This window comes from Kitasatospora sp. NPDC092948 (assembly GCF_044754805.1).
Lineage (GTDB): Bacteria > Actinomycetota > Actinomycetes > Streptomycetales > Streptomycetaceae > Kitasatospora.
In genome coordinates, this window is the sequence record NZ_JBIVPU010000001.1 from 1,091,536 (window position 1) to 1,138,042 (window position 46,507).

Annotated in this window: 37 protein-coding genes (1 of these 37 cut by a window edge); 16 read left to right on the plus strand and 21 right to left on the minus strand. The window is 72.6% G+C overall.

The window, feature by feature from the left end:
- On the minus strand, positions 1-1,474 hold the 5' portion of the coding sequence (locus tag ACIQF6_RS04470) for a carboxyl transferase domain-containing protein (RefSeq protein WP_400889975.1). Its footprint begins 5 nt before the window's first position; 1,474 of the gene's 1,479 nt are visible here — the first part of the coding sequence; it begins with the start codon at positions 1,472-1,474; its stop codon lies beyond the left edge, outside the window.
- 306 nt (positions 1,475-1,780) lie between these two features.
- Here ACIQF6_RS04470 and ACIQF6_RS04475 point away from each other — a divergent pair, with 306 nt between their 5' ends.
- Positions 1,781-2,221, plus strand: a complete 441-nt coding sequence (locus tag ACIQF6_RS04475) for an RrF2 family transcriptional regulator (protein WP_400889977.1) — start codon at positions 1,781-1,783, stop codon at positions 2,219-2,221.
- Between the two features lie 255 nt (positions 2,222-2,476).
- On the plus strand, positions 2,477-3,658 hold the full coding sequence (locus ACIQF6_RS04480; protein WP_400889979.1) for a globin domain-containing protein: 1,182 nt from the start codon (positions 2,477-2,479) through the stop codon (positions 3,656-3,658).
- 172 nt (positions 3,659-3,830) lie between these two features.
- Here ACIQF6_RS04480 and ACIQF6_RS04485 read toward each other — a convergent pair whose 3' ends face one another.
- The 12 genes from ACIQF6_RS04485 to ACIQF6_RS04540 form a co-directional block, all read right to left on the minus strand.
- Entirely contained in the window at positions 3,831-4,613 is a 783-nt protein-coding gene (locus tag ACIQF6_RS04485) for a DUF3050 domain-containing protein (protein WP_400889981.1), read from the minus strand.
- A gap of 181 nt (positions 4,614-4,794) precedes the next feature.
- The gene (locus ACIQF6_RS04490) at positions 4,795-5,757 is read right to left on the minus strand and encodes an alpha-ketoacid dehydrogenase subunit beta (protein ID WP_400889983.1); all 963 of its coding nucleotides are present in this window, start codon (positions 5,755-5,757) and stop codon (positions 4,795-4,797) included.
- Positions 5,754-6,737, minus strand: coding sequence for a thiamine pyrophosphate-dependent dehydrogenase E1 component subunit alpha (locus tag ACIQF6_RS04495; RefSeq protein ID WP_400889985.1), 984 nt, complete (start codon positions 6,735-6,737; stop codon positions 5,754-5,756). The genes ACIQF6_RS04490 and ACIQF6_RS04495 overlap by 4 nt, the downstream gene beginning before the upstream one ends.
- Positions 6,734-7,651 carry a phytanoyl-CoA dioxygenase family protein gene (locus ACIQF6_RS04500; protein WP_400889987.1) on the minus strand — a complete coding sequence of 306 codons (918 nt, stop codon included), beginning with the start codon at positions 7,649-7,651 and terminating at the stop codon, positions 6,734-6,736. Before ACIQF6_RS04500 ends, ACIQF6_RS04495 begins: the two co-directional genes overlap by 4 nt.
- 18 nt (positions 7,652-7,669) lie before the next feature.
- On the minus strand, positions 7,670-8,671 hold the full coding sequence (locus tag ACIQF6_RS04505) for a VOC family protein (protein WP_400889989.1): 1,002 nt from the start codon (positions 8,669-8,671) through the stop codon (positions 7,670-7,672).
- On the minus strand, positions 8,668-10,059 hold the full coding sequence (locus ACIQF6_RS04510) for a beta-ketoacyl-[acyl-carrier-protein] synthase family protein (RefSeq protein WP_400889991.1): 1,392 nt from the start codon (positions 10,057-10,059) through the stop codon (positions 8,668-8,670). The genes ACIQF6_RS04505 and ACIQF6_RS04510 overlap by 4 nt, the downstream gene beginning before the upstream one ends.
- Entirely contained in the window at positions 10,056-11,774 is a 1,719-nt protein-coding gene (locus ACIQF6_RS04515) for a class I adenylate-forming enzyme family protein (RefSeq protein WP_400889993.1), read from the minus strand. Before ACIQF6_RS04515 ends, ACIQF6_RS04510 begins: the two co-directional genes overlap by 4 nt.
- Positions 11,775-12,009: 235 nt before the next feature.
- A complete protein-coding gene (locus tag ACIQF6_RS04520; protein ID WP_400889995.1) occupies positions 12,010-12,723 on the minus strand; it encodes a hypothetical protein in 714 nt (237 codons plus the stop codon).
- On the minus strand, positions 12,720-13,823 hold the full coding sequence (locus tag ACIQF6_RS04525) for a beta-ketoacyl synthase N-terminal-like domain-containing protein (protein WP_400889997.1): 1,104 nt from the start codon (positions 13,821-13,823) through the stop codon (positions 12,720-12,722). Before ACIQF6_RS04525 ends, ACIQF6_RS04520 begins: the two co-directional genes overlap by 4 nt.
- Positions 13,820-14,221 (minus strand): hypothetical protein, encoded by a 402-nt coding sequence (locus ACIQF6_RS04530; RefSeq protein ID WP_400889999.1) that lies wholly within the window; start codon positions 14,219-14,221, stop codon positions 13,820-13,822. Before ACIQF6_RS04530 ends, ACIQF6_RS04525 begins: the two co-directional genes overlap by 4 nt.
- Complete coding sequence (locus ACIQF6_RS04535; protein ID WP_400890001.1) at positions 14,221-14,487, minus strand: acyl carrier protein; 267 nt, start codon at positions 14,485-14,487, stop codon at positions 14,221-14,223. The genes ACIQF6_RS04530 and ACIQF6_RS04535 overlap by 1 nt, the downstream gene beginning before the upstream one ends.
- 216 nt (positions 14,488-14,703) lie before the next feature.
- Positions 14,704-16,182, minus strand: coding sequence for a class I adenylate-forming enzyme family protein (locus ACIQF6_RS04540; RefSeq protein ID WP_400890003.1), 1,479 nt, complete (start codon positions 16,180-16,182; stop codon positions 14,704-14,706).
- 188 nt (positions 16,183-16,370) lie between these two features.
- On the opposite strand from ACIQF6_RS04540, the gene ACIQF6_RS04545 reads away from it, so the two are divergent.
- The 4 genes from ACIQF6_RS04545 to ACIQF6_RS04560 all read left to right on the plus strand — a co-directional run bounded on the left by ACIQF6_RS04545 (position 16,371) and on the right by ACIQF6_RS04560 (position 21,074).
- Positions 16,371-17,477 (plus strand): alpha-hydroxy acid oxidase, encoded by a 1,107-nt coding sequence (locus ACIQF6_RS04545; protein ID WP_400890005.1) that lies wholly within the window; start codon positions 16,371-16,373, stop codon positions 17,475-17,477.
- Between the two features lie 104 nt (positions 17,478-17,581).
- Entirely contained in the window at positions 17,582-18,589 is a 1,008-nt protein-coding gene (locus ACIQF6_RS04550) for a class I SAM-dependent methyltransferase (RefSeq protein ID WP_400890007.1), read from the plus strand.
- Positions 18,589-19,770: an alpha/beta hydrolase gene (locus tag ACIQF6_RS04555; protein ID WP_400890009.1), complete on the plus strand. Its 1,182-nt coding sequence runs from the start codon at positions 18,589-18,591 to the stop codon at positions 19,768-19,770. Before ACIQF6_RS04550 ends, ACIQF6_RS04555 begins: the two co-directional genes overlap by 1 nt.
- Positions 19,767-21,074, plus strand: coding sequence for a PLP-dependent aminotransferase family protein (locus tag ACIQF6_RS04560; protein WP_400890011.1), 1,308 nt, complete (start codon positions 19,767-19,769; stop codon positions 21,072-21,074). The genes ACIQF6_RS04555 and ACIQF6_RS04560 overlap by 4 nt, the downstream gene beginning before the upstream one ends.
- A gap of 150 nt (positions 21,075-21,224) precedes the next feature.
- On the opposite strand, the gene ACIQF6_RS04565 is transcribed toward ACIQF6_RS04560, so the two are convergent.
- The 3 genes from ACIQF6_RS04565 to ACIQF6_RS04575 all read right to left on the minus strand — a co-directional run bounded on the left by ACIQF6_RS04565 (position 21,225) and on the right by ACIQF6_RS04575 (position 24,414).
- Positions 21,225-21,989, minus strand: coding sequence for an ABC transporter permease (locus ACIQF6_RS04565; protein WP_400890013.1), 765 nt, complete (start codon positions 21,987-21,989; stop codon positions 21,225-21,227).
- Positions 21,990-22,041: 52 nt separating this feature from the next.
- Positions 22,042-22,995, minus strand: a complete 954-nt coding sequence (locus tag ACIQF6_RS04570; protein ID WP_400890127.1) for an ATP-binding cassette domain-containing protein — start codon at positions 22,993-22,995, stop codon at positions 22,042-22,044.
- Positions 22,996-23,238: 243 nt separating this feature from the next.
- Positions 23,239-24,414: a glycosyltransferase gene (locus ACIQF6_RS04575; RefSeq protein WP_400890015.1), complete on the minus strand. Its 1,176-nt coding sequence runs from the start codon at positions 24,412-24,414 to the stop codon at positions 23,239-23,241.
- 196 nt (positions 24,415-24,610) lie between these two features.
- Here ACIQF6_RS04575 and ACIQF6_RS04580 point away from each other — a divergent pair, with 196 nt between their 5' ends.
- The 7 genes from ACIQF6_RS04580 (at position 24,611) to ACIQF6_RS04610 (ending at position 31,449) form a co-directional block, all read left to right on the plus strand.
- Positions 24,611-25,543 carry a 3-oxoacyl-[acyl-carrier-protein] synthase III C-terminal domain-containing protein gene (locus tag ACIQF6_RS04580; RefSeq protein WP_400890017.1) on the plus strand — a complete coding sequence of 311 codons (933 nt, stop codon included), beginning with the start codon at positions 24,611-24,613 and terminating at the stop codon, positions 25,541-25,543.
- Between the two features lie 135 nt (positions 25,544-25,678).
- Complete coding sequence (locus ACIQF6_RS04585; RefSeq protein WP_400890019.1) at positions 25,679-26,062, plus strand: acyl carrier protein; 384 nt, start codon at positions 25,679-25,681, stop codon at positions 26,060-26,062.
- A 2-nt stretch (positions 26,063-26,064) separates the two neighbouring features.
- On the plus strand, positions 26,065-27,078 hold the full coding sequence (locus tag ACIQF6_RS04590) for a hypothetical protein (RefSeq protein ID WP_400890021.1): 1,014 nt from the start codon (positions 26,065-26,067) through the stop codon (positions 27,076-27,078).
- The gene (locus ACIQF6_RS04595; RefSeq protein ID WP_400890023.1) at positions 27,075-27,812 is read left to right on the plus strand and encodes a 4'-phosphopantetheinyl transferase family protein; all 738 of its coding nucleotides are present in this window, start codon (positions 27,075-27,077) and stop codon (positions 27,810-27,812) included. The genes ACIQF6_RS04590 and ACIQF6_RS04595 overlap by 4 nt, the downstream gene beginning before the upstream one ends.
- Positions 27,809-28,687, plus strand: coding sequence for a hypothetical protein (locus tag ACIQF6_RS04600; protein ID WP_400890026.1), 879 nt, complete (start codon positions 27,809-27,811; stop codon positions 28,685-28,687). Before ACIQF6_RS04595 ends, ACIQF6_RS04600 begins: the two co-directional genes overlap by 4 nt.
- A gap of 26 nt (positions 28,688-28,713) precedes the next feature.
- Positions 28,714-30,378: a condensation domain-containing protein gene (locus ACIQF6_RS04605; RefSeq protein WP_400890028.1), complete on the plus strand. Its 1,665-nt coding sequence runs from the start codon at positions 28,714-28,716 to the stop codon at positions 30,376-30,378.
- 129 nt (positions 30,379-30,507) lie between these two features.
- On the plus strand, positions 30,508-31,449 hold the full coding sequence (locus ACIQF6_RS04610; protein WP_400890030.1) for a DUF5996 family protein: 942 nt from the start codon (positions 30,508-30,510) through the stop codon (positions 31,447-31,449).
- Between the two features lie 205 nt (positions 31,450-31,654).
- On the opposite strand, the gene ACIQF6_RS04615 is transcribed toward ACIQF6_RS04610, so the two are convergent.
- Entirely contained in the window at positions 31,655-33,172 is a 1,518-nt protein-coding gene (locus ACIQF6_RS04615; RefSeq protein ID WP_400890032.1) for an ArnT family glycosyltransferase, read from the minus strand.
- A 303-nt stretch (positions 33,173-33,475) separates the two neighbouring features.
- Between ACIQF6_RS04615 and murQ the strand changes: the two genes are divergently transcribed.
- On the plus strand, positions 33,476-34,384 hold the full coding sequence (murQ, locus tag ACIQF6_RS04620) for an N-acetylmuramic acid 6-phosphate etherase (RefSeq protein ID WP_400890130.1): 909 nt from the start codon (positions 33,476-33,478) through the stop codon (positions 34,382-34,384).
- 28 nt (positions 34,385-34,412) lie between these two features.
- On the opposite strand, the gene ACIQF6_RS04625 is transcribed toward murQ, so the two are convergent.
- Positions 34,413-36,482: a SpoIIE family protein phosphatase gene (locus ACIQF6_RS04625; RefSeq protein WP_400890034.1), complete on the minus strand. Its 2,070-nt coding sequence runs from the start codon at positions 36,480-36,482 to the stop codon at positions 34,413-34,415.
- Between the two features lie 461 nt (positions 36,483-36,943).
- Here ACIQF6_RS04625 and ACIQF6_RS04630 point away from each other — a divergent pair, with 461 nt between their 5' ends.
- The gene (locus tag ACIQF6_RS04630; protein WP_400890036.1) at positions 36,944-38,395 is read left to right on the plus strand and encodes a sensor histidine kinase; all 1,452 of its coding nucleotides are present in this window, start codon (positions 36,944-36,946) and stop codon (positions 38,393-38,395) included.
- A 56-nt stretch (positions 38,396-38,451) separates the two neighbouring features.
- On the opposite strand, the gene ACIQF6_RS04635 is transcribed toward ACIQF6_RS04630, so the two are convergent.
- Positions 38,452-39,096, minus strand: coding sequence for a response regulator (locus ACIQF6_RS04635; protein ID WP_400890038.1), 645 nt, complete (start codon positions 39,094-39,096; stop codon positions 38,452-38,454).
- Between the two features lie 218 nt (positions 39,097-39,314).
- Here ACIQF6_RS04635 and ACIQF6_RS04640 point away from each other — a divergent pair, with 218 nt between their 5' ends.
- A complete protein-coding gene (locus ACIQF6_RS04640; protein ID WP_400890040.1) occupies positions 39,315-41,039 on the plus strand; it encodes an AMP-binding protein in 1,725 nt (574 codons plus the stop codon).
- 215 nt (positions 41,040-41,254) lie between these two features.
- Here ACIQF6_RS04640 and ACIQF6_RS04645 read toward each other — a convergent pair whose 3' ends face one another.
- On the minus strand, positions 41,255-41,848 hold the full coding sequence (locus tag ACIQF6_RS04645; protein WP_400890042.1) for a hypothetical protein: 594 nt from the start codon (positions 41,846-41,848) through the stop codon (positions 41,255-41,257).
- 54 nt (positions 41,849-41,902) lie between these two features.
- Positions 41,903-46,507, minus strand: a 4,605-nt coding sequence (locus ACIQF6_RS04650) for an RHS repeat-associated core domain-containing protein (protein ID WP_400890044.1), incomplete at its 5' end; no start/stop codon positions are given.

Below are 46,507 nucleotides of genomic sequence, written 5' to 3' on the forward strand. Positions count from 1 at the left end.
CGGCGAACGGCGGTCCGCCGAGGCGGCGGTTGCGGTCGCGGCGGGCGTCGAGGCGCTCGGGTGTGGGGAGTTGGGCGAGTTCGGCGAGGGCGCGGGTGACGGCGGTGGCGAGGCGGGCGCGCAGGTCGGCGGGGTCGTCGGTCTCGGGGACGACCTCGTCGACCAGGCCGGTCGCGGCGAGTGCGGTCGCGGTGATGCCCTGGGCGCGGGCGAGTTGGGGAGCGTGCTCGCCGTCTCGGTGGACGATCGCGGACGCGCCCTCGGGCGGCAGCGGAGCGAGCCAGGCGTGCTGGGCGGCGATGACCCGATCGGCGGGCAGCAGGGCGAGCGCGCCGCCACCGCTGCCCTGGCCGAGCAGCACCGCCAGCACGGGAGTGCGCAGGCCGACCAGGGTGGTCAGGCAGTGCGCGATCTCCAGTGCCACACCGTCGAGTTCGGCCGCGACGGAGAGTTCCGCGCCGACCGTGTCGACCACGGTGAGCAGCGGCATTCCCAACTCCTCGGCCAGTTCGGCCTGTTGGCGCACCGCTCGCAAATCCGCCGCAGTGAAGGAGAGTTCGGGACGGCCGGGGTCGGGGCGCTGCTGGGCGACCACCATCACCGGGCGTCCGCCGATCAGCGCGAGAGCCCGGACGAGTGCGCTGTCGCCGTCCAGTGGGAGGAACAACTCGGCGGTTTGGTGGAGGAGTTCGAGCGCGGAAAGGCGGTCTGGACGGCGGCTGCGGAGCACCGAGTCCCAGGCGTCCCCGGCGTCGGGGGCGGCGATGTCGACCCGGGAGACAGTCGGCGGCAGTGAACTCGCCTCGGGCGGACGGGCGGTGAGGACGGTGAGCGCACGGGAGAGGAACGCGCGCAGTCCTTCCGGCGGCACGATGGCGTCCAGTCGGCCGTTGGCGGCGAGCGTCTCGGCGCGCTGGACGGTGGGCGGCAGTGGCTCGCCGCGCAACTCCTCGTAGACGCGCGGGCCGAGGAAGCCGAGCCGGGCGCCCGGTTCGGCGAGGACCAGGTGGCCGAGGGTGCCCCAGGAAGCGAACACCCCGCCCATGGTGGGGTTGCGCAGATAGGACAGGTACGGCAGGCCTGCGGCGCGGTGGGCGTGTACGGCGGCAGTGACGCGGACCATGCACAGGAACGCGGCGGAGCCCTCCTGCATGCGGGTGCCGCCGGAGACGGGGAGGGCAAGGAGGGGGAGGCGCTCGGCGGTGGCGCGCTCCACGGCCCGGGTGATCCGCTCGGCGGTGGCGACGCCGATCGAGCCGCCGAGAAAGCCGAACTCGCAGGCGATCAGCGCCAGCGGCCGACCGTCCAGCAGGGCGCGGCCGGTCAGCACCGCCTCGTCCAGCCCGGTGCGGGCGCGGGCCCTGGCCAGGGCGTCCCGGTAGTCGGGGTCGGCCGGCTCGGCGGCGATCGGCTCGTCCCAGGAGGTGAAGCTGCCGGGATCGACCAGCAGATCGAGAAGCTGACGTGCAGTCACCGGGGCCTCCGTCGTGGGGGAGTGGGAACACAGGGGAGATCGTCGAGCGGGATGCGGGCGAGCGGGACATCGTCGACGGGGAGGTCGTCGAGTGGGAGATCGTCGAGCGGGAAGTGCCGAGCCTACGGGCGGAGCCGGGCCGCCGGTGGGCGCGGCGCACGGTGGTGACCGGGATCACCGCCGACGGCCGGGCGGATCGAGACGATTCGGCCGTCAGGCCCGCCGTGCAGCGGAGTGGGTGAACGTGACGCACCAGACACCTGGCTAATTGGTATCCAAGATGCCGAATTGGCTAGAGTCAGCGCCGTGAGGCTGACCAAGAGCACCGACATCGCACTGCGCATCGCGATGCGCCTGGCGGTGCTGGACGAGGACCAGACCCCGACCACCCGCGAGGTGGCCGAGGCGGTCGACGTCCCCTACAACCATGCGGCGAAGGTGGTCAGCCGTCTCCAGCACCTGGGCGTGGTCGAGGCCCGGCGCGGGCGCGGCGGAGGGCTTGCCCTGACCGCCGCCGGTCGCACCGGATCGCTCGGCCGGATGGTCAGGGAACTGGAGGGCGCCGGGGACGTGGTCGGCTGCGAGGACGAGCCGCCCTGTCCGCTGCGTCACGCCTGCCGACTGCGCGGGGCCTTGCGCCAGGCGCAGGAAGCATTCTTCGCGACGCTCGACCCGCTGACGGTGGCCGACCTGGTCGGTCCGCCGACGGGGCCGGTGCTGCTCGGGCTGCCCGGGCGGCGCGGATAGGGCTGGCGGGTTCGGGTTCGGGCTCGGGCTCGGGTACGGGCTCGGGTTCGAGCGTGAGGCCGGGCGCGAGTTCGGACTGAAGGCCGGGGATGGGCCCGGGCGTAAGGTCCGGGATGCTTGGAAAGCGTTTTCCGTACGCGGTTCGTCATGTTCCGTACGCGGTTGGTCAGTAGATCAGCAGTCACCACTCTTAGTACTCCGCAGGTTTTCCCACACCCTAAAATGCGCATCTCAGATGCGAGTTTGGAGCTTCGGATGCTGTCCGAGAAGTCCGCGCAGACCGTGCGTGCCACCCTGCCCGTGGTTGGCGCGGCCATCGAGGAGATCACCGGCTCGTTCTACCACCGGCTCTTCGCCGCGCACCCCGAGCTGCTGCGCGACCTGTTCAACCGGGGCAACCAGGCCGACGGAAGCCAGAAGTCGGCGCTGGCCGGCTCGATAGCCGCCTTCGCGACCGCCCTGGTGAACAACCCCGACCAGCGACCGGACGCCATGCTCGCCCGCATCGCCCACAAGCACGCCTCGCTGGGCGTCACCGGCCCGCAGTACCAGGTCGTCCACGACCACCTGTTCGCCGCCATCGTCGAGGTGCTCGGCGAGGCCGTCACCCCCGAGGTCGCCGAGGCCTGGGAAGAGGTGTACTGGCTGATGGCCAACGCGCTGATCGCCCTTGAGGTCCGCCTGTACGAGGAGAGCGGCACCCACGGCGAGCGCCGCCCGTACACCGTGGTCGCCCGCACCGCCGAGACCGCCGACGTCGCGACCTTCCTGCTGCACCCGGCCGACGGCGGCCCCGTCCCCGCGCACAAGCCCGGCCAGTACGTCTCGGTGCAGGTCGAACTCGCCGACGGCGCGCGGCAGATCCGTCAGTACAGCCTGTCCGGGCAGCCCGACGGCGGCCTCCAGATCACCGTCAAGCGGGTGGCCGGCGACCCGGTCGGCGAGGTCTCCACCCACCTGCACCAGCACGTCGACCAGGGTGACACCCTGCTGGTCAGCGCCCCGTTCGGCGATGTGCAGCTGGCCGACGAGGGCCGCCCGGTGGTGCTGGCCTCGGCCGGCATCGGCTGCACTCCGATCATCGGCATGCTGCACCACCTCGCCGAGACCGGCGCCACCCGCAAGGTGGTCGCCGTGCACGGCGACCAGCAGGAGTCCAGCCACGCCTTCCGTGCGGACCTCGCCCGCCTGGTGGAGAAGCTGCCGAACGCCGAGGCGCACGTCTGGTACGAGCGTCCCGAGGGCGAATGGCCCGCGGACCGCACCGGCCGGGTCGACCTGACCGGCCTGGCCGTGCCCGCCGACGCCGTCGCCTACCTGTGCGGCCCGCTGCCGTTCATGCGTGCCGTGCGCACCCAGCTGCTGGAAGCCGGCGTGCCGGCCGCCGACATCCACTACGAGGTGTTCGGTCCCGACATGTGGCTCGGCCAGAACTGATCCGACGGGAACCGGCCCAGCGGGAAAGCGGTTTCCGGCTCCGGTGCGGCGATGTCCGCGCCGGGGCCGGAGTCGGAGTCGGAGCCAGGGCCGGAGTCGGAGTCAGGGTCAGGGTCAGGGTCGGAGCCAGGCCCGGCCCCGGAGTCACGGGCGGAGCCGGGCCGCCCGTCGGTCAGAGTGCGGCCGTGATGGCGTCCCACAGTGCGACCCGGGCGCGCAGCGCCGTGCGGACCGTCGTCGCGCACTCCTCCCAGCGTTCGGTGTCGTCGCCGCACAGGTCGATCAGCATCTGCATGGCCATCGGAGTGTGCTGCTCGCCGTCCACCTCGATGTGCCGGGCCAGATAGTCCTTGAAGACACCGAGCCGCCCCTCGGCGTCGTCGATCCGGACCACCTGCTCGAACATCTCCGGAATCAGGTCCTCCCGGCCGAACGCGAACGCCGCAGCCTGGCAGTGCACCGGCGCGTCCTCGATGATCCCGAACGTGACGGCGGCGAACTCGGCCGCCGCCTCCGGAATCCCGGCGAGCTTTGCGGCCTCCGCCACCGACCGGCCGGAACGGATCTCCGCCAGGAACGCCTCGACCGGGGCGGTGTCCGCGCCCGATCGCGTCATGCCGTCCAGGTACAGCTCGAAGTGGCTGATGTAGCCCTCGCCGAGCTCGTCGCTCTCCTCGACCAGCACGATCTCGTTGATCAGCCGCCGGCTCGCAGTCGGGCCGTCCGGAAGCCACGGCAGAGTCACACAAGTGAGCTGCTGCTGAAGGCACTTGAGCAGGGACATGAAGTCCCAGACGGCGAACACGTGGGTCTGCTGGAAGGTCCGCACCTTCTCCAGGCTGTCCAGCGAGAGGTACATCGGGTGGCTGACCACCTCGCGGCGGACCTCCTCGATCGACTCGCGCAGCGCCGTCAGGCCGGGGTGGCTGCGGTCCCAGTGGTAGCGGTCACTCATGGTTGCTCTCCTTGTGCGGCGAGGGTGCGCCCGAAATGCGGAGACACCGCGGGGGCGGTGCGGTCGTACGGCGGTGCGGTCGGACGGTCGTACGGCGGTGCGGTCGTACGGCGGTGCGGTCGTACGGTCGTGGGGATGGTGCGGTGGTGGGGACGGTGCGGTGGTGCGCCGCGGGCGGCCGTTACTTCAGGACGGCGCGGATCGCGTCCCGCAGCTGCTCGGCGCTCGGCTGGAGGGCCTGGTCCAGGGCGAGGGCGAACGGCAGCACCGCGCCGTCCGGGCGGGTGACCCGGCGGGGCGGGGCGAGCAGCTGGGCCTCCTCGCCGGCGATAGCCAGCACCTCGGCGGCGAAACCGGCGAAGCGGTTGGAGTCGTCCACCACCACCAACCGGCCGGTGCGTTCCAGTGAAGCCAGCAGCGCCGCCCGGTCCAGCGGATACAGGGTGCGCGGATCGAGCACCTCCACCGACACCTCGCCCGCCAACTCCTCGGCCACGGAGAGTGCTTGCTGCACCAGGTGGCCCACGGCGACCACCGTCACATCGGTGCCCGGCCGATGCGTCCGGGCCACGCCCAGCGGCACCGGCGCCAGCGGCGCCGTCACGTCCTCGCGGACGCCCAGCGCGCCCGCCGGGGCGAACAGCACCACCGGATCGTCGTCCGCGATCGCCGAACTCAGCAGCCCGTACGCGTCGGTGGGCGTCGCCGGTGCCAGCGTTTTGATGCCGACGTGCGCGAACAGGCCGTACGGATGGTCCGAGTGCTGGCCCGCCCAGCCGCTGCGGGAGCCCGAACCCGGCACCACCACGGTCAGCGGCACCCGCGCCCGACCGCCCGTCATCAGCGAGAACTTGTGTGCCTGATTGGCGAGTTGCTCGAACACCAGGAACAGCAGCGACGGGATCTGCAATTCGATGACCGGCCGCATCCCGGACAGCGCCGCGCCGATCCCCGCCGAGGTGAACGCCTGCTCCGACAGCGGAGTGTCCACCACCCGGTCGGCGCCGAACCGCTGTTGCAGGCCCAGCGTCAGCCCGGCCAGGCCCGCGCCCACGTCCTCGCCGAAGACGCACACCGCCGGGTCGGCCGCCAATGCGTCCGCCAGCGCCCGGTTCATCGCCTTCGCGTACGACAGCAGGGTCACAGCGCCGCTCCCGACCGGGGCCGCAGCCCGCTCGCGTACAGGTGGTCGCCGGCCGTCGCCGGATCAGGGTGCGCCGAGGCTAGCGCGAACCCGGCTGCCAGCGAAAGGAGTTGGGCGACCTCCGCGTCGATCTCGGCGCACGCGCCGGGCGGCAGCGCCGCCGCGGCCTGGACCAGCGGATCGCGCTCGCGCCACGCCGCCACCTCCTGCGGGGTGCGGTACGCCAGCCGGAACCGGCGCTCCATGGTGTGGTGCGCCTCGAAGCGGTACGTCAGGCACTCCAGGAACCCCGGGCCGCCGCCCGCCCGCGCCCGGTCCGCCATCCGCGCGGCCGCCGCCCGGACCGCCTCCACATCCATACCGTCCACCGTCTCCGCCGGAATACCGAACGCCTCCGCCCGGCCGCACGCCGAACCGCCCACGGCCGCACCGGCCGGCAGCGTCGTCGCATAGCCGTTGTTCTCGCACACGAACAGCACCGGGGCCCGCCAGATCGACGCCAGGTTCAACGCCTCCAACAGCACCCCCTGGTTGAGCGCGCCGTCGCCGAAGAACGAGGCCACCACCCGGCGTTGGCCCTGCCGCTGCGCCGCCCAGGCCGCGCCGACCGCGATCGGCGCGCCCGCGCCGACGATGCCGTTCGCGCCCAGGATGCCCAGCGAGAAGTCCGCGGCGTGCATCGACCCGCCCCGGCCCCGGTTCAACCCGTCCACCCGGCCCAGCAGTTCGGCCAGCAGCCGGCCCGGATCGGCGCCCTTGGCGAGCACGTGACCGTGCCCCCGGTGGGTGGACGTCAGCCGGTCGTCCGCCGCCAGGGCCGCGCACACACCGACCGCCACCGCCTCCTGGCCGATGTACGGATGCGTGCCGCCGACGATCAGCCCCTCGCGCACCCACTCCAGCGCGAGCTCCTCGAACGAGCGGATCAGTCGCATCATCCGGTACCGCCCGGCCCGGTCCGCCAACTGCGGCACGCTCACCGGCCCGACCGCCACAGCACCGGGCAGAACTCCGGGTCCGCGTAGTCGGGTTGACCGTCCGCCGTGCGCCGCACCACCGCGTCGTGGTTGTACACCACCGGCGAGCCGTCCGGCCTCAGGAACGAGCGGTAGCGGTTCGAACCGTCCTGCAGGTGCAGCGAGACGGCCCGGCGCGGCTGCGCGGACCGGTTCGGGCCGGAGCCGTGATACGTGCGGCAGTGGTGGAACGAGACGTGCCCGCGCGGGATCTCCACCGGCACCGTGTGCACCTCCGATCCATTGAACTCGGCATTCTCGCGCAGGAGTTGCTCCAGCTCGCCGCGGTCGCGGGCGGCGAAGTGCCGGGTCGAGTCGTCGCCGCCCGGCCGCTCCTCCCAACGGTGGCTGCCGTCCACCATGGTGATGGTGCCCATCTCCTCCGTGCAGTCGTGGAACGGCACGAACGCCGTCAGCATCCGCTGCGAGGTGGACGTCTGCCAGTAGTGCTTGTCGAAGTGCCACGGCACCACGTTGCTCGGCTCGCCCGGCACCGGCGGCTTGAAGATCAGCGTCGCCTGGAACACCCGGATCTCCTCGGCCTGCGCCAGCCGCGCCGCGACCGCGCCCAGCAGCGGCTTGCGCAGAATGCGGCCGATCTCCTCGTGCTCGTAGTGCACATAGTCGTTGTGCCGCTGCACCGGCCCGTCGGCCGGCGTCCAGGAAGCCAAGTGCGGCGGACGCGCGGGAAGTTCGCGATCACGCTCGCCGGCGTAGTAGCGCTCGGTGGCGGCCTGCAGCGCATCCAGCTCCTGATCGCTGAACAGCCGCCGCGACAGGTACCAGCCGCGCTCCGCGTACTCCAGCACCTCCTCGGCGGTCGGCAGCAGCGCCGACTCCTCCTCCGACAGCGCGAACGGCTCGGTGGTGGTGGCCACTTGAGGGATCTCCTTCGGTCAGTGGTCCGCGGCGGCGCGCTCGCGCTCGACCGCCTCGTACAGGGCCTTGATGTTGGCGGTGCCGAACGAGCCGGCGCCGCGCCGCTCCACCAGTTCCAGGAAGAACGTCCGGCGCGGATGGGTGGAACGGGCGAAGATCTGGAACAGCTCGCCGCCGTGGTCGCGGTCCACCAGCACGTTGGTCTCGCGCAGGTCGTCCACCGGGATGCCCGTCGGGCCGAGCCGCGACTCCAGCGCCCGGTAGTACGCGCCCGGCGTGCTGAGGAACGCCACCCCACGGGCGCTCAACTCCCGTACCGACGCCGTGATCGAGGCCGTGCTGAAGGCCACGTGCTGGACGCCCGCGCCGCCGTGCGCGTCCAGGAAGCCGTCGATCTGGCCGGCCGCCCGCGAGGTGTCCGGCTCAAGCAGGGTGAACGTGACGGCACCGCACGGGCTCTGCACCACCCGCGAGTCCATCGCCTGCGCGCCGACCTCGATGTAGTCGCGGAAGATCTCCCGGAAGCCCAGACCGCGCACCGCCCACTCCACCGAGGCGTCCAACTGTCCGCCCGGCACTACGATCGCCACGTGGTCGAGCGCCAACAGGCCGCCACTGCCCGGGAGTTCGCTCTCCGGAAGGGTGTCCTGCGCATCGGCGAAGCGCACCGCCAGATCGCCGAACGCGGAGACCGTGCCCGCCCCGTCCAGGCAGCCGCCGCCCGCGTTCAGCGCCCGCTCCGCCGCCGCGGCCGCCGCCACTCCGTCGGTGTGCCGCAGCGCGACCACCGCCACCCCGTCGCCGTGCCGCCGCACCCACTCCGTCACCTGGTGCTCGGCGTCCACCGCCGACGTCACCAGCAGTCGGATCGCGCCCTGATGGGCCAGCACCTGCACCGTCCCCGGCGAGGTGCGGGCCGGTCGGCTCAGCGTGAAGCCCCAGTCGTCGCGCAGTTGCGCGGCGTACTTGTGGGCGTCCTCCGCGTACAGTTCGAGATAGGCGATGCCCGCCACGGTCATGAGTCCCTTCCGAGGTGCTCGGCTGGGATGCCGAGCTGCTTGCCGACGCCGAGGTGATCGGCGGTGATGCCGAGGTGCTCGGCCGTGGCGTCGAGATGATCGGTTGCGGCGCCGAGGTGGTTGGCGGCGACGCCGAGGTGCTTGGCCGCGATGCTCGGCGGGCCGAACACCAGGCTCAGGTTGTGCCCGCCGAACGCGAACGAGTTGGACAGCGTGTGGCGCACCGGACGCCGCGCCGCGGAGCCGTGCACATGCCGCAACTCGCAGTCGCTGTCAGGCTGTTCGAGGTTCAGGGTGGGCGGCAGCAGGCCCTCGGCGACGGCCAGCGCCGACACCGCTGCCTCCACCGCCCCGGCCGCGCCCAGCAGATGGCCAGTCGCACCCTTGGTGGAGCTGACCAGCGCTCCCGCCGCGCCGAACACCTCGCGCAGCGCCGAGACCTCCGCCCGATCGCCCAACTTGGTGCCCGTGCCATGGGCGTTGACGTAGTCCACCGCCGACGGGTCCAGCCCGGCCGAGCGCAGCGCCGCGCGCATCGCACTGGCCGCGCCGGCCCCGTCGGGGCGCGGCATGGTCGGGTGGTGGGCGTCGGTGGCCGCGCCCCAGCCGGACAGCTCCGCGTACGCCGTAGCGCCGCGGGCCGCCGCGTGTTCCGCCCGCTCCAGTACCAGGACGGCGCTGCCCTCGCCCAGCACGAACCCGTTGCGGCGGGCGTCGAACGGCCGGGAGGCCTGCGTCGGGTCGTCCCAACCGGCTGCCAGCGCACGTGAGTTGTCGAAGGCGGCGGCGATGGTCGGGTGCAGCGGGGCCTCGGCTCCGCCGCACACCACCACGTCCGCCTCGCCGCCGCGGATCAGCCGCAGGCCCTCGGCGACGGCCTGGGCGCCGGCCGCGCAGGCGGTGATCACGGCCGAGCTGTAGCCGCGGATGCCGTGCGTGATGGCGATCCGGGCGGCCGCCATGTTGGACAGCATGCCCGGCAGCAGATACGGGCTGACGGCGGCCCGGCCGCGCTCGCGCCGGCCCGCAGCCCGTTGCTCGTAGCTCTCCAGTCCGCCGCCGCCGGTGGCCAGCACCACCGCCGCCCGCTCCGGGTCCATGTCCTGACGAATCGTCAGTTTCGCGTCGGCGAGGGCGTCGTTCGCGGCGGCCAGGGCCAGCAGCAGGAAGCGGTCGGCGCAGCGGGTCTCGGTCGGCGGCAGTACCTCGGTGGCGGGCACGGGCGGGGCGATGCCGGCGGCCCGCAGCCAGCCTGCCGCCGGGTGGTCCGGGGGCGGGGCGGTCAGCCCGGAGCGGCCGTCGGCGAGGGCGTGGAACACCTCAGGGACGCCGCGGCCGAGTGGCGTCACCCAGCCGATGCCGGTGATCTGGGCGCCGGGTGCGGTCACCGGGTACCCGCCGCGGTGAGGTGCTGTTGCCGCAGCAGGCCCTTGCGGACCTTGCCGGTCGGGCCGAGCGGGATCTGCTCGTCCGGCACGGCGAGCACCGCGCGTACTGTGTCGGCGACGTGCGGCTCCAGCGCGGCCAGTACCCGGGCGGTGAGGTCGTCGGCCCGGTCGTCCTCGTTGGTCTCGTTGGTCTCGTTGGTCTCGTTGCCGTTGCCGTTGCCGTTGCCGTCGCTGGCCTGGTTGCCGTCGCCGGCCTGGCTGTGCTCGCCGGTCGGCGGGGCGAGTTGCAGCAGCACGTCGGTGACGACCCGCTCGCCGTCGTGCAGTGCCACCACCGTGCAGTCGAGAACGTCCGGGCAGGCGACCAGGACGCGTTCCTCGGCGGCGGCGGTGTGCAGGCGTCGGCCGTCGCCGAGGTCGACGGTGTCGACGGCGCGGTCCACGTGGTAGTAGTAGCCGTCCTCGTCGCGGTACATCAGGTCGCCGGTGAGGAAGTAGTCGCGCAGCCGGGTGCGGTGGGTGGTGACGGAGTCGTTCCAGTAGCCGACCGCGAGGGTGGGGGAGCGGGTGCCGAGTTCGCCGACCTCGCCCGGGCCGAGCTCGTTGCCGTCCGGGTCGAGGACCGCGCAGTCGACGAAGGCGTGCGGGCGGCCCACGCAGCGGCCGTAGCGGTCGGAGTCCGCGGTGTGGGTGATGAAGAAGTGCGAGTGGCCCATCTCGGAGGAGCCGAGGCCGTCGATGAACACCGAGCCGGCCGTGCGGACCCGGCCCTGGCGGGTGGCGGTCTCGCGCGAACCCTGGGCGACCAGGCGGCGGATGTGGGTCTCGTGCGCGCAGTCGCCCGTGTTCCACCACAGGCCGACCGAGGACAGGTCGCGGGCGGACAGGTCGTGCCGGGCCAGGTCGGCCCAGGTGGTGGCGAACCCGTACACGCCGAGCGGCTGCCAGCGCTCGATGGCGTCCAGCACCACCGGCCCCGACTGGCCTGACAGCAGGTGGAGTTGGGCGTCGAAGCTGAGCGCCAGGTTGACCGCGATCAGGGTGGCGGCGTGCGCGGCGGGCAGCGCGCTCAGTACCCGGTCGATGCCCTGCGGGCGGGGCAGCAGCAGCCGGTGGCGGATCGCCGCGTACAGACTCTGGTGCGAGTGCAGCACGGCCTTCGGCAGGCCGGTGGTGCCGGAGGAGTGGGTGATGGCGACCGGGTCGGTGGGCCAGTGCCGGTACGGGTCGGGTGCGGACTGCGGGTCGCCGTCGGCGAGTTCGGCGGTGTCGGCGAGCAGCGTGGTGCCGAGGTCGAGTCCCGCCAGTGCTTTGGCGTGGCCGGTGTCGGCGAGCAGCCCGGCCGCGTTCAGCCGGCGCAGGTAGCGGGCCGACGTGTCCGCGTCCAGCGCCGGGTTGAGCAGTGCCGGGATGGCGCCGAGCCGATTCAGCGCGAGGAACGCCAGCACCTGGTCCGCCGCCGCGGACGCCTGCACCGCCACCGGATCGCGCCGCCGCACCCCGAGCGCGTGCAGTGCCGCCGCCCTTCGCCGGACCGTCAAGTCGAGTTGACGGAGCGTCAGGGCGGCGTCGGCGGGATGACCGTCGACCGGGGTGTCGAAGGTCAGAGTCGGCGAGTCGAGGCCGAGTCCCTGCTCGACGCGGGTGGTCAGGACGTTTCCGGCGCCGACGGAGCTGTCCTCGGACAGCACGGCGCGCAGGGTACGGAGGCTCATGGATCCCGTTCTTCTCGTGGTGCGGGACGTCGGCGGGCGTGAACGGCGGAGGTCGGGTTCGGCGGGGGCCGGGCTGGTGGTGGTGGGTTCGGCGGAGGTCGGGTTCGGGGGAGGTGAGGGAGGCGTCAGGGGAGAGCAGGGCGGCGGTGGCGGGGGAGGTGTCAGGGGGTGAGGAGGACGGCGGTGGCGGGGGAGGTGTCAGGGGGTGAGGAGGACGGCGGTGGCGGGGGAGGTGTCAGGGAGTGAGGAGGACGGCGGTGGCGTGGTCGGGCGGGCCCTGGGCGGCGGTGATCAGCAGCACCTGGTCGGCGTCGCCGTCCTCGATCAACAGGCGGGCCCGGTCGTGGAGTTCGGGCACGGTGTCGAAGCCGGGGCCGAGCGCCACCACCGGGCCGTCGAGCTGCCAGCGGGCGGCGAGGTGGCCTAGCACGGCGTTCGGGTTGGACTGGAAGAACAGCAGCGGCGGGACGCGCCGGCCCTCGGCGGTGGCCCTGGCGAGGGCGTCCGCCGTGCCGGTGTCGCCGGTCGGGCTGGCCAGTAGCAGGGCGGTGCGCGGCGCGCCGAGCGCGGGCGGTGGCCCGTAGTGGCGGCGCAGACACCGGTCGGCGGTCTCGGCCACCAGCGGGTTGAAGCTGGACTCCACGAACCCGGCGATGGGCGGGAGCCGATCGTCCGGACGCTCGGGCCAGGCGGCGGACGCGAGCACCCGCAGCGGGGCGGTCAGTTCCCTGGGCCCGAGAGGCGGGGCGGGCGGCGTGTGCGGCGCGACGTCGTGCGGTGGGTCGGTGGGCTGCGCCGGGCCGGTGGGTGGGTGCGGCTGGTCGGCCGGTGCGTTCGGCTGCTGGTCGGCGGGTGTGTGCGGTGGAACGGCCGGTGCGTTCGGCTGGTCGGCAGGCTGTCGGGGTCTGGGCAGCGCGGTGTCGTCAGCGGCGGTGGTGATGGCGGTCATGCGGCGGCCACCAGGAGTGCGGTGTTCGCGCCGCCGAACGCGGCATTCAGGGTGAGGGCCAGGCCGGGGGCGGCCGGGCGGGGGCGGTCGAGGACCAGGTCGAGCGGGCAGCCCGGGTCCGGGAGCTGCCAGCCGGCGTTGATCGGCAGTTTTCCTTCCTGCAACACGCCGACGGTGGCTGCGAGTTCGAGCAGTGCGGAGGCCTCCAGGGCGTGGCCGTGCACGGACTTGGTGGAGCTGACCGGCGGGGTGCCGGACGGGAACACGGTGCGCAGAGCAGCGGCTTCGGCGAGGTCGCCGAGCTTCGAGCCCGCGCCGTTGGCGTTGACGTAGCCGATGGCGTCGGGCCCGGTGCCCGCCCGTGCGAGGGCGTCGTGCACCGCCCGGGCCAGTCCGGTGCCGTCCGGGTGCGGTCGGCAGACGTGGTAGGCGTCCCCAGTGCGGGCCCAACCGGCTATCCGGGCCAGCGGGTTGCGGCCGCCGCGGCGGCGCAGCGACGGTACGGACTCGAGGACCACGGCCACCACCGCGTCGCCGAGCAGCATGCCCTGCCGGCCCAGGCTGAACGGCCGGACGGCGCCGTCCCCGGCCAGCGCCCGTCCGGCGTCGAACACCGCGAAGGTGTCCGGCTCGACCAGGTAGCCGGCGGCGACCAGCACGCGTTCGCGCCGGCCGGAGGCGATCAGCGCGGCCGCGTCGGCGACGGCCGTGGCCGCGGCCACGCACGCGCCGGTGTACACCCGGGGCCGCAGCCCGGTGCGCTCGGCGACCGCGGCGGCGACCGGCCCGGCCCGCCGATCGCCGTGCAGGGCGAGCAGCAGGTCCTCGGGCGCGTCGCCGGGAGGCCCGGAGAGCGCGCCCGCCTCGGTGAGAACGTCCACCAACTGGTCGGCCAGGGGTGGTGATTCGGATGCGATGGCGGCCCGGTCGGCACGGTGCCCCGTGGTGCTGAACCGGTCCACCGGGACGAACGCGGGCTGTCCGGCCAGCACCCCGTCCCGCAGCGCCGCGAGACCTGGGCCGAACGCGGAGCGGACGCCGATGCCGCCGACCAGGACGGTGCGCCGCGGTGGGCCGGTCCGGAGTGCGGTCGCTGTCATGGCGCGGCGACGGGCCGGGTGTCGGGTCTGGTCTCGAACGCGGTGTCGAGACCAGTGTCGAGACCAGAGTCGCGTCCAGCTCCGTGTCCGGCGCTGAGGCCGGCTCCGCGTCCAGTGTTGAGTCCGGTACTGAGTTCGGTGCTGAGCTCGGTGCCGAGCTGCTCGGCGAGCTGGGCACCGAGTGCGGCGACCGCGTCGTTCACCGTGCGGATCGCGTCCAACCGTTGGTCGTCCAGGTCGAGTTGGACTCCGTAGGTCTGTTCGGCCTCGGCGATCAGCCAGGTCAGTTCGAGCGAGCCCAGGTGTTCGTCGACCTGCTCGGGGGACCGGTCGCCGTAGCGGGCGAGCATGGCGATCGCCTCGGCCCGGCCGAAGCGCACCTCGGGGTCGGCACCCATCAGGCGCTGCCCACTGAGGACTTGGTGATGCGGGCGGCGACCTCGGCGCTGAACTCGTCGATGGTCATCAGTGCGGTGGACTCCATGTCGTCCAGCTCGAAGCGGATGCCGAACTTCTCCTCGACCTGCACGGCCAGGTCGGCCAGGGCGAGCGACTCCAGGTCGAGGCCGGCCGGGCCGAGGTCGGTCTCCGAAGTGACCTGCGAGACGTCGTAGTTCATCGCCGCCAGCGTGGTGAGGACGAACGAGCGGATCTGTTCCTGCATGGACTTGCTCTCTCCAGCGCGTCGGGGTGTCGGTCTGTCGGTCTGTCGGGGTGTCGCGGTTCGGTGCAGCGGGGTTTCGGGAGTTCTGCTGCAATCGGGTGTTACTGCAAGGGGGTTGAGGGCAGGGCGTACCGGCGGACGGGCGGACGGTGTCTGGAGCCGTCCACCCGGCCGGGCGCACTGCGAGGGAACAGGGGAAGGGGAGAGGGGTGCGGATCAGCGGGCGGCGTCGACCTGTCGGCGCAGGGCGGTGACGTCCCGCAGCAGCTTCCCGGTGGCGGTCCGGGGGAGCTGCGGCATCAGGTGCAGGCGGCGGGGCAGCTTGTAGCCCGCCAACTCCCTGCCGAGCAGTTCGCGCAACTGCTCGGCGGCATCGGTCCGTTCGGACGGTGCGGGAGAGGTCCCGTCGGCGGTCGCGGCGTACGCCTCGATCGCGCCGTCGGCGAACACCACCACGGCCTCGACCACGCCGGGCAGCCCGGTCAGGGTCTGCTCGACCTCGTTCAGGTCGACCTTGAGGCCGCCGATGGAAATCTGTGAGTCGCGTCGGCCCAGCACCGTCACCCGTCCGGTGTCGGCGTCGAGCAGCGCGGCGTCCCTGGTGTGCAGCAGGCCGTCCGACCAACGGGTCGGGTCGGTCAGGCCAAGGTACGGGGAGTGTGGCCGCACGATGTGCAACTCGTCGGCGTCCAGGGAAAGTTCGAGACCTTGTACGGGTTGCAGGGCCGGATGGTGGCGGCCCGTCAGGTCGGTGGCGATGACCCCGGTCTCGGTCATCCCGTACATGGTGCCCAGCGGCACACCGTAGCGCTCGCGGAACGCGGCGGGAAGCCCGACGCGGACCAGTTCGCCGGCCACCACCATCCGCCGCAACTGCGGGAGTTGGGGCGGAGCAGCCACGGCGGCCAGCAACTCCGCGTGGAACGGCACCCCGATCACGGTGGTCGGGGCGGTGCCGTCGGCGATCGCGGTGAGGATGCCGGCGGGGGTCATCCGCCGCGGCACCACCAGTTCCACCCCGGCGTGCAGGGCGTGCAGGAGTCCGCCGACCAGGCCGAGCACGTGCACCGTCGACGACAGCAGCACGGTGCGCTCGCCACGGGTCGGGAACTCCGGAAGCCGTGCGTAGCAGTCGAGTTCGCGTAGCAGGTCGCCCGCCGTCCGGCCGATCACCTTGGACGGTCCGGTCGAGCCCGAACTGAGCTGGATCAGCGCGTGGTGGTCGGCCCCGGCGGGTCCGGCGATCGCCCCGGGGGCGGTTGCCCTGGGCCCGGTCGACGCGGCGCCGGTCGCCTCGGGGCCGGTCGATTTCTCCGGCAAGGCGGTGAACTTCGGTCGGCCGTCGGCAAGTTCCACCAGCACCCGGGGGCGCAGCCGGTCCACCGCGCGGTCCACCTCGACGGCGGTGAGGCGGTGGTCGAGCAGGACCGCCCGGGCGCCGGCCCGCCATGCGGCCAGCAGCACCGCGACGAACTCCGCCGACGGCGGCATCCGCAGCGCGACCGTGCCGTGTTCACCGAGGCCGGCCGCGGCCAACTGCCGCTGTCGCTCGGCCACCAGGGCGCGCAGCGTGCCCCTGCTCACCGGAGCGCCGAAGCGCAGGCACGGTTCGCCGTCCGGTCCGGCGAGTAACTGCTCGTCCACCCAGTCCGCGGCAACCGTGCGGCCGCGTACCGGGGTTGGGATCAGGGTCAACGCAACTCCACGCGCTCGAATAGGAAGCATGGATTGGAAGTTGTGATGCTTCAGTGTGGATCCCCCGTCGGTGCCGACCTTTGCACGGGAGCGCATCGAGGGTCAAGGTCTATACCAGTGGCGGCCGGGCCCCTACGCTGTCCCTCGTTTTCGCACCCGTTGACGGATCATCAGGAGGTTCGGAGACGATGGTTCCGCTCACTCTGGCGGAGCACGGCGCGCTGGCCAGGGGCTTGCTGCCGCCCGCGACCTGGGACTTCTTCGAAGGCGGCGCCGGAGCGGAGTGGACTCTGCGGGCCAACCTCGACGCCTGGCGTCACCACGTGCTGCGCCCGCGCGTCCTGGCCGACGTCTCGGCGCCCGACTGCGGCACCGAGCTGCTCGGCGCGCGGCTGGCGGCCCCGTTCGGGGTCGCACCGATGGCCTACCACCAACTCGCCCACCCCGACGGGGAATGCGCCACCGCCCGGGCCGCCGCCGAGGCCGGCGCGCTGCTGATCGTCAGCATCTTCGCCAGCCGCACGCTGGAGCAGATCGCCGCCGCCGCACCCGGCGCGCCGCGCTGGCTCCAGCTGTACTGGCTGCGCGACCGCGACGCGCTCACCGCGCTGGTGCGGCGCGCCGAACAGGCCGACTACCGGGCGCTGGTGCTCACCGTGGACGCGCCCAAGGTCGGTCGGCGGCTGCGCGACCTGCGCAACGCGTTCGCGCTGCCCGCCGGCCTGACCGCCGCCAACCTGGACCCTCGGCTGACCAGCAGCGCCGGTCGGTCCGCCGTCGGCCGCTCCGGCATCGAGGAACACTCCCGGCAGCAGTTCGATCCCACCATCACCTGGGCCGACCTGGCCTGGCTGCGGGAGCGCACCCGCCTGCCGCTGGTGCTCAAGGGCGTCCTCACCGCCGAGGACGCCAGGCTGGCCGTCGAGCACGGCGTGGACGCGCTGATCGTCTCCAACCACGGCGGACGTCAACTCGACGGTACACCGCCCGCATTGGCCGCTCTGTCGGAGATCGTGGACGCCGTCCCCGCCGAGTTCCCCGTCCTGGTGGACGGCGGCCTGCGACACGGCTCCGACCTGGCGACGGCCCTTGCGCTCGGCGCCCGCGCCGCGCTGGTCGGCCGTCCCGTGCTGTGGGGGCTCGCGCACGGCGGCGCGGACGGCGCGCAGGCCGTGCTCGACCTGCTGCGCGAGGAGCTGCTCGACACCATGGTGCTGGCCGGTCGACCCGCGCTCACCGACCTCGACCGCACGGCGCTCGCGCCCTGGCCGTTCCCGGCCGCGCGGCCCTCCTGAGGGCGCATCTCTCTCCTTATATATAGGGGCTCATGACGAGACACCGACAATGGGCGATTCGTGTGGCCCCCGCGCACCGCTCACGCAAGCAGGAAAGGACCCCCGTGGCGACCACCGCAGAACCCTCGCTCGCCAGCCCCGAGCCCGACGGAGCCGAGCCCGCCAGACCTGAGCCCGCCAGACCTGAGCCCGGCGGAGCCGAACTCGCCGCAGCCGATTCCGCGGTGCCCGAAGCCGTCGGACCCGAAGCCGTCGGACCCGAAGCCGTCGGACCCGGAGCCGTCGGACCCGGAGCCGTCGGACCCGGAGCCGTCGGACCCGGAGGTGTCGGAGACCTGTTCGCGGACTGGGACTGGGAGGACCCCGCCGGGCTTGAGGCCCGCACCGACGCGTTCACCGAGAACCTCGCCCGGTGCGCCTCGATCGACTCCGTCCGTCCCGAAGTGCCGTACACGTACCAGGACTTCCAGGAGCTCGGCGTCACGGGCATCGAGTTCGCGGCGTTCCGTACCCGGCACCCGCACGGCCTCGGCACCGACCTGGTCGGCCTGCACACCGACCACGAAGCCACCCACCCCGGACCGGTCTACCGGATCGACGGCGCCAACCTGTTCACCCAGCTCGACATCGACCGGCCGCTCCCGTTCGCCGACCGCAGCGTCGACTGGGTGTACGCCGAGCACCTGATCGAGCACGTCCCGCTCGGCACCGCCGTGCACTGGCTTGCCGAAGTCCGCCGCATCCTGCGCCCCGGCGGTGTGCTCCGCCTCACCACCCCCGACCTGGCCCGCTACATCGAGGGATACCTCGACGGGGGCGAGCAGTTCTTCCGCCGCCACCGCCGCCGCCTGCGCACCATGCGGGTCGGCCCGCCGATGCCGGAGCGCCGCGCCTTCATGCTGAACCAGATCTTCTACCATTTCGGACACCGGTGGATCTACGACGAAGCCGAGCTCCGACACGTCCTCGACCGCGCCGGCTATCACGAATTCGCCATCCGGCGACAGGAGTTCCAGCGCGGTGCACGCCCAGACGTGGCCGACCTCGACACCGCCTTCCGCAAGGACGAGTCGATCTACCTGGAGGCCGTCGCCCCCGGAGGACCGCACTGATGCCACTGCACCCGCAGGCCGAAGCCTGGCGCGCCCGCCGCGCCGCCGCCGACACCCCGCCGCTGTACACCCTCACCCTGGACCGGGCCCGCGCCGCCGACCTGGCCGACCTGCGCGCCGCCGCGGGCGCCGGCGAACCCGTCGCCGCCGTCCAGGAGTTCACCATCGACGGCCCCGGCGGCCCGCTCACCCTGCGGCACTACCGCCCGCAGGCACCGGCCACGGCCATGGAGACGGCCACTGCCGCGGTCGTGGCCACAGATACGGCCACGGGCACGGCCAAGGTCGACGGCCTCGGCCCCGCGCTGCTGTACCTGTACGGCGGCGGCTGGGCACTCGGCTCACTGGAGACCGGCGACCCGATCTGCCGCGCGCTCGCCAACGCCACCCGCGCCGACGTCCTGGCCGTCGGCTACCGGCACGCTCCCGAACACCGCTTCCCCGCTGCCGTTCACGACTGCTGGGCCGCCCTCGACTGGATCGCCCGCAACGCTCCACGTCTCGGCCTCGACCCGGCCCGGATCGCCGTCGGCGGCGACAGCGCCGGCGGCAACCTGGCCGCGGCCCTCACGCTGCTGGCCCGCGAGCGCGGCGGACCCGGCATCGTCCACCAGTTGCTGGTCTACCCCAACACCGACTACCGGGTCTCCCCAGCAGTCGATTCGTCAATGCTCGTTGACGGTGGCGCGGACGGCCGCGAGGACCCGGCGCTGTTCAACCGGCACTCGGTGGCCTGGTACTGGTCGCACTACCTCGCCGACCCGGCCGACGCCGCGCACCCGCTCGCCAGCCCGCTGCGGGCCACCGACCACCGGGGCCTGCCGCCGGCCACCGTGATCACCGCCGAGTACGACCCACTGCGGGAGGAGGGCGAGCAGTACGCCGCCGCCCTGCGTGCCGCCGGCGTTCCCGTCACCCTGCGCCGCTACCCCGGCATGCCGCACGGGTTCTTCGCCATGCCCGGCGTCCTGGACGACGGCCGGGAAGCCCAACTCTTTGCCGCAGAACAGCTGAGGGCGGCGTACGAGGCCCCCACGCCCGCGCCCGGGAACCCTGCGGCGGCCGCGGACCGTGCCGCGCCCGGGAACCCTGCGGCGGCCGTGCACCGGGCCGCGCCCGGGAACGCTGCGGCGGCCGTGCGCAGGGCCGCGCCAGTGGACCGTGCGGTGGCCGACCGGTGAGCGGGGTGCTGCGACTGAGCGAGCTGCACGGCTCGCTGTCGGACCCGCTGCTGGACGCCATGACCTTCCTCAACGAGGTCACCGGACGCTACCCCGAGGCGATCTCGTTCGCCCCGGGACGCCCGCACGAGGAGTTCTTCGACCCTGCGGACATCGCCGGGTACCTCGACCGATACCTGCGGCACCTGCGCGAGGAGCGCGGGATGACGGAGAGCCAGGTCCGTCAGGAGGTGTTCCAGTACGGGCGGACCAAGGGCCTGATCGCGCCGCTGATCGCCCGGGCGCTGGAGGCCGACGAGCGCATGGCCGCCGACCCCGAGGCGCTGGTGGTCACCGTCGGCGCGCAGGAGGGCATGCTGCTGGTTCTGCGGGCCCTGTGCGCGGACCCGGACGACGTCCTGTTGGTCTCCTCGCCCTGCTACGTCGGGGTCACCGGCGCTGCCCGCCTGCTCGATCTGACGGTCCGCCCGGTGCCCGAGGCCGGCCCCGACGGCGGCCTCGACCCGGAGGCACTGGCCGCGGCGGTGCACGAGCTGCGCGCTGCAGGGAAGCGCCCCCGGGCCTGCTACGTCGTTCCGGACTTCGCCAACCCGAGCGGCGCCAGCCTGGACGAGGCCGCCCGCCGGCGGCTGCTGGAGGTCGCCGAGAGCACGGGCGTCCTGCTGATCGAGGACAATCCGTACGGCTTCTTCGGCCGCCACGGGCCGGTCCGACCGACCCTGAAGGCGCTGGACGGCGACCGGCGCAACGTCGTCTACCTCGGGTCGTTCGCCAAGACCTGCTTCCCCGGCGCCCGGGTGGGCTATGTGCTCGCCGACCAGCAGGTGGCCGCACCGGACGGGCGGATCGGCCTGCTCGCCGACGAGCTCGCCAAGCTGAAGAGCATGACCACCGTCAACACCTCGGCACTCAGCCAGGCCGTGATCGGCGGCATGCTGCTGGCCGGCGGGCTGCGTCTGCGGGAGGCCAACGAACCCGCCCGGCAGTTCTACGCGCACAACATGGATGTGCTGCTGACCGAACTGGAAAACGCTTTCCGGTCGCTTCCCGGAGTTTCCTGGAACAGCCCGGAGGGCGGCTTCTTCGCGGTCGTCACCGTCCCGTTCCGGGCCGACGCCAAGGCCCTGGACACCTGTGCCCGCGAGTACGGAGTGCTGTGGACCCCGATGGACGGCTTCCACCCCGGTGGCGGCGGCGAGTACCAGCTGCGGCTGTCCTGCTCGTACCTGACGCCGGACCAGGTGGTGGCGGGCGTGCGGAGGCTCGCCCGGTTCGTCGCGGAGCGCACGGCCCAGGAGAGTTGACGGCTCGGAGGAGCTGACAGGGCAGCGCCGAAGGGGGCCCGGCGAACGATGCCGGGCCCCCCTTCGGCGCTGCCTTGCTCGGTGCCGCCCTGCTCGCCGCTGCCTTGCGCCCGGTGGTTCCTTGCCCGGCGCAAGGCAGCGCCGGAGGTGTCAGCGGATGCGGCGGGCGAACAGGCGGGCGGCCCAGGCGACCGCGAGGGCCGTCATCAGGGCGGTCAGCAGCAGGCCGCGCCAGACCTCGGGGGCGTCCAGGTGGCCGGCGAACAGGGCGCGCATGCCCTCGACGCCCCAGTAGCAGGGGTTCCAGGACGCGGCGGTGCGCAGCCAGGCCGGGGCGAGGGCGATCGGCAGCAGGGTGCCGGAGAGCAGCGCCAGTGGCTGCGCGATGGTGTTGACGACGGGGCCGAGCGCGGCGTCGGTGGGCACCAGCAGCGCGAGCCCGTAGGAGACCGAGGACGCCATCAGGGCCATCAGTGCGAGCAGGGCCATGGCGAGCAGCAGGTCGGTGAGGCCGACGGTCAGTCCGAACGGGATGGCCAGGACGGCGATCAGCAGGGACTGGACGAGCAGCGCGGTGGTCTCCCGCAGGGCGCGGCCGAGCAGCAGCGCGACCCGGCTGACGGGCGTGACCCTGGACCGTTCGATGATGCCGGCGTGGAGTTCGCCGAGCAGGGTGAAGCCGGTGAACAGGCCGCCCATCACGGCCAGGGCGGACAGCAGGCCGGGCACGTAGATTCGGTAGGCGTCGGCGGTGCTGTGCGCGCCGGACGCGGCCAGAGCGGAGGTCAGCAGCGGGGCGAACAGCAGCAGGTAGCACAGGGGTTGGAGCAGTCCGACGGCCAGCCACGCGGGTGAGCGGGCCATCAGGAGCAGTTGGCGCTGGTAGACCAGCCAGGTGTCGCGGGCGAGCTTCACGGGTTCCTCGGGGGCGTCGGCGTCGGGGAGGCGAAAGTGAACTGACGAACCGTCAGGTGTGCACCAGCGGGCGGCCGGTGAGGGCGAGGAACACGTCGTCCAGGCTGGGGCGCTGCAGTTGGACGTGGTCCGGCTCCAGGCCGGTGGCGGCCAGCGCGCGCAGCAGCTGTGGGATCGCGGTGGCCGCGGAGTCCACGTGCAGCCGCAGCCCGTCCTCCTCGGGCAGCGCCTCCAGGCGTCGCACGCAGGGGAGTTCGGCGAGGATGTGGGCGGCGCGGGCGGTGTCCTCGGCGCGGGGCAGGCCGATGGTGACGGCGTCGCCGGAGATCTCCTGCTTGAGCTGTTCGGGGGTGCCCTCGGTGACGATGCCGCCGTGGTCGACGATGCCGATCCGGTCGCACAGGGCGTCGGCCTCGTCCAGGTAGTGGGTGGTGATCAGCACCGTCATGCCCTGCTCGCGCAGCCGGCGGACCTCCGTCCAGACCTGGGCGCGGCTGCGCGGGTCGAGGCCGACGGTGGGCTCGTCCAGGAACAGCACCCTGGGGCGGTGGACGACGCCGAGAGCGAGGTCGAGGCGGCGGCGCTGGCCGCCGGAGTACGTCTTGCAGGGGCGGTCGCCGAACTCGGCGAGGTCGAAGGCCGTCAGGCCCTGCTCGGCGCGTTGCAGGGCCTCGGCCTTGCCGATGCCGTACATCCGGGCCTGCAGGACGAGTTCCTCGCGGGCGGTGGCGTGGTCGGTGGTGCCGCCGCCCTGGGCGACGTAGCCGATCCGGCGGCGGACCTCGCCGGGTTCGGCGCGCAGGTCGGCGCCGGCCACGGTGGCCTCGCCGCCGTCGGGCGGCAACAGGGTGGCGAGCATGCGCAGCGTGGTGGTCTTGCCGGCGCCGTTCGGGCCGAGGAGGCCGTAGATCTCGCCCTCCGCGACGTCGAGGTCGATGCCGCGCACCGCGTCGACGGTGGCGGCGCCGCGGCGGGGCCGGAAGGACTTGCGCAGCCCCTTGGTCACGATCAACCCGGACTCCTGTGCTGGTCGGTGAATGCGGATGCGATGGATGCGAGTGCGAGTGCGAGCGCGGATGCGGATGCGGATGCGCACGCGGTGGGACGGGTGTGGCGCAGGTGGTGGGGGCGGCAGCGCGCAGGTGGTGGCGCGGGTGGCGGTGCGGGCAGGCCGGGGGATGTCGGAGCAGACCCTAGGGCCCCACCCCGCCCGGCCACAATGGTCTGGACCAGGTGGTGGACCTGGTGCTCAGTGCGGTGCGCGGGCGAACCGCTCCAGCCGTTCAACCGCTGCCACCGCGCCGCCACCCGCCAGGAGTTGGCGTCCGAGCAGCTCGGCGGCGGTGCGGAACGAGGGGTCGTCGAGAACGGAGCGCAGCGCCGCGTGCAGCTGCTCGGGGCCGGCGGTGGCGAAGTCGACATGGACGGCCGCACCGAGGGCGGCCAGCCGTCCGGCCGTGACCGGCTGGTCGTGGCGGATCGGGGCGACCACCAACGGCCGCCCGTGGACGAGGGATTCGGCCACGGTGTTCATCCCGCCGTGGCACAGTACGGCGTCCACCGCCCCGCGCTCAAGCAGTTCCAGCACCGGAACGCGTTCACCGGCCACCGCGTCCGCCGGCAGCCCGGCCACCGCCGGGCCCGCCACCACGGCCTGGACGTCCGGGAGTTCGGCGAGCGCGCCGGCCGCCCGGCGCAGGAAGTCGTCCGCCACCTCGGCGGACAGGGTGCCCAGACTGACCAGCACCCGGCGACGGTCCGGATCCAACCTCTCCCAGGGGAAGGCGAGTTCGGTGCGGTCCGCGAGCAGGGGTCCGACCAGGGCGTACTCGGCGGGCACCCGGTCGAGCCCGGCCAGCTCCCGGCAGGTCGGGGCGATCACCAGGCCGGGGGAGAAGCGCGGGTCGGTGAACTCGTCGGCCGGCAGACCGGCCCGCTCCCACAAGCCGTGCAGCACCCCGTCCCGCCAGGACGTCAACTCGCCGTCGCCGCCCAGCGGATCGCCGATCTCCAGCGAGGACGGCGCGAACGTCGCCCACCGCACACCCGCGCCGTGGGCGGCCAGCGCGCCCGCCGGGCTGTGCTGGTCGACCAGCACCACGTCCGGCCGCCACTGCTCGACCGCCCGGCGTACCGCGCCCAGCGTGAACCTGGTGTGCGGCACCACGAAGCCGTCCCAGAGCGACCGTACCGCTGCCGCCCCGCCCACCGCCTGCTCCCGGAACAACCGGGCGCCGGTGGGGTGCACCAGGGCGTCCGGCCCGAGCACCGGACGCAACGCCGACTCCGGCCCCACCCAGGCGACTTGGTGTCCGCGCGCGGCCCAGGCCAGGGCCAGCGTCCGGGCCGGCAGCAGATGCCCGGCGAGCGGCGGCACCACGATCAGCAGGCGCAGCGAGGCCCCGGGGGGAGTGGATGCGGGCATGGGGGAGTCCTTTCGGGCGGGGAGTCGAGGAGGTCCAACGGCGCGGCAGGCGCCCGGGATCGGCGGGTCGCGCGGAGCGATCTGTGCACATCGTGTGCCAACGAGGGAGAACTGGTACAGACCACAAGGGGGAGTCGGGAAGGAAACGCCGGAGATCCCTTGTGCGGGCCGGTGAGGCGTGGGAATACTAGCCCGCGTGACCGCGCTGGAAGCAGTCGCCGTCCACCTTCCGACCGTCGCCGAACCGATCGAACTGGTCGGAGAACGCCTAGGCCTGACCGATCGTCAGATCAGGCTCTTCCGCCGTTTCCACGGCCTCGACCAGGTCAGGGTGGACCACGACGGAGACCTGACCGATCTGCTCACCGCCGCAGCGAAGGCCCTGGCCCCGCTGTCCGGCAACGAACACCGCGTGAAGTACGTGCTGCACGCGCGCAGCCTGCCGATCGCGGCACCCTATCCGCACAACCCGCTGCACGACGCGCTCGGCCGTCTGGGGCTGACGCACGCCCGTGCCTTCACCATCACCCACCACGCCTGCGCCGGCTCGCTGTTGGCGCTCGACGTGGCCGGTCGGCTGCTGGCGGCAGACCCCGACCCCGAGGCGCTGGCGTTGATCCTGGCGGGCGAGAAGACCTTCACCCGGGACGCCCGCATCGTTCCGGACACCGCCCTCTTCGGCGAAGGGGCGGCGGCCGCTCTGGTACGGGCCGAAGGCGAACGCGACCGCGTGCTGTCCTACGCGGTCGACCAGCACGGCGAGTTCGACGGGCGACTCGCCGACGACCCGGAGCTGCTGGCGCGCTACCAGCGCAGCTACCCGGAGTTGATGGTCGCGGTGATGGAAGCCGCGCTGAACGAAGCCGGCGAGAGCTGGGAGTCGATTCGGCTGCTGCTCCCGCACAGCGTCAACCGGATCTCCTGGCAACGGATCTGCCGCCAGATCGGGTACCCGCCCGACCGGGTGGTGCTGGACAACGTCCCGGCGGTGGGGCACAGCTTCGCCGCCGACATCCTGCTCAACCATCACACCGCCACCGGCCGCGGCCTGCTCCGCCACGGCGACCGCTACCTGGTCGCCGCGTCCGGACTCGGCGCGACCTTCGCCGCCATGGTGCTCCAGCACTGAGGCACACGCCGACCCGGGGGGCGCCCGCCGCCCCCGGACCGGCGCGTCCAGGCGAAGGAGCCGCGCCACCCGCCGCCGCGTGAGCGCCGCCGCACCCGGCCCGCACCACCCGGGCCCCGCCGACAGGGAATCGCCATGACCGACCCCGCCACCGATTCGTCCGCCGTCGATCCGTCCGTCGTTGATTTGTCCGTCGCCGATCCGTCCGCCATCGATCCGTCCGCCCTTGGGGAGGAACCGGGCAGCGGCGACGTCGACCCCGAACTGCGCGGCCGCGCACTCGACGGCATCCTGCTGCTGCTACCCCGCGTCCTCAAGCGCGAGCTGCCCGAAGTCACCGAGAACGCCTGCCTGTTCGACGAAGTCGGCCTCACTTCGGCCGCCACCCTGGAACTCATCCTGGAGCTGGAGGACCACCTCGACGTGCAGATCGACGTCGAGGGCATCGACCAGGACGACCTCCGATCGGTCGGCACCCTGGCCGGCTTCGTCGCCGGACACGTCATCGCCGAGGACTGAGCGTGCGCGTCCGCGGACCGCTGCCCGCCACCACCCTGCCGCGCACCGCCTCCCCGCTGCGCCTGACCACCGCCCGCACCGTCGACCTGACCGGCGACTCCCCGCTCGCCGCCGACCCCGACCTGCGCACCTTCACCGCCGACCTGGCCCGCCCCTACGGTGTGGCCCTCGACGAGGACGCGCTGGCCGGGGCCCGCGGCCAGTCCTACGCCGTGCTCGGAGAACTCGCCGTGCGCGGGCTGGTGGACGCGACCCGGCCGGTCGACCTGCTGGTGCTGGTGTACGCCACGCCCGACGTCCGCCCCGGGCAGTCGGTGGCGACCCAGCTCGCCGGCGTGTGCCCCGGCGATCCGCTGGCCTTCGCCGTCTGCGACGAAGGAGTCGGCGGCACGTTCAGCGCGCTCGGCATCACCGACGCCTACGCCCGCACCGGCGGCGCGCGGCGGGCCCTGCTGATCGTCGCCGAACAGGCCGACCTGCACCACCGGCCGCACCGCCCGGCCCGGCTGCCCGAGCGGCACTCGGCCGCTGCGCTGCTCTGGGAGGCCGACGGGGGAGGCCGCCCGCTCCAGCTGCTGGCGAGCAGCAGCGGGGTGAAGGGCGACCAAGTGGGGGAGGAATTGGCGCGGTTGGCAGCAGGCCTGCCGGTGCGGACGCTGCTGCTGCTCGGCCCAGGACTGGCCGCCGTCCCTGCGCCCCCGGGTGTCGAGGTCCGGCGCGCCCGGCCGGGCAGCCCGTACACCGGGGGCTGGGCCGCGCTCGGCGACGCGCTCGCCGACCTGCGGCTCGCCGGGCGGGCGCTCGCGCTCGCCGACCGGGAACCCGAGACCGGCAGGCTCGACCTGGCCTGCTGGGCACCCGAGACGTCAGAGGCTCCAGAGGCGTTCGAGGTGCCCACGGAGTCTGGGGAGCTCGAGGACTGCGAGGTATTCGAGGAGCCCACGGAGCCTGATGAGGAGCCGGAGGAGATCGAGGAGTCAGAGGCGTTCGAGGAGCCGGAGGAGCCGGTCGGATGAGCGAGATCTGGCTGATCGACACCGACATCAACGCCCAACAGGCGGCCCTGCTAATGGAGTTCATCGATCCGGAGGAGATCGACCGGGCCGCCCGCATTCCCGGCGGCGCGCGCCGCAACCGCTATCTGGCTGCACACGCCGCCGCCCGCCGGCTGACTGCCGCTGCTGCGGGCGCCCCGCCGGAGCGCATCCGCTGGCGGCGCGGCCCGCACGGTCGACCCGAACCCGTCGGCCTGGCAGGTGAGCTGAGCGTCAACCTGAGTACCTCCGGACCGTGGGCGCTGTTTGCCGTCCAGCACCGCGCCGGCGGGGACGGCGAAATCGGCGTGGACCTGGAACCCGTCCCCACCGACCACGCCGCAGCCCGACTCGCCCGGCGCTACTACCCGCCCTCCGAAACCGGTGGCGGCGCAGCCGAGTTCACCAGCAGGTGGACCCGCAAGGAGGCGTACACCAAGGCGTACGGCGGCCGTCTCGCCGACGGGCTGCGCACCCACGTCGGACCGGTCGGCGCCCCCGGCGGCCATGGCGGGTCGTTCCGGGTCGACGGGCCGCTCGGTCCCTGCACCGTCCACGACCTGCCCGCGCCGCCCGGCTTCCGGGCCGCCGTCGCCCGTACCGGCGTCCGGCCGCTCCGGCCGACGCTGCTGACCCACCCGGCGGACTGGAACGACGAGTTCGACGCCAACCGCACTTCCGCCATCTGTCGGCCCGACCGCGAAAGCAGACCATGACCCGCCACCCCGACGACGCCACCCCGCTGCCGACCGCCGCGCCCGGCGTCCAACTCCAGCCCGCCGCCTACGAGAAGCTGCACGAAGCGCTGCGCGGGGCGATCGCCCGACTGGCCGTCGACGAGCCGTTCGAGCGGCTGGTCGTGCCGCCCGTGATCTCCCGCGCCACCATCGAACGGGCCGGCTACGTGGCCTCCTTCCCGCACCTGCTCGGCACCGTGCACAGCTACACCGGCAGCGCCGCCGACTGGCGTCAACTCGCCCCGATGGTCGCGGAGTCCGGACCCTGGCACGCCCAGCAGACGGTGTCCGACCTGGTCCTGCTGCCCGCCGCCTGCTACCCCGTGTACGCCACCCTCACCGGCCAGGACCTCGACCGCCCCGCCCGGTTCAGCGTCGAAGCGCAGTGCTTCCGGCAGGAAGCCACCGCCGAACCCGGCCGGCTGCGCACCTTCCGGATGGCCGAACTCGTCACCGCCGGCACGCCCGCGCACTGCCTGGACTGGCGTGAGCACTGGCTGCAGCGGGTCGCCGACTGGCTGGAGACGCTCGGCCTCAAGCCGTCGATCGACCTGGCCGACGACCCGTTCTTCGGCGGCGGCCGACGCCTCTACCAAGCCGCCCAGCGCGCCCAGGAGTTGAAGTTCGAACTGCGCGTCCCGGTGGCCGAAGGGCTGGTGCAGGCGATCGCCTCCGCCAACATCCACAAGGACCACTTCGGCGAGGCCTTCGCCTTCACCGCCGACGGCGCGCCCGGCCACACCGCCTGCACCGCCTTCGGTCTCGACCGGATCGCTCTGGCCCTGCTGCACGCCCACGGCCCCCGCCCCACCGACTGGCCCGAGGACATCAGAACCGCCCTGAACGGAGATTGACGCACGTGTCCCAACAGCAAGACGTCGTGGTGCAATTCGCAGTCGACACCCCCGAGGCCGAGGGCCCGCTCACCCTCGGCCAGGACAACATGATCCGCTGCCTGCGCCACGACGAACCCTCGCACATGAACAAGCAGGCCACCTGGACCATCCCCGCCACCGCCGACCTTCCGCGCTCGCTCGCCGCTCTGCGCACCCTCGCCGAACGCCACGCCGCCCTGCGCACCGTCTTCCCCGGCCCCGCCGACCGCCAACCCGAGCGCCAACGCGTCCGCAGCGCCGGAGAGTTCACCGTCCGGATGATCGAACTCGAGGACGGCGAGGACCCGGCCGAGTGCGCCGAACGCTACTGCTGGGACGGCCGCCGCCAGGCCTTCGAGCTGGCCGCGGACTTTCCGCTCAGGTTCGGCCTGATCACCCGCCACGGAATTCCCGTGCTGCTCGCCGTGGTCATCTGTCACGCCCAACTCGACGGCGTGGCCACCGGATTGCTGTTTCAGGAGTGGCTGACCCTGGCCGCCGGCGGCACCCTCTCCGCGCCCACCGCTCCGACCCCGATCGAGGTCGCCGAACAGGAGCAGTCCAGCTCCGGGCAGCGCCGCACCCGCGCCGCGCTCCGGCACTGGGAACACATCCTCGCCGACCAGCCCTCCGCCGTGTTCGCCGACGACCGGATCGGCCCCAACGACACCCAGCTGCCCACCCTCGGCGTCCGCTCCACCGCCGGCGCCGCCGCTCTTGCCCGGGCCGCCCAGCGCACCGGAGCCTCCAACTCGGCTGTCCTGCTGGCCTGTTACGCCGCGCTGGCCGCGCACCGGGCCGCCCGCACCACCGTGGTGATGGCCGCACTCTCCGCCAACCGCCACCGCCCCGGCCTCGCCGACCACATCGGCACCCTCGCCCAGGACGCCCTGCTCGCCGTCGACACCGACTGTCCCGACCTCGACACCCTGATCGGCCGCACCCAGGCCCAGGCGCTGTCCGGCTACTGGCACGCCACCTTCGACGCCGAACGCATCTGGCAACTCATCGAGGACGTCGCGCACCGCCGCGGCGCCCGATTCGCCCGCCACGTCGTCGTCAACGACCTCAGCGCCACCGTCCCCGACGCCGTCGCCGCCACCAGGCCCGACCCGCCCACCGACCCCGACCTCGCCTGGTACCCCGCCGAACCCACCCCCACCCGGCTGATGCTCAACATCTGGCGCACCGCCGGCTGCCTCGAATTCACCCTGCACACCCACCCCGACGTCCTCGACCGCGAGGAGACCGAACTCTTCGCGCACGCCCTGCTCCGCCTGCTCGACCTCGCCGGCCGGCGCACCGTCCGCCTCGGCCCGGACGGCGAGCTCGCCGCCCTCACCGGCCTCCCCGTCGGCCGCCGCGACAAGGCGAACTGGCAGCAGATCGGCACCAACTGGATCGACCTGGACGCCGTCGCCGACCTGCTGCGCGCCGCGCTCGGCGCACGGGACGTCGAAGTTCGGTGGGAGGGAGGAGAGTTGACGGCCGAAGTCGACACCGGCGGGAGGACGATCACCCCCGAGCAGGCGCATGCCGCAGTGATGGCCGCGCTGCCCGGGCACGACACCGCGATGGCACCGCACCGCTACGTGCTCAGCTGCCACAGCGACAGCGACAGCAGCAGCGGGAGTGGCGGGAGTGGCGGGAGCGGAAGCGGACGGGACTGACGGCGCTCGGCGGCACCCGGGTGGAGCAGTCTCCCCGCCACCCGGGCGCGTCGCACCCGGACGGCGCGGCACCCCCCGCGAGGATGGGACGCACCACCCGTCGAGACCTACCCTCAGCCGGAGCGCACCATGGAACTCTTCCCGCCCCTGCCCCTGGAGTCCTGGCGGGACACCAAGGAGACCCTGCACCGATTCGCCCAGGTCATCGGCAAGATCCGGCTGGCCGGCAGCCCCCGCCGCAACCACTGGTGGAACGTGCCCTTCCACCTCACCGGACGCGGCATCACCACCCGCCCGACCGGCCCCACCCGCGGCGGCGACGCCTTCACCATCGACTTCGACTTCACCGACCACCGGCTGTACATCCGCACCCTCGACGGCGCCGAGGACTCCTTCCCGCTGACCGGCCGCTCCGTCGGCGACTTCTACCGCGACACCCTGCGGGCCCTCATCCACCTCGACATCGACATCGTGCCCGAGCACCCCCACCCGTTCGACCTGCCCGACTCGCACCGCCCGTTCGCCGACGACAACGAGCACCGCAGCTACGACCCGGCCGCCGTCACCACCTACTGGCACATCCTCAGCCAGGTCGGCCTGTTGCTGGAGCAGTACTCCGCCGGCTACTCCGGCAAGACCAGTCCTGTGCACCACTTCTGGCACACCTTCGACATCGCCGTCACCCGCTTCTCCGACCGGGAGATCGACCAGCCGGCCGCCGACCCCGTCACCCGCGAGGCCTACTCCCGCGAAGTCATCAGCGCCGGCTTCTGGTTCGGCGACGACAAGGTTCCCGAGCCCGCGTTCTACAGCTACACCGCCCCCGAACCCGCCGACCTCGCCGGCCGTCCCCTGCACCCGGCCGCTGCCTCCTGGACCGCGGGCGGGGGCAGCCACCTCGCCCTCCTGAAGTACCAGGACGTCCGGACCGCCGACGACCCGTGGGGGACCGCGCTCGAATTCCTCGAGTCGGCCTACCGCGCGGGTGCCGACCTGGCCGGCTGGGGACGCCGACGCGAATGCCCGGGCGGCGTCACCGACTCGGTCCTGCGGAAGCCGCCGCCGCTCTAGCCCTGCCGGAAGAACAGCAGGGCGCCGACCCGCAACGGCCCGCGTTCGCCGGAGTCGAGGGCCCGCAGAACGGCACCGTCGGGCGGACGGGCGGACGGGCGGACGGGCAGATGGGCGGGCGGACGGGCGGTCGAGCGGAATCGGATCGTCGATGCCGGGCGCCGACGAATGCCGGACCGTCGTTTCCGGGGCCTCTGCCGGGTACTCAGTAGAAGTGCCGCAGCCGGGGCCAGAGTTGCGACCACGGTTCGACCGGGCCGGCGCACAGCAACACCGGCGCGTGCTGCTCCTCGTTGGCCAGACCGTGCCCGTTGTCGACCCGGGCGACCTCGTGGCAGCCGGTGAAGGCCCGCTCGACCTCCGGATACGGCGCAGGACGGATCAGCAGCACCGGGCCGGTGGCGGAGTCCGGCGGCGGACCCCAGTCCGCGAACGACATGTGACCCGAGTACGGCGCAGGCAGACCGTACGCGCCGCCGTAGCGGGCCAGCGCCCCCGCCTCGCCGTAGTCGACGGCGAACACCACGGCGCGGTCCCGCTGTTCGGCCGGGACCGACGCCCACCCCTCGCCCGCCGCGCGAACCAGCTCCGGCCAGCCCACCTGCTCCGCCGACTCCTTGTACACCCAGGCCACCACCGGGAGTTGACGCGCGGGCAGCACCGGCAGCGTGATCACCGTGTTCAGTGCCGCCGCCAACAGCAACACCCCCACCAGACGCGCCCGGCTGCGCCGCACCGGCCACATTCTGTCCACCGTCGACTGGCACCCGGCCGCGAGCACCAGCAGCAGCGGCGGCAGCGCGTAGTACGGCTTGCCGCCGAGCACCAGCACCAGCGCACACAGCCCCAGGTAGCCGAACACCAGCGGCCGCGCCCAGCGCAGCTCGGGCTCCCGCCACAACCGGCGCAGCCCGCCCAGCCATACCGGCACCAGGACCGGTGACAGGTACAGCAGTTGCATCGGTACGAAGGTCAGCCGGTTGGCCAGGCCGTCCTTGCCGCTGATGCCCGACGCCACCGTCAACTGCGGCCAGCCGTGCCGGGCCTGCCAGTACAGGTTCGGCACGGCCACCAGCACCGCCAGCAGTGCGCCCACCGGAAGCCAACGGCCCTGCAACACCCGGCGGTCGCCCGTGAACCAGATGGCCGGCAGCAGCGCGGCCGCCCACAGCAGCACCAGGTCCTTGTTCAGCAGCGCGACGCCCACCGCCGCGCCGATCGCCACCCACCAGCGACGGTCACCGGTGCGCAGCAGCCGCAGCACCAGCACGCCGATGCCCGACCAGGCGAACAGGTCGAAGCCGGCGGTGGACAGCATGTGGCCCAGCGCCAGCACCATCGCCGACACCGCCGCACCCGCCGCCGCCAGCACCTGGCCGCCCCGGCGCGCCCCCAACTCCCGTGCGGCGAGAGCGATCAGGACGATCGTCGCGGCGCACATCAGCACCGCGACCACCCGCAGCCCCGCCGGACTCTCGCCGAACAGCGAGGTGGACAGTCGCGCCAACAGCGGTGTCAGTGGCGGCTGATCGTCATAGCCCCACGCCAAGTGGTGTCCGGCGGCCAGGAAGTAGAGCTCGTCACGGTGAAATCCGTACCGTCCGAGCAGCGCCGACTGGAGCATCACGACGCCCGCCACGACGGCGAGCACCGGCCCCCACGCGAACCGCGAAAGCGCGGCGGGCACGCCGAAGCCGGCGGCCCCATTCCCCCGAATGTCCATGCGGGGAGTGTGCCAGACGCAGCGGGACGCGCCACCGCGTGGACCCGGAAAACCTTCGGCAGGAAACGGCAGTTGAGGGACGGCGGACGACTGTTCGGCGGCGGCCGCCCAGTAGGCTCGGGCGCTGTGAACGGTACCCCGCACCCCAGCGACCTGCCCATCTCCGCCGGCGCAGGCACCGGCACCGGCGCAGACGCAGGCACCGGCGACGCGGAGTCGGCCGCGGTCGTGGGGCCGGGCGTCGTGGGGACGACCGCGGGGCAGGGCAGGCTTGCGGCGGGCCTCGGCGGGTCGGCCGCGGACCTGGCCGCGCTCGCCGGGCTGGCCACCGAGACGCGGCGGCCCGAGCACGCGGACATCGACCTGCTGCCGACCCTGGAGATCGCCCGGCTGATGAACGCCGAGGACCGCACCGTCCCCGGCGCCGTCGCCGCCGAACTCCCCGCGATCGCCGCTGCCGTCGACGCGATCGCCGAACGGATGGGCCGCGGCGGCCGGTTGATCCACGCCGGCGCCGGAACCGCGGGCCGACTCGGCGTCCTCGACGCCGCCGAATGCCCGCCCACCTTCAACACCGCGCCCGGCGAGATCGTCGCCCTGATCGCCGGCGGCCCCGCCGCGTTCACCGCCGCCGTCGAGAACGCCGAGGACAACCGCAGCGCCGCCGTCGCCGACCTCGACGCCCTGCACCTCACCCCCGCCGACACCGTGGTCGGCATCTCCGCGTCCGGCCGAACCCCCTACGCCGTCGCCGCCGTCGAACACGCCCGCGCCCTCGGCGCACTCACCGTGGGCCTGTCCGGCAACCGCAACTCCGCACTGGCCGCCGCCGCCGACCACGGCATCGAGATCGTCACCGGCCCCGAACTGCTCACCGGCTCCACCCGGTTGAAGGCCGGCACCGCCCAGAAGCTGGTCCTCAACATGATCTCGACGATCACCATGATCCGGCTCGGCAAGACCTACGGAAACCTGATGGTCGACCTCCGCGCCACCAACGAGAAACTCCGCGACCGCAGCCGCCGCATCGTCGCCCTCGCCACCGACGCCGAACCCGCCGACGTCGCCGCTGCCCTCGACGCCACCGACGGCAAGGTCAAGGACGCCATCCTGCTGCTGCTCGCCGACGTGGACGCCGCCACCGCGGCCACCCTGCTCGGCCGACACGACGGACGCCTCCGCGACGCGGTACGGGAAGCCCTGAAGAACTGAAGAGGCCGACCAACCGGGCGGCTCCGCCTCAGAGTTGCTGCTCGGCCCAGATGGTCTTGCCGCGCGGGGTGTGCCGGGTTCCCCAGTTCCGGCACAGCTGCGCCACCAGCAGCAGGCCCCGGCCGCCCTCGTCGAAGGTGCGCGCCCGACGCAGGTGCGGGGCCGTGCTGCTGCCGTCCGACACCTCGCAGATCAGCGTCCCTCGGTCGCGGATCAACCGCAGGCCGATCGGCGGCAGCCCGTAGCGGACCGCGTTGGTGACCAGCTCGCTGACCACCAACTCGGTGACGAAACCGGCCTCTTCGAGCCCCCACCCGGCGAGCGTCGCCGCCGTCAGCTTGCGGGCCCGTGCCACCTCCGCCGGGTCGCGCCGCAACTCCCAGCCGGCCACGTCCTGTTCGTGCAGCGCCCGGGTACGGGCCAGTAGCAGCGCCACATCATCGCTGGGCGCGTCCGAGCCCAGCGTCACGGACAGCACCCGGTCGCACAGCTCCTCCAGCGAATCCGCGGGCTCGGCCAGCGCCGAAGCCAGCCCGTCCAGGCCCAGCGCCGGATCGCCGCGCAACTCCGAGGCCCGCAGCAGGCCGTCCGTGTACAGCGCCAGCACGCTGCCCTCCGGGATCGCCAACTCGGTGGCCTCGAAAGGCAGTCCACCCAGGCCGAGCGGCGGGCCCGCAGGCAGTGCCGGGAACGTCACCGCGCCGTCCGGGCCGACCAGCACCGGGCCCGGGTGGCCGGCCCGGGCCATCGTGCACGTCCGCCCCACCGGGTCGTACACCGCGTACAGGCAAGTCGCCCCCACGCTGCCGCCCGCCCAGGCCGCGCCGCCGTCCGGCAGCTCGTCCAGATCCACCCGCAGCACCAAGTCGTCCAGGTGGGTGAGGAGTTCGTCCGGCGGAATGTCGATGTCCGCCAGCGTCCGCACCGCTATCCGCAGCCGGCCCATCGCCGCCGCCGCAGGCACCCCGTGCCCCACCACGTCGCCCACCACCAGCGCCACCCGGGCGCCGGACAGCGCGATCACGTCGAACCAGTCGCCGCCCACCCCGTCCCGGCCATTCACCGGCAGATAGCGGAACGCCACCTCCACCGCCGCCTGCCGGGGCGTCCGGGCCGGCAGCAGCGAACGCTGCAACGCCAGCGCGGTGTCCCGCTGCTGGGTGAACTGGCGGGCGTTGTCCACGGACAGCGCCGCCCGCGCCGCCAACTCCGTGGCCAGCACCAGATCGTCGTCGTCGAACGGCTCCGGCGAACGGTGCCGCAGGAAGATCGCCACGCCCAGCGTCACCCCGCGGGCCGTCAACGGCACCAGCAGCAACGAATGGATCCCGAACTCCGCCGCCGACTCGCGCCGCCGCGGCTCCCGTTCGATCCAACTGCGCAGCTTCGGATCCCGGACATCCGTCCGCACCGGTCGACCCGAAGCCAGCACCTGCGCCATCGGCGACTCGGGCAGGATCACGTCACGCGACCCCACCTCCACCGCCGCCTCCGGACAACCCGGCAGCACCGACTGCTGCGCCACCCGGTTGAACACCAGGCCCGCATTGGACGGCGGAGCGCCGCCGAACACCGGTTCCAGCAGGTCGACACCGACGAAGTCCGCGAAGTCCTCCGTTCCGACATCCGCCAACTCCTGGGCGGTGCGCTGGACTTCGAGGGTCGAACCGATCCGCAGGCCGGCCGCGCCGAGCATGGCCAGCCGGCGCCGGGCCAGATCCTCCGGATGGGTCGTCCGGTCGGGCACCTCGGTGATCACCGGCGGCGGGTCGGCTCCCAGCGGCTGCAACGGCTGCGCGGACACCACCCAGGTCGGCTCGGCGCCCTCCGTCCGCACCGGGACCATCGCCAACTCCACCGCCACCGGATCGCGCTCCGCGCGGTTCAGCCGAACCATGCCGGTGAACGGCTCGCCCCGAACCACCGCGCGCAGCACGGCGATCGGCGGGTCACCGGCCAGCAGGGCGAACGCGGAACGGCCCAGCACCCGGTCCGGCGAGAACCCCGACATGCGCTCGGCCGCCGCCGACCATCCCGTGATCGAGCCGGCGCCGTCCACCGTCACAGTGGCCGCACGGCCCGGTACCCGTGTCGCCATGTCCGCACATTCCCCTTCGGAGCAGCAACCCCCAGGCCATGCCTTCAGCATCGCTCCGCGACGCAGACGCCTCAAACCGCCACGCCGAGCAGCGCCATCCGGCGGCGGATTAGGTCATATGTTCGAGTGGTGTGGGGGTGGACGGCACTGTGCGGGGGAGGGGGCGGTGGCGCGGTCGTCGTGAGGGCGGGTGGCCGGGTGTGCGGGCCGGATCGGGTCGGGTGCCCGGTGGTGGGGGCGGGCGTGCGGCGGTGGTCGATTCGGTGGCTGGACTGGGCTGGGCTGGACTGGGCCGGGGTGGAGTGGAACCGGGGCGTGGCGGCGGACGGTTCGGTGGCCGGGGCGGGGTGGGGTTGCCGGGTCGGGGCAGTCGGGCCCGGTGCGCGGTGGGTGCACGATGGGTGCACGGGGAGGGTGCTCGGCGGATCCGGCGGGTGTGAGGACCCGGTACGCTGCCGCGCATGAACGGCGGTGGCGGGAGCGAACGGGAGGCCGACGTACTGGCCGCGCTCGCCGAGCTGGACCGGATCGAACGCGCCCGGGCCGACCGGATCGGGGTGCTCGACACCCGGCGCACGCTGCGCGCCGTCGCGGAGCGGGCCCGCGCCGAGTACGGGTTCGAACTCGGCCTCGGCGGGCTGGTGGAAGGCCGGGACCTGGTGCTGCGGGCCTGGTCGGGGACGCTCCACAGCACCCTGCACGACCTGCGGATCCCGCTCGGGCTCGGCCTCGGCGGCCGGGTGGTGGCCGTTGGCAGCGCGGTCGTGGTCCCCGACTACTACCGCTCCAGCCGGATCACCCACGACTTCGACCAGCAGGTCGGCAGCGAAGCCGTCACCGGCATGGTCGGCCTCCCGATCGGCACCGGCCCCGCCCGGGGCGTTCTCTACGGAGCCATCCGCAGCAGCGGACAGATCGGCGACAGCGCCATCGACGGCCTGACCCGACTCGCCCACCTCGCCACCCTCGCCGTCGATGTCGCCGACGGAGCCGCCACCCTCGCCGACACCGCTGTCACCGGTGAACGCCGCCGGATCGCCGCCGAACTGCACGACGGCGTCGGCGCCATGCTGTTCGGGATCGGCAGCTCCGTCCGCGACCTGCGCGCCGACACCGCCCACCACCCCGAACTCGCCGACCGCCTGCGCCGCCTCGAACGCGAACTCGGCGACGCCGCCGCCACGTTGCGCGCCGCCGTCGCCCGCCTGCACCGCGACCGACCCGGCCCCGCGGACACCGGTCGCAGCGACGGCGACCGCAGCGGCGACCGACTCGCCGCCGACCTCGCCGCGACACTCCGCAGCTTCGAACAACGCACTGGCACGCCCGCCACCTTCGTCCCCATCGGCCCCGTTCCCTGCCTGGACCCCGAACGTGCCGACCTGCTGCGCCGCACCGTCGCAGAGGGTCTGCTGAACGTCGAGAAACACGCCCGGGCCGACTCGGTCGCCGTCACCCTCACCCACGACCGGCACCGCCTCGACGTGGCTGTCATCGACGACGGACCGGGCCCCGAACCCAACGGGAAACCGCTTTCCGTCCCGTTCGGGAAACCGCTTTCCGGGCCGTTCGGGAAAGCGCTTGCCGCATCCCGCCGGGAACCGTCCTCCGCAAGCCACGGGAAACCGCTTTCCGGACCGAGCGGGAAACCGCTTTCCGCACCCCGTGCCGACCGTACCGCCAGCCGTACCACAGGACGCGTTGCCGACCGCTCCGCCGACCGCCCCGCCGACCGTCGCACCGACCACCCGGCGGGTGCTTCGGCCACCGGCGCCGGCCTGCCCGGTCTGCGCGCCCGGTACGAACGCCTCGGCGGCAGCCTCCACCTGCACAGCGACGAGGACGGCACCACGTTGCGCGGTGAACTCCCGCTCCCCGGGCGTCCGGACTCGTCGACCCTGCTGCCGCACTGACCGGCCGGACCAACCTGACCGTCCTGACGGCCGGCGACGCCACGGGCCCGCCGGCGTCAGAGCAACTGCTCCTGCTGCGCCCGGCGGATCGCCTCCACCCGGTTGCGGGCGCCGAGCTTCTGCATTGCCGTCTGGAGATAGGTCTTGACGGTGTTCCGGGTCAGTCCGAGCTCCTCCGCGATCTCCGGGTTGGTGCGGCCCGTCGCGGCCGATCGGATCACCTCGTACTCGCGGCGGCTGAGCGAAAGCCGGAACAGCCGGGCCTGCAACTGGGCCGGCGCCGACCCGTTCAACCGAGGGTCGAGCACCCGCTGTCCCGCCGCGGCGAGCCGTAGCTGGGCGACCAGATCGGTGTCCGTGACGTCCTTCAGCAGACAGCCGTGCGCACCGGCCGCGAGAGCGGCGGAAAGCGCATTCCGATCCTCGAACGCGGTGAACAGCACCACCCGGGCATCCGGCGCAGCCGCTCGCAGCAGCGGTACCGTCCGGGAGCCCGGCAGGTCCGGCAGCCGCAGATCCAGCAGCACCACGTCCGGACGCAGCGTCGCCGCCAGTGCCACGCCCTCGCGCGCCGTCCGGGCCGAGCCGACCACGGACACGTCCTCGGCCCGCCGAATCAGCGCGGACACGCCGTCGCACACCACTGGATGGTCGTCGACCACCAGGACCCGTACGGTACGACCAGTGGAGCCATCCGCCATTCGAGCGAACTCTCCTCTCCAGGTGGGGGGACCGCAGGCCTGCGGCCAGCGGAAATATTGGGTGCGACGGTAACTGAACGCAGAGGGGTCAGGCCATGGGCTCAGCCGAGAACGTCGATAACAATGAGCAACTGTCGTCCCGGCCGGGCGACGGCCCAGCCTCCAGCACGGAACCCGGCACGGACTCCGGCGCGGATCCCGGGACGGACTTCGGGCCGGTGACGCAGCTGGACCGCGCCGCGTCGGTGGCCAACTTCCGCGCCGCCCGCGAGGTGCTGTGGCAGCACGCCACCGACTACGACACCGCGTACCGCACCTTCCAATGGCCGGAGTTGGGCGAGTTCAACTGGGCCCTGGACCACTTCGACCCGATGGCGCGCGGCAACGACCGCCCCGCGCTGTGGGTGGTCGAGGCCGACGGCAGCGAGCGCGTCCACACCTTCGACCAGCTCGCCCGCCGCTCCGACCAGGTCGCCAACCACCTGCGCGAACTCGGCCTCGGGCGCGGCGACCGCGTCCTGGTGATGCTCGGCAACGTCAGCGAACTGTGGGAGGTGATGCTCGGCGCAATCAAGCTCGGCGTGGTGCTGATCCCCGCGACCCTGCTGCTGTCCGCGGAGGACCTCGCCGACCGCCTGGAACGCGGCGAGGTGCGTGCCGTGATCGCCGCCGCCGAGGTCGCCGACCGCTTCGCCGGCCTCCCCGGCGCCCCGCTGCGCATCGCCGTCGGCGCGACCGGCGACAGCGGTGAAGTCCCGGAGGGCTGGCACGACTACGGCCAGGTCGACGCCGCCGCCGAGGAGTTCACCCCGGAGGGTGTCACGCTCGCCGACGACCCGCTGCTGCTGTACTTCACCTCCGGGACCACCTCCAAGCCGAAGCTGGTCGAGCACACCCACGCCTCGTACCCGGTCGGCCACCTGTCCACCATGTACTGGATCGGGCTGCGCCCCGGCGACGTGCACCTCAACATCTCCTCGCCGGGCTGGGCCAAGCACGCCTGGAGCAATCTGTTCGCGCCGTGGAACGCCGAGGCCACCGTCCTGGTCTTCAACTACGGCCGGTTCGACGCCGAGCAGCTGCTGGACGTGATCGCCCGCTGTCGGGTCACCACCATGTGCGCCCCGCCGACCGTCTGGCGGATGCTGATCCAGGCCGACCTGGGCTCGCACCGCACCGAACTGCGCGAACTCGTCGGCGCCGGCGAACCGTTGAACCCCGAGGTGATCGAACAGGTCCGCGCCGCCTGGGGTTTGACCATCCGGGACGGCTTCGGCCAGACCGAGACCACCTGCCAGATCGGCAACAGCCCCGGCCAGCCCGTCAAGCCCGGCTCGATGGGACGGCCGCTCCCCGGCTACCGCGTCGCCCTCCTCGACGTGGACGGAAAGCCCGGCGACGAGGGTGAGTTGAGCCTCGACCTGGCCCACCGCCCGCTCGGCCTGATGCGCGGCTACCGCGGCGACCCCGAGCGCACCGCCGACGCCATGCGCGACGGCTACTACCGCACCGGCGACGTCGCCGCACAGGACGCCGACGGCTGGATCACCTACGTCGGCCGCGCCGACGACGTGTTCAAGGCCAGCGACTACCGGATCTCCCCGTTCGAGCTGGAGAGCGTCCTGATCGAACACCCCGCCGTCGCCGAAGCCGCCGTCGTCCCCTCTCCCGACCCGCTGCGCCTGGCCGTCCCCAAGGCGTACGTGGTGCTGGTCGACGGCCGCACTCCCAGTGCCGAACTCGCCCGCGACATCCTCAAGTTCACCCGGGAGAAGCTCAGCGCCTACAAGCGGATCCGCCGCCTCGAGTTCGCCGACCTGCCGAAGACCATCTCCGGCAAGATCCGCCGCGTGGAACTGCGCACCCACGAGGCGGAGCGCGTCGGGGACCGCAACCCCAACGAGTACCTGGACAGCGACTTCCCGGAACTCCGCCAGGGCTGACGCTTCGCCGGCCCCAACGGCGCCGGACATTGGTGCCGTGGTGCCGTGGTGCCGTGGTGCCGTGGTGCCGTGGTGCCGTGGTGCCGTGGTGCCGTGATGTCGTGAGGCCGTGGGGCGGGCAGCACGGCGCGAGCATGCACGTCGACAGAGGGTCGACAAAGAGTGGAGCGCCCGGCCGTAGTCAGGCCGAGCGCTCCACCGTTATGCCGTCACCTTCAGCTGCGGCTTGCCCGCATCCGGGCCCAGGCCGCGAATTCGTCTGCGACCGGGTAGTCGGTCTCCACCTGACCGAGGAGCTCTTCAAGCTCCTCCGGCGAGGCGTCATCGACTCGCAGGAGAGTCCTGGCCCAGCCGATCGGGCGGTCCCGGTGGAAGTCGAAGGACGGGTCCAGGAACTCGGCCAGCAACTCCTCGCGGTCCAGCAGTCGCTTCATGGTCGGAATGGTCTCTTCCCCGAGAATCGAGGCCAGCGCCACGCCCGACGCGTCCGGATCCACCGGCCCGCCGTACGTCCAACTGGGATCGAGCGGACCAAAATCCCTGGCATACGCCGCAGGGGGCTTGACCGCCCAGCGGATCAGCGCGGACGAGGAGGTCGGGTTCTGTTGGCGGGCCCGCTCCCAGTTCCTGCGCTGCGACCAACCCCAGGCGGACGACGGCACGATCGAGGCGCGAACGGAGAAAACCTCCGACTCGCGATCGAGCCGCATGTCAACGAATTCGACAAGAGCGCAGTCGCCCCTGCTCGAAGTCAACCTGAAGGCCGGCCCGTCGCCGACCATCCCTGACTCTTCGGCAACCTTGCCCACATGCTTTTTGATCCACCTTGAAAGGCTAATCATTGGAACTTTCCATTCTTTTGGCTAGGCGGCCAGGTCGAACATTTCCTTCGCGAATTGGGTGACCACGGCGGTGCCGCCGGCAACCGTCCCCACCGCGATGTCCTCCGGGGCTGTGACCACGATTCCGGCAATCACCAGAACGCCGCCGGGAATCAGCAAGTACGACATGTCGACACCATCGGTCGCCATCGGCGTTGTGCCGAGGCCGGGCTGATGCGCGGTCTTAGGATACTTGCCCGGGGCCGGGCCGGGGAGCGCGGTGGGAACGCGAGTCGTCTGCGACTGCTGCGCGGACCCGCCGGAGGGGTTGTTCTTGGGAATCCGCTTGTCGTTGGGCTTCCCGTAGATTATCGCCCCTTCGGCCGGGCCGGCCACCACATTCCCGTCCGGAACGCTGTACGGACCGCCGATCGCCCAGCCGAGAACAGCCTTCTTACCATCCTGGCGGAGTTTGTCGACATACCACTGGGCCTCGGGGACGGCCTTGTCGGCAACTCCTACAGACTTGACCTCCCAGACCCAGTAGACATCACTTTCGGGGTCATATCCGACAATGTCGGCCTCGCCGTTCCTCCCGCACGGGTTCTGCAGGTCGGGCATGCACTCCTTGTGGGCGTCGTGGATCGGAACGTTCTCCTCCACCTTGAAATTTTTGGCACCCATTTTCTTCGCCTGCTGAAGAATCTCTCCGGCCGCCACCTTCTGTGCATTGTTGTGCGCGGTCGTTCGATCCATCGGGTGCGTGTTGGTGGCGGCGGCCGCCAGCGCTTCGACGATCTCTTCGAGATCAAAGGCGAGCTGTTCGGCCTTCTTGAACAGATCGCCGATGGAGCGCCCGGTGGGGTCGCTGAGGGTGAGGGGGTTGTTGTCGCCGTAGGTGTAGCCGGCCAGGGACTGGGGGTCGGTGGCGGTCAGCAGGGGGTCGACGCTGATGAAGCGTCCGGTGGTGGGGTCGTAGTCGCGGGCTCCGAGGTGGGTGAGGCCGGTGGGTTCGGTGGTACCGCCGACGAAGCCGCGGGTGCCGGCCCAGGTGGTGGGGGCGGTGCCGCGGGTGGCGCCGAACGGGAGCGAGCGGCGCTGGTTCAGCGCGCCGGTGGTGGCGTCGATGCCGACCATGGCGGTGCTGTGGTGGTCGGTGGTCTGGAAGGTGACCTTGTTGTCGTCGGTGCGGACCGCAGTGGATCCGCTGAGGGAGTAGTAGCGGGTGGCGGTGGCCTTGGCCGCGCCCTTGACCAGCTTGAGCTCGGTGGCGCCGAGGTAGAGCGTCCAGCTCTCGGCGGCCGGGGCCGCGGTGTCGAGGGTGTGGCCGATCAGGCGGTTGCCGCCGGCGTCGTAGAGGTAGTCGGTGGTGGTGGTGCCCGTGGTGGAGCCCGCGCTCTTGGCGACGGCGACGTCCTGGGCGAGCTTGCCCTCGTTGTTCCAGGTCAGCGTCTGGTCGCTGGTCTGGTTCGCGGCGGGCTTGAGGCTGCGGCCGGTGGTGTTGCCCGCGCTGTCGTAGCCGTAGGTCTCGACGACCGGGGTGCCGACGCCGCCGGTGGTGGTGCTGGTGGAGACGAGGCTGTGCGGCCGGGCCTCGGTGGCGGCGGGGTAGGTGTAGGTGGTGGTGGCGTCCTGTCCGGTGTTGCCGCCGGTGTCGTGGCGGGTCTCGGTGGCCCGGGTGCCGTTGGTGTTGTAGGTCCAGCTGGTCCAGTAGGGGGCGGGGCCGCCGAGCTGGGTGCCGTTCGGCGCCGTGCAGCTGCCGGTGTTGGGCGTGTAGGCCTCGGTCAGGCGGGCCAGGTAGTCGTAGCCGAAGCACTGGCGGTCGGTGCCGGCCGCGGAGGTTTCGGTGACGGAGGTGACGTTGCCGGTCTGGTCGTAGGTGTAGGCGGCGGCCCGGGCCGGGGTGGCGATGCCGTACTGGTCGGTGCGGCTGGAGGCCAGGCGCTGGGTGCCCCACTCGTAGGAGTTGGTGACGTAGACCTGCTTGTTGGCAGTGCCGTTGGAGAGCGTGGTCTGCAGCGGCTTGCCGGTGAGGCTGTAGGTCTGCCCGGTCTGGTAGGTGCTCGTGCCGCCGACGGCGGTGAGCCGGTGCAGGCCGTCGTAGGTGTAGGTGACGCTCTCGCCGCCGAGGTTGCCGGCGGCCGGGTAGGCGAAGGACCCGATCTGGCCGTCGAGTCGGTAGATGGTGCCCGCGACGTAGGTGCCGGCAAGGGCCTCCTGGCCGGGGACGGACGGAATGGTGGTGGTGGTGCGGGTCGGGCGGGCGAGGGTGTCGAAGAACGTGTACGCGGTCTTGTACTCGTACGTCGTGCCGTTCACCGTGCTGTAGCGCGAACTGCTGGACAGCTGGCCCTTGTTGTTGGCCGGGTCCCAGGCCTGGGAGGTCAGCAGCGGACCGGTCGCCGAACCGTCACGGGTCTCCACCAGCCGCGACATGTTGTCGTACACCGAGGCGATGGTCTTGCCGCGCCCGTCGGTGCTGCTGGTCAACTCGTTGCGGTCGCTGTACGTCTTGACGGTGGTCCCGCTGTCGGGATCGACGGCCTTGACCAGTCGGCCGCGCTGGTCGTAGGTCCAGGTCCAGACGGTGCCGGCCGGGTCGGTCAGCTTGGTGAGGTTGCCGGCCGGGTCGTACCCGTAGGCGGTGCTGTCGTAGGCGCCGGTGGGCGTCGCGGACTTGTACTGGCGCAGCTCGGTGGTGTGTCCGGCCGCGTCGGTGACGGTGGTGGTGGGGGTGCCGCCGGTGGGCGGGGTGACGGTGATCCGGTCGCCGTTGTACTCGGTGAGCGTGGTGGTCAGCGGGGTGCCGACGCCGTTGCCCGCCAGCACGGTGGACTTGACGACCCGTCCGAGGCCGTCGAACTCCTGCTTGGTCTGGGTCTCGACACCGGTGGTGTCGTCGACGCTGCGCAGGGTGCCCGAGGGGGCGCCGGCGGCGTAGTAGGAGGCGTAGGACTTGGCGGCCTGGCCGCGCTCGTCGTAGAAGGTGTCGGTCAGGATCCGGCCGCCGTCGGGACCCGGTGCCTGGGTCTGGCGGACGCGGGAGAAGCCGTCGTAGAGGGCGTAGGCGGTCTGCTGGGAGCTGTCTTCGTTGAGTGTCTTGGTCGTGACGACGGTGATCTGGCCGTCGACGACGGTGTAGGTGTACTCCTTGTCGGGGGTCAGGCCGTTGGCCTTGGAGCGGTCGGGCTGCCAGACCTTCAGGGTGCGGCCGAGTGCGTCGTAGGTGACGTCGGTGCGGCGGTTGTTGGCGTCGATGGTGTCAGCCGGCCGGCCGCGCAGCAGGTCGTAGTCGGTGGTCGTGGTCTGGGCGGTGGCCGCGTTGCCGACCGTGGCGGGCGGCGTGGTGATCGTGGACTTGGTCGGGCGGCCGGTGGCCGGGGTGTACTCGGTGCTGGTGGGCTGGGGGTTGGGCAGGGCGGTCGTGACGGGGTTGCCCGCGCCCGTGGTGTCGAACACGGTGGACGAGGCCAGCAGCGTGGTGACCAGGTCCCGGCCGTACACGTCGTAGGTGGCCGAGGTGTCGAGGTAGGTGGCGCTGGTGCCGGTGACCGACTTCAACGCGTGGGTGAGGGTGATGTCGCCCTTGACGGGTGCGGCGCCGTAGGCCTGGCCGTCGAAGTGGTAGCGGGCGTCGGACAGGACGGCGGAGGTGCCGTCGGCCTTGGTGGTGCGGTCGACGTTCGCCGAGCAGTTCGCGGCGACGATCTCCTTGCGGATCACGCCGGTGAGGATCCAGGCGCCGGTGTTGTCGGCGTACGTGGTGCGGGTGCACTTGTCGTCGGTGGCATCCGCGACGTTGCCGAGGTTCTCCACCGTGACCGGGCGGCCGTAGCCGTCGTAGGTGGTGTTGGTGCGGATCTCGCGCCAGCTGTTCCCCGCGCCCTTGTCGAGCGAGGTGAAGGTGCGGCTGGTGGCGGTGCCGATGAGGTTGGCGGTGGTGGTGCCCCAGTCGCGGACGCGCTCGGCGGTCTGCTTCTTCCACGGGGTGGTGACGGTCTTTCCGAGAACCACGCCGCCAGGCTTGTCGTACTGCTCGACGCGGAATTCGACGCCGGCCCAGGCGTTGTCGTCGGTCAGGACGGTGCCCTGGCCGTCGTTGACGGTGACGGTGCGCTTGCCGTTCTTGTCGGACGGGTTGTTGCGGTCGCCGTCCATGCCGCGCAGGAACCAGTGGTCGGCCTGGGTGGACATGGCGGCGTTGCCGCCGGTCTGCACCCGCACCTGCGCGTAGCCGCGCCACTGGGACCAGGTCTTGAGCTTCTCCTTGGTCAGGCCGTCCTCGTCGTCGAAGTGCCAGGCGGCGTCGCCGAGGTAGCTGTAGCGGGTCACCATGTCCGGCGCGCCGCCGGTGCGGTCGGTGCCGATGACCGACTCGACGACGTACTTGTTGAACCACTCGGTGGTGACCGGGGTCTCGTCGGAGGCCTGGTACATCTGCGGGAAGCAGCGGGTGGTGTTCGACTGCGGGGTGGGCAGGCTCGCCCAGTCGCAGGCCGCGGCCGAGTAGTTGACGTCGATCTGCCCGCCGATGTCGTCGGTGATCGTGCCGAGGCGCTGCTTGATGAAGGGGGCGCGGCCGTCGCCGGTCTTGTCGAGGCGGTTGGCCATCTGCTTGTAGGCGAGTTTGGTCGCGGGGAGCGTGAC

What these genes read in the sequence shown, in the direction of transcription:
- ACIQF6_RS04630 (WP_400890036.1), top strand. Translation starts at nt 36,944, where the DNA reads ATGAACGGCGGTGGCGGGAGCGAACGGGAGGCCGACGTACTGGCCGCG.
- ACIQF6_RS04535 (WP_400890001.1), bottom strand. Translation starts at nt 14,487, where the DNA reads ATGCAGGAACAGATCCGCTCGTTCGTCCTCACCACGCTGGCGGCGATG.
- ACIQF6_RS04515 (WP_400889993.1), bottom strand. Translation starts at nt 11,774, where the DNA reads ATGAGCCTCCGTACCCTGCGCGCCGTGCTGTCCGAGGACAGCTCCGTC.
- ACIQF6_RS04625 (WP_400890034.1), bottom strand. Translation starts at nt 36,482, where the DNA reads ATGGCGACACGGGTACCGGGCCGTGCGGCCACTGTGACGGTGGACGGC.
- ACIQF6_RS04485 (WP_400889981.1), bottom strand. Translation starts at nt 4,613, where the DNA reads ATGAGTGACCGCTACCACTGGGACCGCAGCCACCCCGGCCTGACGGCG.
- ACIQF6_RS04585 (WP_400890019.1), top strand. Translation starts at nt 25,679, where the DNA reads ATGACCGACCCCGCCACCGATTCGTCCGCCGTCGATCCGTCCGTCGTT.
- ACIQF6_RS04545 (WP_400890005.1), top strand. Translation starts at nt 16,371, where the DNA reads ATGGTTCCGCTCACTCTGGCGGAGCACGGCGCGCTGGCCAGGGGCTTG.
- ACIQF6_RS04610 (WP_400890030.1), top strand. Translation starts at nt 30,508, where the DNA reads ATGGAACTCTTCCCGCCCCTGCCCCTGGAGTCCTGGCGGGACACCAAG.
- ACIQF6_RS04635 (WP_400890038.1), bottom strand. Translation starts at nt 39,096, where the DNA reads ATGGCGGATGGCTCCACTGGTCGTACCGTACGGGTCCTGGTGGTCGAC.
- ACIQF6_RS04525 (WP_400889997.1), bottom strand. Translation starts at nt 13,823, where the DNA reads ATGACAGCGACCGCACTCCGGACCGGCCCACCGCGGCGCACCGTCCTG.
- ACIQF6_RS04595 (WP_400890023.1), top strand. Translation starts at nt 27,075, where the DNA reads ATGAGCGAGATCTGGCTGATCGACACCGACATCAACGCCCAACAGGCG.
- ACIQF6_RS04575 (WP_400890015.1), bottom strand. Translation starts at nt 24,414, where the DNA reads ATGCCCGCATCCACTCCCCCCGGGGCCTCGCTGCGCCTGCTGATCGTG.
- ACIQF6_RS04530 (WP_400889999.1), bottom strand. Translation starts at nt 14,221, where the DNA reads ATGGGTGCCGACCCCGAGGTGCGCTTCGGCCGGGCCGAGGCGATCGCC.
- ACIQF6_RS04480 (WP_400889979.1), top strand. Translation starts at nt 2,477, where the DNA reads ATGCTGTCCGAGAAGTCCGCGCAGACCGTGCGTGCCACCCTGCCCGTG.
- ACIQF6_RS04555 (WP_400890009.1), top strand. Translation starts at nt 18,589, where the DNA reads ATGCCACTGCACCCGCAGGCCGAAGCCTGGCGCGCCCGCCGCGCCGCC.
- ACIQF6_RS04520 (WP_400889995.1), bottom strand. Translation starts at nt 12,723, where the DNA reads ATGACCGCCATCACCACCGCCGCTGACGACACCGCGCTGCCCAGACCC.
- ACIQF6_RS04600 (WP_400890026.1), top strand. Translation starts at nt 27,809, where the DNA reads ATGACCCGCCACCCCGACGACGCCACCCCGCTGCCGACCGCCGCGCCC.
- ACIQF6_RS04615 (WP_400890032.1), bottom strand. Translation starts at nt 33,172, where the DNA reads ATGGACATTCGGGGGAATGGGGCCGCCGGCTTCGGCGTGCCCGCCGCG.
- ACIQF6_RS04505 (WP_400889989.1), bottom strand. Translation starts at nt 8,671, where the DNA reads ATGACCGTGGCGGGCATCGCCTATCTCGAACTGTACGCGGAGGACGCC.